We start from the raw sequence: 57495 nt of genomic DNA on the forward strand, positions 1-57495 counted from the left end.
CCCCGAACCAAAATCCCAAACAAAACCAGAGACTTCGATCCCCGCCGCCGCGCCCCACTCAGTGGTCCGCTCCGCGACGGGAGGCGCCTTATACGACCCACCCACACAAACCGTCAAACACTTATTTGCAAAAAAATGACACAAATCCGGAAATCGTAGGAAAACCCTCGGAAACCAAATCGAAACACCCGCCAAAGGCCAGGTGGCAGTGCCGCTGCCTCCCTCCTTGCCTCCGCAACACCCCACAGCCCCGCCCGCAATCGGCCATAGTGGATAGGCCGGTAAAACGCGTTGCGGGCGCCAGGGCTGCCCCTGACGCCCGCAGGTCGTCGTTAGGTTAATCCGGACCGTATGGCCCGGCGAGACCGGACGCTTACTGACCGGCCTTGAGCTTCGTCCAGCTGCGCTTCAGCAGCCTGTCATACCGGGCCGAGCGGGCCAGGGTCGGGAACAGGTTCTGCTTGATCGCGTCCGTCGGATAGACCGACGGGTTGTTCCGGACCGCCTCGTCGACCAGCGGCAACGAGGCCTTGTTCGCATTGGCATAGAGCACATAGTTCGAGATATCCGCCGCGATCTGCGGCTGCATCACGAAATCGATGAAGGCATGGGCATTTTCCGGATGCGGTGCATCGGCCGGGATGGCCAGCATGTCGAACCAGACCACAGCGCCTTCCTTCGGGATCACATACTGCACCTCGACGCCCTGCTTGGCCTCCGCGGCCCGGTCGGCCGCCTGCAGGATGTCGCCTGAATAGCCCATGGCCAGACAGGTCTCGCCGTTCGCCAGGTCGTCGATATATTGCGAGGAATGGAAATAACGGATGTGCGGACGGATCGTCGCCATCAGTTCTTCGGCCCTGGCCAGGTCATCCGGCGACTCGCTGTTCGGATCGAGGCCGAGATATTTCAGCGCCGTCGCCATGACATCGGTCGGTGCGTCCAGCAGGCTGACCCCGCAATCGGCCAGCCTGGAGACCACCGCCGGGTCGAAGAACAGGGCCCATGTATCGGTCGGCATGCTGCCGAGCCGCTCGGTGATGGCCTTCACATTGTAGCCGAAGCCGGTGGTGCCCCACATATAGGTGACGGCATGCTGATTGCCCGGATCATGCAGCGCCACCCGGTCGCTGATCACCGGATCCATGTTCTTCAGGTTCGGCAACAACGCCGGATCCAGCTTCCGGAACACGCCGGCCTTGATCTGGCGCTCCAGGAAGTTGGCGGTCGGCACGACCACATCATAGCCGGTCGACCCGGTCAGCAGCTTGGCCTCGACGATCTCGTTGCTGTCGAAGACATCGTAATTGACCTTGATACCGGTTTCCGCCTCGAATTTCTGAATCGTGTCCTCGGCGATGTAATCGCTCCAGTTATAGACATTCAGAACCTTCTCTTCAGCGTTGGCGATCCCGCCAATCACTGTCGCGGCAACGGCGACCGCCGCGACTATTCCCCGTGAAACCATAGCGACTGCTCCTCTCTCGGCTCTGCAGATCCCCTGCATCCCTAATGCCATAGCTCCGGGCCCCGGTCACGCGGAATGCCGTGCGGGATATAACGGATGGCGCGCATTAAAGATTGATCATGCGCCCGCATACGCTATGATGACATCACTCCAAATGCCTCAGGGCAAGTCCAAGCCTCCGCCCTGTTCGACTTGGCGCCGGGCGCGTGAAGACGCGACCCGGTCCATTTTTATCCGCCCCCGTCAGCCGGCCGCAAGATCCTGCAGGGTCCGGGACAGGCTCTGCGGAATCCGGATGCCATCCCGCGCCGTTGTCGCCCGCGCCTTGCGCCGCCGGTCGCCCGGCAGCCGCACCCCGTCATCCGACAGCATGCGCTCGAACAGCAGATCAGCATGGGCCGCAAACCCCGCAGCATCTCCGAACCGGGCCGGGTCCAGGGCGATGATCAGCTCTCCCCCGACCGGCGGGCCGCCATCGCCATTATCCGCCGCCTCGGCCTCGAAGCTCAGCTTGTCACCGATCAGGGCCCCCACCAGCAGCTCGACCATCATGGCCAGCGCCGCCCCCTTGTAGCCGCCGAAGGCAAGCTGCGCGCCACCATCGAGGATGGCCTTGGGATCCGTCGTATCCTTGCCGTTGCGGTCAATGCCGGCGCCATAGGGCACGGCATGGCCGTCCCGCGCGGCGATCATGATCTCCCCCCGTGCCATGGTCGAGGACGCCTGGTCGAAGACCATCGGATGCTTGCCCGGCCGCGGCCAGGCAAAGGCCATCGGATTGGTGCCGAAGATCGGCGTGCGGCCGCCCGGCGCGACGACATAGGGAAAGGCCGCGGTGAAGGCGAAGGCGACCAGCCCCCGCTCGGCCAGCGCCTCGGTTTCCGGCCAGAGGGCGGCAAAATGATAGATATCCTTCAGCGCCAGCGCTGCGATGCCGTTGCTTTTCGCCCGCTCCACCAAGGCAGCCCGACCGACCTCCAGCGCCAGGGGCGCAAAGCCGCCATCCCCCGCCACCCGGACCACCGACGGCGCCAGATCGCTGACCGCCGGCCGCGCCGTACCGTTCGCCTTGCCGCTTTTCAGCGAGGCAACATAACCGGGGATCCGGAACAATCCATGCGAATGGCAGAGATCACGCTCCGCCGCGGTGACGATATCTGCCACCGCGCGCGCATTCTCCTCATCCGCGCCGTGCCGTTTCAGGCACCGCACCGCAAGGGCGTGGGCCTCTTCCAAACTCATCGTGACTGACTGCATCAGCTCCCTCCATCCGTCTTCCCGCAGAAAAGCACGGAAAGACGGATCTTGGAATCCGCTTCAGGCCGGATTACCCCGTTCAGGAAAATCCGTCTGCAACCGCGAACAGGAAGGCGATGAGGGCCAAGCCTATCAGGATCCCGATCACAGTCGGCGCGATCCCGTAGGACCCGGCGATGGCGTCTTCGTCATCCTCGTGCTGGTCATATAGCGACATGGGAAATCTCCGATCAATTCAGCAATTGTGGCATCCACAGCGCAATTTGCGGGAAGAACATGACCAGCAGCATGCCGACGATCTGCAGCCCGATGAACGGAATGACACTGACAAAGATCTCCTGCAGCGTGACGTCCCGCGGAGCCACCGATTTCAGCCAGAAACAGGCCGGTCCGAAGGGCGGGCTGAGGAAATAGATCTGGATGTTCATGACGAACAGGATGCCGAACCAGACAGCGGCCCATTCCGGCTCCAAGCCAAGCTCGGGCGCCAGGTCCCGGACCACCGGCGCGAAGACCGGCACGGTGATGAAGATGATCGCGATCCATTCCATGAAGGTGCCGAGGATGACCAGGATCGCCATCATCACGAAGATCGTGCCGAGCGGCCCCAGGCCGGCCCCCTTGATCAGGCTCCGCATGAAATCGGCGCCGCCGATCAGATTGTAGAGACCGACGAACGCAACCGCGCCGAGGATCAGCCAGATGATCGTCCCGACCACCGACATCGTGTTGGCGAGACAATCGCGGATCAAGCCGTAGTTGAACTGGAACCGGACGGCGGCAACGATGATCGCTCCGAAGACACCGACCGCTGCGGCTTCCGTCACACTGGTGATGCCGCCATAGATCGAGCCCATGACACAGATGATCAGCATGATGCTCAGGGCAACAGCCCAGACCTGGTGACGCCCGAGCCTGGTTTCCTCACCGGTCCGCGCGGCAATCTCGGCCGCCGTCGGGGCCAGATCGTGGTTCAGGTTGCAGCGGATCAGGACATAGGACACGTAGAATGCGGCGAGCATGAGCCCCGGAATGAAGCCGGCCGAGAACAGGTCGCCGATCCCGACATTGGCGCTCAGCCCGTAAACGATCATGACGATGGAGGGCGGAATCAGGGTGGCCAGGGCGCCGGCCGCGCAGATCAGGCCGATCGTCAACTTGCGGTCGTAACCCAGGCGCAGCATCTGCGGCAAGGCCACCAGACCCAGCATCACGATCTCGCCCCCCATCACACCGGACATGGCAGCCAGAATGACCGCCACGATCGTGGTCTGCAGGGCGACGCCGCCACGCAGGCCGCCGGCGAAGATCGACATGGCATCGAACAGATCCTGTGCGATTCCGGCCCGCTCCAGGATGGAGGCCATCAGAACGAAGAACGGCACTGCCACCAACGGGTATTTTTCCAGCAGGTCCATCGCGTTGGTGGAAACGAGATACATGCCGGTGGTGCCGTAAAACATCAGCGCACAGACGACGGAGATGATCAGGGTGACGATGCCCAGCGGCATTCCCGTCATCATCAGCGCCAGCAGCGCGGCGACAATCAGCAGCGAGATCGTCGCGATACCGACCTCATCGCGGTCGACCCTGAATTGATCGACGAAGGCACTGCCATTCTCGGCAAGTGTCTCCTCAAAACCATACCAGAGGCTTTCGGTTCCGCCGTAATGGCCAAAGATCTGCAGCAGCAGCCGGAGACAGAGCAGCGTCATAACGGCCAAGACGGCGACCTGAAGCGGACGTGTCCTGAAATGACGCCTCAGATTGACCAGCAACTGCATCAGGTAGAGGAACAGCCCGCTGACCAGCACGGTCTTCAGGACCATCGGCAGCGGTGAATTCCAGGCTGTCCCGCCGCGTTCCGTCAGATCGATACTCTCGAGCGCACGGATCAGGGTGTCCGATACCAGCATGTAGAGCGCGAAGACGCCGACCACCATTGCGAACAGATCGAGCCACCACCGGACCCGGTCGGACGCCATCAGGTAGAAAACCGTGATCCCGATATGCCGCTTGCGGAGCGTCACGAAGCCGGCCGACAGCATCCATGCGGAGGCGCAAAGGACCATGACGACTTCGAAGACCCACTGGGTGGGGCTGTTGAAAACGTAGCGGGCAATCACTTCCCACAAGGTGCAGGCCGCCGCCAGCAGGTAGAGATTGCTTACTGCCAGACCGAGGAACCTGCTGACATGGTCCACAGAGCGGCTGAATGCCGCGGCAACCGGTGCCCCGACCATTATTTCAGTATGTCCGGCCATCGTGCGTGCGCTCCGTTGGACGTCAGAGAAAAACTGGGAAAGACAGGGAGCCGCCGCACCCCTACCGGGTGCGGCGGTTTCTAGAGGCGCCTTACTTCTTCAGAAGGCCGACGCTGCGCATGTAGGCGAGGTGCGCATCCAGGGCTTCCTGCGCCAACGGAGACTTGGCAGCGAAATCATGCCAGGCGCCGACTGCGATCTCGCGGAACTTGGCGCGTTCTTCCGTCGACCAATCGACCACCGTGATGTCTCCCCCGGCCCGCTGCTCGGCGGCAATGGCGCGGTCCTGCAAATCGGCGTCGCGCCGCATGGCGTCATAAGCGGCCGAATACCAGACCTCGAGCGCCGTCTGGCCTTCCTTGCCGAGCTTGTCCCAGACCTTCTTATTCACGATGAACTGGAGGACCGCCATGGAGTGGATCCCCGGATAGATCGGGAACTTGGCCACCTTGTACATGCCGGAGGCGTGGTTGTTGACGTGGGCCGATGCATCAGCAGCGTCGATCACGCCTTTCTCGAGCGCCGTGTAGACTTCGGAGAATGGCAGCGACACCGGAGCCGCGCCGGCACGTTTGAACACTTCGGCTGCAAGGCCTTCCGGAGAACGAACCTTCACACCCTTCATATCGGCAACGGTATTGATCGGAACAGTCGAAACGAAGGCTTCCTTGGCATAGGGGCCACAGCCGACGACATGGACTTTGCCCTTGGTGTATTTGTCATACAGCTTCTGAAGGATTTCCTTGCCGCCGCCATGCATACAGAAGGTGCGAACCTGGTCGACGGTATCGTATCCGGCGATCAGATCGCCGATCACTGCAAAGGCCGGATCACGACCGGAGAAATAGCTCACCGCGTTCAGATCGCCGTCGAGGATCCCGTTCGCAACCGCATCGATCGTCTCGCGATGGGGTACAACCGCCTTCGTCGGAAGCACCTCTATCATCACCGAACCGGCGGTCATCTCACCGAGCTTCGGCGCCCAGTTATCCGTCATGAAGCGGTGCGCCCAATCTCCCGCTTTCGAACTTGCCTGTACTTTCAGTGTTTTCGCTTCGGTCATGCCGGTCATGGCGACAAGCATGGCGGCGCTCAGGATCGCGATTCCGCGTTTCATTCTAGTCCTCCCTTTATGGCCGACCCAATTTGGCTGGGCCGTTCTTTGGAACCCCATCCGCGACAAACGGTGTTTCCCCGTCGGCCGGAATAAAAGCTCGTTGCACCGGCAACCGTAAGGGAGGAGGCCCGTCGAGCCAAGGAACAACGTATACGTCACCCCTGCCAAATTGGAATGATTGCCTTCAGGCAGGCGACACCCGCCCGATTCCGAACGCGCTGTTATCGGCTCTCAGTCCAGCCATAGCCTCAAAAACCGGCCCGGCCTGCCGCGGTTCAGCAGGGCATCAGCGTATCCGCAGGATACCGGCGGCACGCGCGGTGACAGCCGGCCGGAAACCCGGCGTTCAGACGGCGCCGAGTTTCTCGGCGACGAAATCGAGCCGGTCCTGCCCCCAGAACAGTTCCTCGTCGATGATAAAGGACGGGGCACCGAAGACACCGCGATGCAGCGCCAGTTCGGTATCTTCCTCAAAAGCGGCCTTGGTCTCCTCGCTCTGGGCTGCCTGCACCAGAGCCGCGCCGTCGAGGCCGGCTTTCTGGCAGCATTCCGCCAGAACCGCTTCATCGTCAATCGACCGGTCCTGCTCCCAGAGGCACTCCAGGATCAGTGTCGACAGCAGCAGGGCGTCACCCCCGGCGCGCCGGGCAGCGGTTACCAGATGCGCCGACAGGGGTGTCTTTGCCGGGAAATTCTCCGGCTCGATGATGAGCGGCAGATTGAGGCGCTTCTTCCAGCGGGCCAGTTCAACCAGCCTGTAGGCCCGGCGCTGTGGCGCCCTCTTCGGCAGCGGCAATCCGCCGGACTGGGCAAAGATCTGCCCGAAATTGACCGAATAGACAGTCACCTCGGCGCCGACCTTCTGGGTCATCGCCATGAACCGGCGGGCCCCCAGATAGCTCCACGGGCTGGAAGTGGTCATAAAGTAGTCGACGGTCACGGTCATGGTCCGGCTTCCTCGTTGAGGTGTGTGTTCTGGCTATCAGGAACAGGCATTCTACGCCGCATTGAAGCATGCCGCGAAGCAGATAGAGTCCGGATGCTGGAAGATCACGCTTTCAACCACCGGCGGCGGCCAGGATCGCCCGTGCGGTCATCAGATCGAGATGCGCGCCGCCGCCATTCTTGAACAGGGTGATGTCCCTGTCATCCGTCCGCCCGGTCGCGCCACCAGCAAGATCGTAGAGATCCGCCCGCACATCCTCCGGCCCGATCAGCCCGGCGGCGATCGGAATGGCGAGATCACCAACATCCCTGAGCGTCGTCTCCCGGCAATCAACGAACAGCCGGGCCTTGGAGATCAGCGCATCGTCCGCCTCCCGCATCTCCGGCGTGAAGCCGCCGACCAGATCCACATGGGTTCCGGGCGTCACCCATTCCCCCAGGAGGACCGGCTCACGCGCCATGGTCGCCGCGGCAACAATATCGGCATCGCCGACTGCGGCCGGCAGACTGTCGACCCGGATAACCGGCAACCCGTCCTTGCGCAGATCGGCGCAGAGATCTTCGGCCCGTCGCTGGGAGCGATTATGGATCTCGATCCGTTCAAGCCCCGGAAACAGGTCCGCATAGGCCCGGGCCAGCATACCCGCGACCTTGCCTGCGCCGAGGATGACCAGCTTGCGGCTGTCGGGCCGGGCGAGATATCGGGCGCCGAGCACCGAATCCGCCGCCGTCTTCCAGTCCGTCACCATGGTGCCGTCGAGCACCGCTTCCGGCGTGCCTGTATCGTCGGAAAAGACCAACATCGCCGCCTGCACACTCGGCAGGCCCGCCGCCTCGTTGCCCGGCATCACGCTGGCCGACTTCACGCCCATGCCGAGTCCGTCGATCCAGGCGCAGCGGGTCAGCAGTGCCGCACCGTCCCGCTCCAGCAACTGGTCCCCGATCCGGGCCCGCGGCAGACGATGACCGGCCTCGAGCGCCGCGACGATGGCCCGCCAGGACAGGCGGCCGGCAACATCCTCGGGACCGATATAGCGAAGTGTCATGCCACCTCGTCCCGGTTGATCCGGTACAGCACATGGCGCCGGAGCGGGTCCCCGGGCGGGAGCAGCGGATGATCGAAATCATCCGCCGGATCGTGCTGCATGCCGATCTTTTCCATCACCGCCCGCGACCGCATGTTCGCCGGTACGGTGAAGGAGACGATGTTCTCCAGATCCAGCGGTCCGAAAGCATGGGCGAGGGCGGCCCGGGCCGCTTCCGTGGCGAAACCCTGCCCCCAATGGGCATGGGCGAGCCGCCAGCCGATCTCGACCGCCGGCATGAAAGGCGCCTCGAAACGCGGCACGGCAAGCCCGGTGAAACCGATGAAGGCACCGGTATCTTGCCGCTCGACCGCATAGAGGCCGAAACCGCGCTCCTCGAAATGCCCCGCAATCCGGTCCGCCAGCGCGTCCAACTCTTCCCGGCCAAGCCGCTTCGGCAGGAATTCGCAGACCTTCGCCGCGGCGTTCAGTGCCGCGAATGGCGCCCGGTCCGATGCCCGCCAATGCCTGAGGATCAGCCGCTCCGTCTCGATCATCTTCCGGCCTGTTCCGCGTCGTGCAGGGCCCTCAGGTCCTTGCGCACGATCTTGCCCGTGGTCGTCATCGGCAACGCATCCACAAAGGCGACATGGCGCGGATATTCATGTGCCGCCAGCCGTGTCTTCACATGCTCCTGGATGCCCTTCGCCAGCGTATCGTCACCGGCAACTCCATCCTTCAGGACAATGAAGGCCTTCACCGCCTGGGTTCGCAGCGGGTCCGGCACGCCGATCACCGCCGCCATCGCCACCGCCGGATGGCCCACCAGACAATCCTCGATCTCGCCCGGGCCGATCCGGTAGCCCGCCGAGGTGATGACATCGTCATCGCGGCCGACATACCAGAAATAGCCGTCCGCATCGCGCACCGCCTGGTCACCGGTCAGCAGCCAGCCGCCGGCATATTTCTTCTCCGTTGCGTCGGGATTGTTCCAGTACTGCAGGAACATCACAGGATCGCCTTTCGCAATACCGACATTGCCCTGAGTCCCGTCCGGCAGGGGATTTCCGTCATCATCGACAATCGCGACATCGTGCCCCGGGATGGCCCGGCCCATCGCCCCGGGACGGACCTCCATCACATCGGCGCAATTCCCGACCACGACATTGCATTCTGTCTGGCCGTAGAACTCGTTGATGGTGAGCCCGAACGTCTCCTGTCCCCAGTCCAGCAACTCCGCGCCGAGCGTCTCACCGCCGGATACCACCGAGCGCATATCGTAACTGAACCGGGCGCGCGGACTCTCCACCTGGCGCATCAGTTTAAGCGCCGTCGGCGGCAGGAAGCTGTTCCGGACGCCGTGCTCCTGCATCAGCCAGAACGCCTCTTCCGGATCGAACTTGCGGGCCCGGTAGGCAAGCACCGGCACGCCGTGATGCCAGGCCGGCAGCAGCACGTCGATCAGCCCGCCGATCCAGGCCCAGTCGGCCGGGGTCCAGAACAGATCCCCCGGTTTCGGGAACAGCCGGTTCGGCAACTCGATGCCCGGCAGATGGCCGAGCAGAACGCGGTGGGCATGCAGCGCGCCTTTTGGCGGCCCGGTCGTCCCGGAGGTATAGATAATGAGGGCCGGATCGTCCGCCTTGGTATCGACGATGTCAAAGCCGTCCGAAGCCCGCTCCAGCGCCGGCGTTAACGCGGCGAAGTCATCGCCGTTCGCCGTCATGTCGGTGACGAAGATATGGCGCAGCGCCGGGACCTGATCCCGAAAGCTCCGGATCTTCGCCAGCCCCAGCTCATCGGTGACCACGGCGGACGCGCCGGAATTGACCAGCCGGTAGACCAGCGCTTCCTCGGCGAAGAGCGCGAAGAGCGGCACCGCGATCATTCCGGCCTTGTAGATTGCTGTATGGGCGAAGGCGGTTTCCGGGCGCTGCGGCAGCAGGATCGCCACCCTGTCCCCGCGCTTGATGCCGCTGGCCTGCAGCACGTTCGCAAACCTGCTGGAGGCTTTCGCGATGTCGCCGAAACTGTAGCGGTCGATCGTGCCGTCTTCTGTCCGGTAGATCAGCGCCGGGGCGCCCGGGTTTTGCCGGTCCGCAATATCCCGGCCGATATTGTAACGCTCCGGAATACGCCATTCGAAGGCGCGGCGGATCTCGTCGTAAGTGCTGCCGTTCGGAAGCATGTTCTGAGTTCCCTCCCCAAGGAATCAGGCCAAGAAGTCAGGAAGGGAAAAAGATCATGGAATGAGGCGCCCGGCCAGTGGAAAGCCGGTGCAACCTCATCACACTGTTCCAGTGACGCGTTCACCCCGTCGCGACGGCCGTTCTGCCTTCCACCACCTGATCGGCGATCCGTCCGGTCAGTTCCGCCAGATGATCGAACGCGCCGTCATAGAAACCGATCCCGCCGGTATGGGATCGGATCTCGATGATCAGGTCCCGGGTCTCGCTCTCCGGCAGATAGGCCGCGATCTCGTCCCAGCCATTCCAGTCTTCCTTGGCCTGGAAGCCGAGGATCTGGCCGCGCCGTCCGGTAATGATCCGCTGCACCCGCGCGGTCGCATCGTTCGGCACGGAAATCACCACTTTCTGGATCGGCTCCAGCAGCACCGGCTTGCACTTGGGCAGACCCTCGTTCATGGCCATGCGGGCCGCCGTCTTGAAAGCCATGTCGGAGCTGTCGACCGCATGGGCCGAGCCGTCATAAAGCTCCACCGCCACGTCAACGACCTCGAAACCGAGCGGGCCGCGGCGCATGAAATCCTTCACCCCCTCCTCGACGGCCGGGATGTACTGTTTCGGCACCGAACCGCCGACAATGCTGTTCTTGAAGGCAAAGCCCTCGCCCCGGCCGAGCGGCGCAATCTTGATCTTCACGTCGCCGAACTGGCCGTGACCGCCGGTCTGCTTCTTGTGGCGCGCATGCTGCTCCGCGCTCTTGCGGATCGATTCCTTGTAGGGCACACCGGGCTCGCGGGCCTCGACCTGCAGCTTGAAGCGGCTTTCCAGCCGCTCGATCATCACCCGCAGATGCGTGTCGCCCTGTCCCCGGATCACCAGTTCCCCGAGATCGGCATTGTGCTCCACCCGGAAAGACGGATCCTCCTCCGCAAGCTTGGTCAGCGCGCCGGAGAGCTTCACCTCGTCGCCGCGATTGGCCGGCGTGATGGCAAGGCCGTAGACCGGCTGCAGCGGCTCCGGCCAGTCCAGCACGGCCGATCCGCCCGGAGTCAGCAGATCCCCGGTCTTGATTTCGTCCATCCGGCCGAAGGAAACGACATCCCCTTCCGACGCGGAACCGCATTTATCCATCCTGGCGCCGGTCACGCGGTTGATGCCGCTGACCCGCTGGCCGTTCAGCTCCTCGCCATCCTTCACCGTGCCGTGCCAGACCCGGACATAGGAGAGTTTTCCCATATGGGCCGCATGTACGGTCTTGAAGACCTGGCAGACCGCATTGTCGACCGGGCTGATGCCGAGCCGATCGGCTGTCGCCGCAACCCCCGGCGCCTCATGACGCAGGGTCTTGAGCAGCCGCTGGATACCGTGATCCTTCTCCGCCCCGCCAAGCAATACCGGGACAACCAGATCGCCCTGCAAGGTTTCGGTCAGCTGGCCGTAGACGTCCGGCGCCGCCGGCTCGACATCCTCCAGCAACTGTTCCAGCAGCGCGTCGTCGAAATCCGACAGGGTCTCCAGCATCTCGTTGCGGGCTTCCCTCTCCCGGTCCGCCACCGCGTCCGGGATCTGCACCAGCTTCGAGGGCTTGCCGTTCTGATACTGGTAGGCCCGCTCGCTCACCAGATCGACATAGCCGGTCACGGCGTCGCCCTCGCGGATCGGCACCTGGCGCAACGCCACGGGCCGGTCGGAAACGTCCTGCAGCGCATGCACGATATCGCGCATGCGGTCGTTCGAGTCCTCGATCTTGTTGACGAAGATCACATGCGGGATGTCATGAGCATCGAGAAACTTGAGGTAGGGGGTGAGGGCCGCCGCCTTGCCGATTTCGGGATCGGCCACGACGATCACGATATCGGCGACCATGCAGGCATTGCGCATGTCCTGGTTGAAGTCGAGACCGCCAGGCGTGTCGATGAAGATCCAGTCCTCATCCAGATATCGGCCGCGCCCGAGGGTAAGCTCCGTGCTTGCCTGGCGCTTGCGGGACTCCTCGGCATTATCGCCGACTGTCGTACCGTCCCTGACGGACCCTTTCTTGTGCAGGGCCCCCGTCGCAAGGAGCAGCGCCTCGAAAAGCGAGGTCTTGCCGCTCAGATAGGGACCCACGAGCACCGCGCACCGGGGTGTGTCTCCACTCTTGTCTGCCATTGTATCCTCCCTGTGGTTTGCCGGTTCCGGGTCCACGATAGGACCAGTCCGGCCCGCTTCTTTTCGAGGCGGTTGCAAGCCGGCGGTAGGCGCCGGCACCAGGGAGCGGCGCAAGCGCACACGCCACCGTCATTCCCGCACTTCCGGCGGCAAGAGGCAAGGAGATTCGCCGATTCGCGGGGTCAGGAATTGGCCCCCGACATGTGCCGCGCGGCGATGTAGCCGAAGGTCACGGCCGGCCCGAGCGTGATGCCACCACCCGGATAGTTTCCACCCATGATGCTCTCCGCATCATTGCCGGCGGCGTAGAGCCCGGGAATGGGTGTCCCGTCGCCGTTCAGCACCCGGGCGTTGCCGTCCGTGGTAAGGCCCGCAAAGGTTCCCAGATCGCCTATTTCCAGCCGGACGGCGTAATAGGGGCCCTTTCCGATCGGCGCCACGCAGGGATTGGGTCTGTGCTCCGGATCGCCGAGCGAGCGATTGTAGGAGGTGCTGCCCCTGCCGAATTCCGGATCTTCCCCCTTTGCCGCCGGGCCGTTATAGGCCGCGACCGTCGCCCTCAATGCCGCGGGATCGGCACCGATGGCGCCTGCCAGATCTTCCAGAGTCCGGCCGGTCAGCAGGTAACCGCTTCTGATATGGGGGCGGAACGGCACCGGGTATGGCTTCACGTAACCCAGCCCGTATTTCCGGAGCGTCCGGTGATCGACGATGAAATAGGCGCAGATCTCGCCGCCTTCCTCAGTGCAGCGCGCATACATGGCCTGGCAGAAATCATGATAGGAGTCCGCCTCGTTCACGAACCGGCGGCCGGAACGGGTTACGGCGATGACACCGGGTTTCGAACGGTCGACGAAATGCGGAAAGGTGCCGCGGGTTCCGTCCGGCCAGACAGGGCGCGAGATCGGCACCCAGGCGGCGGCGTTGGGCAGATCCTCGCGGACAGACGCACCGACGCTCTCCCCGAGGCGCAATCCATCGCCGGTATTGCCGGGCGGGGCCGGACTCAGATGCTCATGGCCCGACGGGGCATGCGGAAAGAGCGCGGCGCGGCGGCGGACATCCTGCGGAAACCCGCCGGCGGCCAGTACCACGCCCTTGCGCGCCATGACCTCGACCTGGCCTTCGGGTGTTTCCACAACAGCGCCGGTCACCCGGCCCGAATCGTCCCGCAGAATCTTGCGCACCGGTGCCCGGGTGCGGATCTCCACACCCTTGTCGAAACAGGATTTCGCCAGCCGGGCGACCAGTGCATTGCCGTTCATCAGGCGCATGGAGCGGCCGTGGAACAGCAGGTCGCGCATATATTTGCAGAACAGCACGGCGACGAAGAAGGCGGAGACCGGCGAGCGCGTCACGTTGAAAAAATGCAGCAGTTCCTTGCCGGTGCCGATCATCATGCCAAGGAAGGTGATTTCCTTCAGCGGCTTGCGCAGCCGCTTGATCTCGCCCCCCAGCGCCCGGCCGTCGAAAGGCCGGGCGACGATGGACCGGCCGCCATCAAGGCCGCCCGGTGCATCGGGATGATAATCCGCGAAGGTCGGCCCCAGATCGAATTGCAGGCTGGTCTCGTTCTCGAAGAACTCGACCGCCTTCGGGCCGGCATCGAGGAAAGCGTCCACCCGTTCCGGGTCGTAGAAGTCTCCGGCTTCGTGCTTGAGATAGGTTTCCGCCAACTCCCGGCTGTCCTCCACCCCGGCGCGCTTCGCCGGTGCATTCACCGGAATCCACATCCAGCCGCCTGACCGGGCCGAGGTTCCGCCGAACACCGGCTCCTTTTCGACCACCAGAACCCTGAGCCCGCGATGGGCCGCCGACACGGCGCTGGCCAACCCGCCAGCACCGGATCCGACCACCAACACATCGACGGCTTCCTGCCGGCGCCCCTGTCTCGTCATCAACATCCTCCCCTTGCGTGTTTTTTCTTTCGATTCTACCCCCTTCCCGGGGCCGGTCCATCGCCGTATTTGTCATGGAGCCGTTCGTGGCGGGGGAGGAATGACATGATCGAAAACAAACTGGCGCTCGTGACCGGCGCCGGACAGGGGCTTGGCGCCGCCATTGCAGGTGGTTTCGCCGACAAAGGCGCCCGGGTGATCTGCGCGGATATTGACGCAGGGGCCGCCCGTTCGGCAGCGCGTGACATTGAAGCCGGCGGCGGAACCGCCTTCCCGATGCAGCTCGATGTCTCGGACCGGGTGGCCACAGACCGGGCCGCGGCAGAATGTGCAGAACGGCACGGGCCCATCGACATTCTGATCAACAATGCCGGAATCTGCCCGCGCAACCGGATCGACAGTCCAGATGTCGAGGAAACCTGGCGCCGGGCGATGGCCGTCAATCTCGACGGCACCCTGCACATGAGCCTGGCCTTCGTGGCCCAGCTCCGCGCGACCCGTGGCGTGATCGTGAACATGGCCTCGGTCGCGGCCTTCGTCTCGACCGCCACGTCGCTGGCCTATTCGACATCAAAGGCAGGGGTAAAGATGCTGACCCAGAGCCTCGCCCAGGAACTTGCGGCGGACGGTATCCGGGTGAATGCCATCGCGCCCGGGCCGATGAAGACGGACATTACCCTGCCGACCCGGGAAGATCCCGAGCGCTACCGGCAGTTCCTGACCCGGATTCCGCTCGGCCGGTTCGGCGATCCGGAGGAACTGGTCGGCCCCGCCCTGTTCCTCGCCTCCGACATGTCGACCTATGTCACCGGCACCACGCTGGTGGTCGATGGCGGGTATCTCGCGGTTTAGGTCGCGACTGCTTCACCCAGCTCGGTGACCGCCTTGCCGATGGCGGCATCGATAGCCCGTTCCCAATCTGTTGCGCTGTTCGTATCGCTGCCGGCCGGGAACAGGATGCCGCGCGAAGAATTCACAATACCGCCCTCCAGACCGTTTGGCCCGGGAACGAATCCGCTGACCGCCTCCTTCGCGCTACCGCCCTGGGCACCGTAGCCCGGCACCAGGAATACGGCCCGCGGCATGATTTGCCGGATACGTTCCGCCTCGCCCGGATATGTCGCCCCGACCACCACGCCAAGCGAAGACCAGCCGGTCTTCTCTCCGGCAAGCTCTTCCACTTTCGCATTCAGCGTGTCGGCCACGGTCTCGGCCAGACTACGGTTGCCGATCTTGAGATCCTGAAAGTCTCCCGAGCCGGGATTGCTGGTCTTCACCAAGACGAAGAGGCCACGTCCATATGTCCGCGCCGATCGGAAGAACGGCTCCAGCGTATCCATACCAAGATAGGGGTTCAGGGTCAGGGCATCTGCAGGCATCGGCGCGTCAGGTATCAGATGCGCCCCCGCATAAGCGTCCGCCGTACTGCCGATATCGCCGCGCTTGGCATCAAGCAACACCAGCATCCCGTGCTTGCGGGCATGGGCGCAGACTTCTTCCAATGCCCGGATACCGCGCCAGCCCATACGCTCGAAGAAGGCGATCTGCGGCTTCACCACGGCAACTTTGCCCGTCGAGCGATCCAGCACCGCCTTCAGGAAGGCTTCCACGGCGGGCGCCGTGAGCGGATTGCCCGGCGACATGTCGCCGTCGCGGAACAGGGGCGGAATGCGGTCAAGATAGGGGTCGAGGCCAACACAAAGCGGGTTGCCGAGCGCGCGCACGCGTTCGATCAGGGCATCGCCAAAATGCTGCATGGAAATCTCCGGAGAAGTTTCCAGCTTGTAAGGCAAACCCTCCCGCCCTGTCCAGAGGCACCGGGGCAGAAAACCCGGTCAGAGAATACGTTCGACCCGGAGCACGTTCGTAGAACCCGGCGTGCCCATCGGGACTCCGGCGGTAATCACGATCTTGTCGCCGGCAGCGCCGAATTCCTCCGACTTCGCCACCTCGACCGCCCGCTTCACCACAGCCGAGAAGCGCTGTTCCTGCTCGACATGTACCGCGTGCACGCCCCAGGCCATGGCCAGACGCCGGGCCGTTCGCTCGTTCGCGGTCACGCAGAGAATCGGCACCGCCGGCCGTTCCCGCGAGGCCCGGACCGTGGTCGATCCGGATGTGGTGTAGGTGACGATGCAGGAAGCATTGACCGTCTCGGCCACCTGCCGCGCCGCCAGCGTGATCGCGTCGGAGACCGTGGGCTCCGGCTCGTCATGGCTGGCATTGATGATCTGCCGATAGTTCCGGTCGCCTTCGACCTCGCGAATGATGCGGCTCATCATCTCGACCGCCTCGACCGGATACTCGCCGGCCGCCGATTCCGCCGACAGCATGACGGCATCCGCCGAATCATAGACCGCCGTCGCAACGTCCGACGCCTCGGCCCGGGTCGGGGTCGGGCTGCTCACCATGGAATCCAGCATCTGCGTCGCCACCACCACAGGCTTGCCGAGAGCACGGCAGAGCTTGATGATGCGCTTCTGCAGCATCGGCACCTTTTCCGGCGGCATCTCGACCCCGAGATCGCCGCGCGCGACCATGACGCTGTCCGTCAGCTCGCAGATTTCCTCCAGCCGGTCGATGGCCTGGGGTTTCTCCAGCTTGACGATGATCGAGGCCTGGTCGCCGATCAGCTTGCGCGCCTCGGCGACATCTTCCGGACGCTGCACGAAGGAGAGCGCGACCCAGTCAACGCCGATACCGAGAGCGAAGGACAGATCCGTGCGATCCTTGGCGCTCAGGGGCGAAAGCCCGAGCATGACATTCGGGACATTGACGCCCTTGTTGTTGGAGAGCGGACCGCCGGTGATCACCTTGGTCTCGGCGTATCCGTCACCACACTTGGTCACGGTCAGCCGGATCTTGCCGTCGTCGAGCAGGAGATCGGTGCCCTTGTGGATCGCTTCGAAAATTTCCGTGTGCGGCAGGCAGACCCGCTTCTGGTCACCCGGAGCCCGGTCGAGATCGAGACGGAACTTGGCTCCCGCTTTCAATTCGATCTTGCCGTCCGCGAAACTTCCGATGCGGAGCTTCGGGCCCTGCAGATCCGCCATGATCGCGATCGGCCGGCCGGTTGTCTTCTCAAGTTCCCGGATCACCCGCAAACGCTCGGCGTGATCCCGGTGAGACCCGTGACTGAAATTCAGGCGGAATACATCCACGCCTGCCCGGAACAACTCCTCAATACGTTTCGGAGTTGAGCTCGCCGGCCCCAGGGTCGCGACGATCTTTGTGTTTCTATATCTTCTCATGACACCAGTTAAACGCGACCACGGTTACAATTCAAATCGTCATTCACGAGACACCCGGACGGTCGCTCCGGTCACTCGATCAGGATGGCGCGAAAATCATTCACATTCGTCAGGGTTGGTCCCGTCATGACAAGACCGCCAGCCTTCTGGAAAAACCCGTATCCATCATTGTCGGCGAGATAGGGTTTCGGATCGTCGAGGCCATCCTCCAGACGGTCGAAGATCTCGCCGCTCATGATACAGCCGGCATTGTCTTCCGTCCCGTCAATACCGTCGGTATCGCAGGCAATCGCGGAGATTCTGTGCCGGCAATCGGGCATGCGCTCCTGCAGCGTGACGAGCAACGAGAGCAAGAACTCGGCATTGCGCCCGCCCCGGCCGGAGCCCCGCACGGTCACCGTCGTCTCGCCGCCGGAAAGCAGCACAAGAGGCGCTTTTCCCGGCTGGCCATGCCGGGCGACCTGGGCCGCGATGGCCGCGTGCATCTTCGCCACCTCCCGGCTTTCCCCCTCGATGGCATCGCCCAGAATCAGCGCGCCATATCCCTTTGCCGCCGCAAGCTCCGCCGCGGCCTCAAGCGAGCGTTGTGGCGCCGCGACAAGGTGGGTCTCGGTACGAGCGAAGGCAGGGTCGCCGGCTTTCGGCGTCTCGGAGGCCGCGTCCAGCAGCAATGCCGCGACATGCTCGGGAAGATCGATGCCGTATTTTGCCAGGATCGCCCGGGCGTCCGACAGAGTGGACGGATCCGGCACGGTCGGGCCCGAGGCGATCACGTCAAGATCGTCGCCGGGCACATCGGAAATCGCCAGCGTCACCAGCCGGGCCGGGGCGGCCGCCGCTGCCAGCCTGCCGCCCTTGATGGCAGAAAGGTGCTTGCGGACACAGTTCATCTCGTGAATGGTCGCGCCGGATTTCAATAGCGCCCCGTTCAATTCCTGCTTTTCCTCGAAGGTAATGCCTTCGGCAGGCGCCGTCAGCAGCGCCGAGCCGCCACCAGAGATCAGGCAGACGGCAAGATCATCGGCGCCGAGCGTTTCGGCCATCTCCAGAATTCGCGCGGCGGCCGCCCTTCCCTGCTCGTCCGGCACCGGATGAGCTGCTTCGACGATCTCTATTTTCTCGCACGGAACGGCATGGTCGTAACGGGTGACGACAAGCCCTTCGAAGGCGCGTCCCGGCAAGGCTTCGAGAAGATAGTCCTCCACCGCCTTCGCCATCGCGCCGCTTGCCTTGCCCGCGCCGAGAACGACGATACGGCCGGACACCGGACGCTCGAACACCTTGTCGAGGCACGGCTTCAGACAGCGGACCGGATCTGCCGCGGCAACGGCTGCGTCGAACAGCTCCCTTAGTAATATGCCCTGCGAACCCATGATCCCTCCCCGGAAAGAGGCGGGAGTCTAGTCGGGCGCTCTGTGCCGGACAAGCGTCTGCATTCGCTTGTCAGCACGCAGCAAAGGAGCTAGATCGCAGCGACAAGTATTTTCCCGCTCCGGATTATCATGACCGCCATCCTGACTGACAGGGACCCTTGCGCCTTCGGCGAACGCAATTCCGATGGTCGCTCGCCTCTCCTCTTCATCTCGGATCATCACCGGAATCGTGTCCCGGCGTCGCTGAATAATCTGGGCCTGTTGGAAGAAGAACTGGCGCGCCATATCGGCTACGACATCGGCATTGCGTGGATTGCGGAGTATCTTTCCGACCGGTTCGGTGCGCCGCTCGTCCACACGAACCATTCCCGTCTGGTGATCGACTGCAACCGGGTACCGGGAACGCCCGATGCCTCCCCGGCCATTGCGGACGGTACGCGGGTTCCCGGGAATGAGAACCTAAGCGAGGCCGAGCTGGACTCTCGCCGGACCGAACTTTTCGAGCCGTACCATGCCGCCATCCGCGCCCGCATGGACGTGATGGAGGCGGATGGCCGCAAGCCGGTAGTCGTCGCCTTGCATAGCTTCACCCCGATGATGAAGGATCGCGGCACACCGCGCCCGTGGGAAATTGGCATCATCTGGAACGAGGACGACCGTCTCGCTCGGCTGGTAATAGAGACCTTGCGCCAAAACGAGCATCTGACCATCGGCGACAACGAGCCCTATTCGGGTCGTGACGGCGGTTTCTCGCTCTATGCCCACCCCGAGGCACGCGGCCACCCCCATATCGGAGTCGAGTTCCGTCAGGACCTTGTCGCCTCCGAAGAAGACGCGCACAAATGGGCAGAGGATTTCGGAAACGCACTGGAAATTGCGGTTTCGTCGCTTACTGTTTGAGAAGAAGACGGAATCGTCAGGATCGAGGGAGAAGACATCATGGGTAATCCGGCAGACAAATTCGACGACCAGACGCGGCTGGAGCTGGAAGCTGCGGCCTTCCGCCGCTTGCTGGCGCATCTGGACGAGCGCAAGGACGTACAGAATATCGACCTGATGAACCTCGCCGGGTTCTGCCGCAACTGCCTGTCGAAATGGTATCTGGCGGAAGCCGAGTCCCGGGACCTGGAGCTCGATTACGGCGCGGCCCGCGAAATCGTCTATGGCATGCCCTATGACGAGTGGAAGGCGAAGCACCAGTCAGAGGCCAGCGGCGAGCAGAAGAAGGCCTTCGACGCCGAGATGGCGAAACAAAATCACTGAAGCCCGCGACGGCGCTTGATGGCATCAGGCGGCGCGACTATTGTCCGGGCGATTTTCCTTCAAATGACGAGGCTATTTCATGACCGAAGTCGGCGGTATTGCTGCGGATCAGCTTGTTTCCTACATTGAGCGGATCGAGCGGCTCGAAGAAGAAAAAGCGGCTCTTGCGGCGGACATCAAGGACGTCTTCGCCGAAGCCAAGGGCACCGGCTTCGACGTCAAGACGATGCGTCAGATCCTGAAACTCCGGAAGCTCGACAAGGACGACCTGCAGGAGCAGGAGCACCTGCTTGAGCTCTACAAGCGCGCCATCGGCCTCGAATAGACTTCAATTCAGAACAGCATGATATCCGAGGATACGGCTGACCTCTTTTCCGTCCTCGGATATCGGCACAAACACGACCTCCAGATCTATCTGGGCCAGTTTCAGCGTCCGCGCTTTGCGCCAGATACCGTGCACCGGCTTCTTTGACGCGACACAAAGTGTCAATGCATCCAGCAGGGCTTCCCTGTTTTCCGGCGGGCAGTCAACCTGCGACACAACTTGCCGCGTCACCAGGCCATAAAGCTTTGCAAGTCCGGTTCCGATCAGGCTGAACTGAAAACTGACGCCGTCATCGATCGCCTTGATCATGGCAATACCCGGCAGGAATTCGAACAGGTCGAGCGGATCGACCTCCGCCCGCCGCGGAGCGATCCTGCCATCGCAGAGATTTTCCCATTGGGCAACCAGACGCCCAATCGCAGGATTTTCGAAAACGGAAGTATCGTCGATCACCCTGTTACGCCTTGTGGTGTCCTCTAACGTCACTTTTTCACCATTTTATAGTAATTTAAGTTTATAAAAATTATTTCCCCAATAGCGCGCACGATAGCGGCGATGCAGCGGATGGCCAAGGCTGCATTCGGCAAAAACGTACCGGTATGAAAATCGCGGTCAGATCCAGTCAGACACGAGCACCGGTTTTCCACCGCAGAAAGTCGTCCTGACCTCCGCCAGTCCCCCGGCCGGCGGTGCGATCAGCAGAATGTCGGCGCGCTTGCCGGCAGCGATCTCGCCGCGATCATCCAGCCCTGCAGCACGCGCAGGGTTTCGTGAAACGAGGCTCCAAGCATCTTCCAGTGGCGCATCGCCGGCGGCCGCAAGAATGAACGGCGCCTGGGGCAGGGCTGGATAGTAGTAATCCGACACCAGCGTGCTGCACCGGCCGGCCCGGACCTCGTCGGCGGCCCGGATTCCGCCGTCCTTCATGTGACTGCCGCCGCGCAGCACGTTCGGTGCGCCGAAAATTGCCGTGTTGCCGAGCTTGCGGCTTTCCTCGGCCGCATCCAGAGTCAGCGGGAATTCGGCGATACCGCAGCCCAGCGCATTGAAATGCCGGCGCTCGTCCGGTGTCCGATCATCGTGGGACGCCATCGGGATGCCATTGGCCTTGGCGATTTCCGCAAGCCTGCCCACGGTCGGCGCAACCTCATCCGTCCTGGCATCCAGCCCCCGCACCAGGGCGAGAAAAGCGTCCTCGGAGAGGCCCGTCCGGCCGGTATAGGTACCCAACGGCTCGCCCCGGTCCGCCTTGCGCAGGATCGGCGCCATATGCTCGTTGAAGGCCAGCAGGTCGACCCGGCCGCACTGCATCCAGTCGACCACCTCGTCCGCGACATCCAGATTGTAAAGCTCATAGCGCAGGTGAAAGCGGGAATCGGCGAGCAGTCGCGGCCGGGTCTCTTCAAGCCCGTCGAGAATTGCGATCACCGTGTCCCGGCCGCGCAGACCCGGCTCCCAGGAATAGGTCACGGCGTGATAGGCCGTGGTGATGCCGTTCGAGATCAGTTGCCGATCGGTATCGGCAAATGCCACCTGCATCGGGAAATGCACGCCGGGCCGCGGCATGATCTGCCGTTCGAAGGCATCACCGTGCAGATCGACAATACCCGGCAGAAGCAGCAGGCCAGCCGCCTCGACAATCCGGTCGCGGGGCCCTGCATCAACGCCGACCGCCGCAATTGTCTCGCCCTCGATCCGGACACTCGTCTCAACGAGCCCCTCGCCCGGGACCAGAACCCGCGCCCCCTGAATCACCGCCCCCAACGCACTTCTCCAAACACCTGCACCATGTCATAAGAGGCCGACTATACACGGTCGGCCTGACAGCAAGATGACCCTTTCGGAGCCAATCAGATCATGATCAGCAGCTCACCCCGGTTCCCGGCTTTCGGCCCGGCCACAAATCCGGAGGGCCCGCGTTATGCGATCTATTTCGCGCCGGATAGCGACACCCTGCTGCACCGATTTGGCTCGAGCTGGCTTGGCCGTGACGCAGTAAGCGGCACCACGCTGGAGCAGCCGACGCTCGGTACCATCGACGCCAATCGGCAGGCCGAGTTGACGGCGACGGCGAACAATTACGGCTTTCACGCAACGCTGAAGCCGCCTTTCCACCTGAGAGACGGCAGCACGGCAGAGCAATTGCTCGAAGAGGCCGCGGCCTTCGCCTCCGGGCGTGCCCCCTTCCAGATCCGGCTCGTGGCCCGGGATCTCTCCGGCTTCCTGGCGCTGATGCAGAAGGAAAGCAAGGCGGAGATGCGGGAACTTGCCGCCGACTGCGTCCGCCATTTCGATCCGATGCGGGCACTCCCCGGTGAAGCCGAGCTTGAAAAGCGGCGCGCAAGCGGCCTGTCGGCTCAGCAGGAAGAAATGCTGCAGCGCTGGGGCTATCCCTATGTGATGGGAGAGTTCCGCTTCCACATGACCCTGACAAAACGGATCAAGGATGACAGCGAGCGTGACGCCCTGATGCAGGAAATCCTGAAGCACGGCACCGAAGCGCTGGCAACATCGGTCACGGTGGACGCCATCTCGGTCTTCCACCAGGAAAACAAGACGGCGCCCTTCACCCGTCTCGGACGCTTCGCCTTCGCTGGCTGACCGGTTAACCGGCCAGAACCTCTTTCAAGGCTGCCAGGAAGCCGTCCGTATCCTGGTCGCTGCCAACGGTGACCCGGATATAATTCTCGTATCCCGGATGCATCAGGCGTCCGATCATGACACCCTTCTCCAGAAGCGCCGCCACGATGTCCGCCGCCGGCCGATCCATCTTCGCCGTGACGAAGTTCGCCACTGTCGGAAACGGCTCCGCACCAAGCGCCGTCAGGCCCGCGACCAGGCGTTCCCGCTCGATCCGGGTCTTTTCCAGCAGCATATGGCGGTGCTCCCTGTCACCCCACGCCGCCAGCGCTCCCGCCTGGGCGACCGCGTTGACGTTGAACACGCTGCGCACCTTCTGGAAGGCCATGGCAATCTCGTCGGATCCGGCCAGGATATATCCGACCCGGATACCGGCCAGGCCATAGGCCTTCGAGAAGGTACGGAACACGGCCCAGGGGCCGGCGCGCTTCGCCATCACCTTCAGATGATCCGTGCTGCCGGCATGGATGCCGAATTCGTAATAGGCCTCGTCCAGCACCAGCAGCGCCGTGTCCGGAATGCCGAGGGCAAGCCGCTCGACCTCTTCCGAGGTCAGCACATTGCCGGTCGGATTGTTCGGGGAGGCCGCAAACACAAGCCGCGTGCGATCCGTCGCGGCGGCGATCATCGCATCGACATCGTTGCTGCCGTCGGCCTTCAGCGGCACTGTCACCAGCGTGCCGCCATTGACGGCGGCGGTGCTGTTGTAGCTCGGGAAGGACGGCATCGGCACCAGCACCTCGTCGCCGGGCGAGACCGACAGCCGGCCGGCGGAAACAATCGCCTCGTCGCTGCCATTGCCCATGACGATCCGGTGTTGCGGAATGCCGGTCTCTTCCGAGATTGCCGCCGTCAGCGCACGCCATTGCGGGTCCGGATAGCGGTTCACCCCGGTGCAGGCCTCCTGCATCGCCGCAATGGCCTTCGGCGACGGCCGGATCGGGGATTCGTTCAGATTCATCCGCCGGATGACCAGATCCGGATGTGCCTTCGCCACGTCAGCCTCCGTCGTCGGGCGCCCCGGGTCCGGCAGCAGCCGCAACGACGGTTTCGGAATTGTCGGCTCATCGGAGTTATCGGCGGAAAACACGGCCATCGGATGGCTCCCGGACATCAATCGGATTGAATCAGGAGCAGGCGCGCTCCGGAAAGGACGCCTGATCCTATGGTCAATCCTGCGGCCCGTACAGACGGATTTGCAGTCTAGCTTTCGCCTGAACCGGACGTCCGTTTCAGGCTTTCTGTCGCCCGGGCGAGACAGTCCAAGGTCTGCGCCGAAAGATGATGCTCCAACCCCTCCGCATCCGCTTCCGCGATATCAGCCGGGACGCCGATGGTGTGCAGGAAGTCGAGCACGAGGTAATGCCTCTGGCGCGCATGCTCGGCAACCGCCCGGCCCTTGTCCGTCAGGAAGATCGCGCGATAGGGCTTGCTTTCGACATAGCCGTCCTTCTGCAAGCGCTGGATCGTGTTGTTCACGGTCGGCCGGCTGACACCGAGAAGGGTCGCCAGATCAACCAGACGGGCCTCGCCGTTGGTCTCGATCAGGTCCGCGATCAGTTCGACATAATCCTCGGCAATCTCGACACTGTGATCGCGCCGGATCCGCTCGAACAGCGCCGCGCGCTTGTCTGAATCCTGCAAGTCGATGACCGGAGTGTCCCGGTCTTCCGCCATCTTGCTGTCGCGACTTCTGCCCAACGATCAGATCCTTCACCCGATTGAATTCGACAATCAAACTTAGTATAGGCTAAAATTCTATTGACCCACTAACAAAATGAGCCGTATCTGACATGTGACTATCGTAGCACGTACCGCCTGAATAGCCTGTTCTATCCCTCCCGCTGCCCATAGGAGCGATCAACGAATGAATATCGGCAAACGTCTTCTGGCACTGGCCGCCGTCTGCGCCGTTCTGTTTTCAGGAGTGACGCTCGGCGCCCCCGCATCGGCCAAAATGAAAGTGGTCACCACCTTTACCGTCTTGGCCGACATGGCAGCGAACGTCGCCGGGGACGCGGCCGACGTCGTGTCGATCACCAAGCCGGGCGCGGAAATTCACGGCTATGAGCCGACGCCGCAGGACATCGTCCGGGCCAGCGGCGCGGATCTGGTGCTCTGGAACGGGATGAATCTGGAGCTCTGGTTCGAGCAGTTCCTGTCCCATCTCGGCGACAAGCCGGCTGCCATCCTGACCGACGGCATCGTGCCGATCCCGATCGCAACAGGCGCCTATGAGGGCAAGCCGAACCCGCATGCCTGGATGGGGTTGAACAACGCACTCATCTATATCGACAACATCGCGAGAACCTTCTCCGAACAGGATCCGGCCAACGCGGTAATCTACGAAGCGAACGCCGCTGCCTACAAGGACAGGCTGCGCGCCACCATCGAGCCGCTCAGGGCCAGGATCGCCACCATCCCGGAATCCGCCCGCTGGCTGGTGACCTGCGAGGGCGCTTTCAGCTACCTTGCCCGGGATTTCGGCCTGAAAGAGCTCTATCTCTGGCCGATGAACGCCGATCAGATGGGCACACCGCAACAGGTCCGCAAAGTCATCGACGGGGTGCGCACGCACCAGATCCCGGTTGTGTTCTGCGAGAGCACGGTAAACACCGCGCCGGCCAAGCAGGTCGCGCGGGAAACCGGGGCCCGGTATGGCGGCGTTCTCTATGTCGACTCTCTGAGCGAGCCCGACGGGCCGGTGCCGACCTATCTCGACCTTCTGACGGTGACCGCCAGGACCGTCGCGGACGGCCTCACCGCCGGCACCGCAAACTGACCCCCGGATCATCCCCATGCTCGCCCGCACAGACCCGACGACCAGACCCGACACAGACAGCGACAACAGCAGCGGCATTCTTGTCCGCGACGTGACCGTGACCTATCGCAATGGTCATACCGCCCTTTACGATGCCGGTTTCGAGATCCCGCGCGGCACTGTAACCGCGCTCGTCGGGGTCAACGGCGCCGGCAAGTCGACCATTTTCAAGGCAATCATGGGCTTCGTGCCCACGGCCAGGGGTGAAATCTGGTTGCTCGGGCGCAGTGTCAAGGAAGCCATGCGCGAGAGCCTGGTGGCCTATGTGCCGCAATCCGAGGAGGTCGACTGGGCCTTTCCGGTCCTGGTCGAGGATGTGGTGATGATGGGTCGCTACGGGCATATGGGTTTCCTGCGACGACCCTCGGCAGCTGATCGCACCGCGGTGGAGAAGGCGCTGGCGCGGGTCAACATGCTGGATTACCGCAAGCGCCAGATCGGCGAGCTTTCCGGCGGTCAGCGCAAGCGCGTGTTCCTTGCCCGCGCCCTAGCCCAGGACGGCCAGGTCATCCTGCTGGACGAGCCATTCACCGGTGTAGACGTGAAGACAGAGGATCAGATCGTGGAGCTTCTGCGGGAGCTGCGGGACGAGGGCCGGGTGATGCTGGTCTCGACCCACAATCTCGGGTCGGTTCCGGAATTTTGCGACCGCACCGTGCTGGTGAAAGGCACCGTGCTGGCCTACGGGCCGACCGAGACGACCTTCACCCGGAAGAATCTGGAGCGGGCCTTCGGCGGCGTGCTGCGCCATTTTACCCTCGGCGGCGAAGTGATGCACGAGGATGGAGATCCACGCGAAGTCACCATCTTCACCGACGACGAGCGGCCTTTCGTGCATTTCGGCGAGCTGCCTGAGCGTGGCCCCGACAGCGGCGCCGGGCCGGACGGAAACAAGCCGTGATCGCGTCTCTCCTCGAACCCTTTTCCTACGGCTACATGACCAACGCCATGTGGGTCTCCGCCCTGGTCGGCGGGGTCTGTGCCTTTCTGTCTTCCTATCTGATGCTGAAGGGCTGGTCGCTGATCGGCGACGCGCTGTCCCATTCCGTCGTACCGGGCGTGGCCGGCGCCTATATGCTCGGCTTGCCTTTCGCCCTCGGCGCCTTCATCGCGGGTGGGCTGGCGGCCGGTGCCATGCTGTTCCTGTCCGAGCGCTCGGGCCTGAAGATCGACGTCATCATCGGCCTGATCTTCACCTCCTTCTTCGGCCTCGGCCTGTTCATGGTCTCGATCAATCCGATGGCGGTCAGCATCCAGACCATCACCATGGGCAATATCCTCGCCATTACGCCGGAGGACACGCTGCAGCTCGCCCTGATCGGGTTCATCTCGCTGGCCGTGCTGCTGGCCAAGTGGAAGGACCTGATGGTGACCTTCTTCGACGAGAACCATGCCCGCTCCATCGGGTTGCGGCCCGGCCTGCTGAAGGCCGTGTTCTTCGTCCTGCTTTCCGCCTCCGTGGTCGCCGCGATGCAGACGGTCGGCGCCTTTCTGGTGATCGCCATGGTCGTCACGCCCGGTGCGACCGCCTATCTGCTCTGCGACCGGTTCCCGCGGCTGATCATGACCTCCGTCGCCATCGGCGCCCTGACCAGCTTCGTCGGCGCCTATGCCAGCTATTTCCTGGACGGCGCCACCGGTGGCATCATTGTCACCCTGCAGACCCTGATCTTCCTGCTCGTCTTCGTCCTCGCCCCGAAACACGGCCTGCTGGCGGCAAGACGCAAGGCCGCGCAAGCGCTGCACCGGGGAAGCGGCCGGCCGGCGGGAGACCCCGTCTGATGGATCTGTCCCTCGACACCCTGCTGATGCCCTTCCGGTTCGGCTTCATGCTGAACGCCTTCTACATCTCGCTGCTGGTCGCAGTACCGACGGCGCTGCTCTCCTGTTTTCTCGTGCTGAAGGGCTGGGCCCTGATGGGGGATGCGGTCAGCCACGCCGTCCTGCCGGGCATCGTGCTGGCCTATATTCTCGGCTGGCCGCTGATCATCGGCGCCTTCTTCGCCGGGATGACCTGCGCGCTCGCCACCGGCTATCTCTCGCACAACAGCCGGGTGAAGCAGGACACGGTGATGGGCGTGGTGTTCTCCGGCATGTTCGGGATCGGCATCGTGCTCTATGTCTCGATCAAGACGAACGTGCATCTCGACCATATCCTGTTCGGCAACATGCTTGGGGTCGATGCGGGCGAGCTCTGGACCGCCGGTCTGATCTCGCTGGCCGTTTCCGGCGCGATCGCCCTGAAATGGAAGGACCTGCTGCTGCACGCCTTCGATCCGGCACAGGCGCAGGCCATCGGCTTGCCGGTCTCCTGGCTGCATTACGGATTGCTGGCGGCGCTGTCCCTCACCATCGTCGCCACGCTCTCCGCCGCCGGTCTGATCCTCGCCATCGGGCTGCTGATCTCTCCCGGCGCCATCGCCTTCCTGCTGGTGCGCCGGTTCGGCGCCATGCTGATTGTGGCGATCGCCGTCTGCATGCTCTCCATGCTGCTCGGCACCTATCTCAGCTTCTTCATCGACAGCGCGCCGGCGCCAACCATCATCCTGATCCTGAGCGGGCTGTTCGTGATCGCGTTCGTACGGAAAATGATACTGACCCGCCGGGCATCGCTTAAGCGGGACGAAATCGCGGCATAAAAGCAAAAAGGACGCCCGAAAGCGCCCTTTTCAAATCCTGCTTGCGCCCGGCTCAGTCGAGCCAGTCGGCAATCACGTAAGGCGCGCGATCCCCCGGGATTTCCGGGTGATGATGACGATAAACCGCAACGGCTGAGTTGAAGCAAATCTGCTCCTTCTGCCCCAGCATCTTCATTTGGGTATAGGCGGTCACCACGGCACTGTAACAGGCGTCCGTCGGCCCGCAGCCCAGCTTGTCGTCACATGAACTCATGATCTGTTCCAACAACAACCATCGTCCGAATACACCGGCAGGATATGATTTCGCCCTTGGAACGCAAGAAAAATCTTTTTGCTTTCAACAAACTAGAACGATTCTAAGAATCAATCTGTGAAGTTCACATACGGATAGAGACCTAAAATGGTCTTATTTCAATGCATTATACTGCAGGCACCAAACGCGCCCGCTGTCCGTCGATCACCTGCTCCATAATGCCCTGCATATCGTGTCGCAGGCTCCAGTCCGGGTAATGGGTCTTGAACTTGGAGATATCGCCGATCCACCAGATATGGTCGCCCACGCGATTCTCCTCAGAATAAGACCAGTTGAAGGCCTTGCCGGAGATATCCTCGGCTATGGCGATAGCCTCCAGCATGGAGCAGTTCGCCTGCCTGCCACCGCCGATATTATAGACCTCACCCGCGCGCGGGGCCTGGAAGAAGTGCCAGAAGGCATTCACCAGATCGTGGGAATGGATATTGTCCCGGACCTGCTTGCCCTTGTAGCCGAACACCGTATACGCCCGTCCCGTGAGGGCGCATTTGGCGAGATAGGCAAGGAAGCCGTGCAGCTCTGCCCCAGAATGGCCCGGGCCGGTCAGGCAGCCGCCGCGGAAGATGCCGGTCTTCAGACCGAAATAGCGGCCATATTCCTGCACCATCACGTCAGCGGCCACTTTCGAGGCGCCGAACAGGGAATGCAGGGTGGCATCTATGCTCATGCTCTCGTCGATGCCCTCGGCATGAAAGGCATGTGACGGATCAATTTCCCAGCGGGTCTCCTGCTCGACCAGCGGCAGCCGGTTCGGCGTATCGCCATAGACCTTGTTCGTGCTGGTAAAGATGAAAGCCGCCTCGGGGCAATGCCTGCGGGTGAGTTCGAGCAGGTTCAGCGTGCCGTTGGCATTCACGGTGAAATCCGTGATCGGCTCCCGCGCCGCCCAGTCATGGGACGGCTGCGCAGCCGTATGCAGCACCAGGGCAATGTCGGAGCCGTATTCCCGGAATACTGGCTCCAGTGCGTCCAGCGCGCGGATATCAACCGTGAAATGCCGGTACTGGCCCTTCAGGCCTGTCTCGAGCTGCGCCCGGCTCCAGTCCGTGCTGGCCTCCACGCCGAAGAAATAGGCCCGCATGTCATTGTCGATACCGACGACATCAAGACCTTTGTCGGCCAGAAAGCGGACGGCTTCGGCGCCGATCAGGCCGGCCGAACCGGTTACGAGTGCAATCGCCATATCTCATCCAAGCGTACCGCAGATGGCGCGGTTCATGATTTCGTGTTCAGGGCCCGGACCGAGGCTTCCAGCGCCAGCAACATCGAGCTGTGCCGGTTGCTCAAGGACCGCGCCGACTGCAATAAGCCAAGCTCGGCGAAATTTCCACCGGGAACCGGGCCGTCCTGCTTCAGCATGGCGCGCATTTCGTCGCGGGCCTGTTCGACCTCGTCCGGCGTACGGCCGACAATTGCACGGGCCACGATGGATGCAGCAGCGGAACCGAGCGCACAGGCGTCGACCTTCTGCGCATAGTCGACGATCCGGCCGTCCTCAAGTTTCAGATAGACGCTGATTTCACTGCCGCAGGCCCTGCTGACCGCTTCACCCTTGTGGGTCGCGTCAGGCAGCTTGCCGAGTCGGGGAATATCCGCCGCGTAGGCGAGGATCTTTTCCTGATAGATCGCGTCGATACCACTCACGGGGACGCCCTTATCCACCGACGGCGGCGCGCGCCTCGGCCTTGATCTTGTCCAGCATGGCGCCGAGTCCGTTCTTGCGTGTCGGGCTCAGATGCTCCTCGAGACCGACTTCACGAATGAAATCCGGTTCGGTCGCCAGGATTTCCTCGGCGGTCCGATTGCTGTAGATGCGCAGGATGATGGCGATCAGGCCGGAGACGATGGCCGCATCGCTGATAGCCCTGAAAACCAGGCGGTCTCCATGCCGTTCCCCGACCAGCCAGACCTGACTCTGACAGCCTTTCAACTTGAACTCGTCGCGCTTGAATTCCGGGTCCAGCGGCGGCAGCTTACGCCCGAGGTCGATCAGGTACTGGTAGCGGTCCATCCAGTCGTCGAAGAAGGCGAATTCGGAAATCAGCTCTTCCTGTTCCTCTGTGATGGACCGTTCCGGAGCCGGCATGTCGGTCTCAGCAACCATGTCTCTTCCTGTGTTTTCAATCCGGTTCCGACTTGGCGCGGAACCGGCGCAATGTCAACGCCGCGGCACGAGATAGCCACTATTTACCGGAAAAGATCTGCGGAAAATCCTGCTCCGCCAGGTCGAGATCCTGATGCTGGCCGATATCACGCCAATATTCCCGGATCGGGAAGGCGCTGACCGTCTCGCCGGCTTCGACCATCCGCGAGAACAGATCCGGCATGTCGAGCACAGCGCCCGGCTCGATCCGGTCCAGCACGCTGGGTTCCAGAACGTAAATCCCCGCGCTGATGAAAAAGCTGTGAGTCGGTTTCTCACGGATCGCGACCAGCCGGTCACCGTCGAGTTCCACGACGCCATATGGGATATCGAAGCCTTTTTCGAATACTGCCATGGTTGCGGCGGCACCGCTTTCCCTGTGGAAATCCAGCATGTGACGGAAGTTGATGGAAGTCAGAATGTCACCGTTCATGACAAAGAACGGTGCTTCGGGGCGATTCGGCATCAATGACAGGGAACCAGCCGTACCAAGAGCATCCGTTTCCCTCAGATAGGCGATTTCTGCACCGAAACGGTAGCCGTTGCCAAAATGCGCCTCGATGGCCTCCGCCCGGTAATTCACGGAAAATGCAAAGCGGTAGAACCCCTGGTCGACGAAGGACTGGACCAGAGTCTCGAGCAACGGGCGGCCGCCAACCGGCAGCATCGGCTTCGGCACCGTTTCCGTCAGCGGGCGAAGCCGCTTGCCGAGACCGCCGGCCATCAAGACCACCATGTTCTTCAGCCTGTCGGCTGCGACGAAGGTATCGATCGTCCGCAGGGCGACAATGCGCCCCTCGCCATCGACGATGGGGACCTGATGGATCACCTCGCGGCGCATCAGGGCCTGAATTTCCTCGTCGGAGGCATCCACCGAAACAAGTTTCGGATTCCGGTTCATGATTCTCTCGACTGTATCGTCGAGAGTCACGCCAGCCAGCAGGCCGCGCCGGACATCGCCGTCGGTTACCACACCGATCACACACCGCTGGTCGTCCACGATAATGGCCAGTTGGGACGAGCCGGCGTCGATTTGCGTCAACGCCTCCCGCACGAGTGCATCCGGCGGCAGCAGCAGGGAATGGAGTGTGGACATCAATTATTAGCCTCTCTGGCGAAGCCCGGAACAATAGAGACCAGACCGCGTTCAGGAAATCGAATTCACTACAGGGTCAGGGCGGGCCGTTCCAGGCCGAATGCCTGTAGCAACCTGTCGGCAGCAGCACTCGCGGTCTGCCGGTTTTCCGCCACGTCGGCTTCAAGGTCAGCCACCAGTACCCGCACGGCATCATCCTCCTCGAAACGCGCCATCAGCCGTTCCCGAATCATGGCCCACATCCAGCGCACCTGCTGGTCCTGACGCTTCTTCTGGAATTCGCCGCTGGCGCTGAGCGCCTCCCGGTGCCGGGCGATCTCGGCGAGGATATCGTCCAGTCCCTCCTTGCTGAGCGCGCTGCAGGTCGCGACTGGAGGCTGCCAGTTCGGGCTGGAGGGAGTCATGATCTCCAGCGCCCGGCGGTATTCCGAAGCCGCACGCCGGGCCCGCGACTTGGTCTCGCCGTCCGCCTTGTTGACCGCGATCATGTCCGCGATCTCCAGCACACCCTTCTTGATTCCCTGCAATTCGTCCCCCGCCCCCGGCAGCATCAGGACGAGGAAGAAGTCCACCATTTCGGCAACCACGGTCTCCGACTGGCCGACCCCCACCGTCTCGACAAGCACATGGTCGAACCCGGCCGCCTCGCAGATCACCATGGTTTCCCGCGTCGCCCGCGTGACACCGCCAAGCGTGCCGGCGGATGGACTCGGCCGGATATAGGCATCGGGATCGCGCCCGAGTTCCTGCATGCGGGTCTTGTCACCAAGAATCGATCCGCCGGTGCGGCTGCTCGACGGGTCCACCGCGAGCACCGCGACCTTGTGCCCGGAGGCGGTCAGCATCTTGCCGAACGCCTCGATGAAAGTGCTTTTGCCAACGCCGGGAACGCCGGTGATGCCGATCCGCCTTGCCTCCCCGGAAAACGGCAAGAGCGCCTGCAATACCGCATGCGCCTGACTCCGGTGTGCGGGATTGCGGCTTTCGATCAGGGTGATCGCCCGCGCAAGGACCGCGCGGTCCCCGGCACGAACGCCGGAGACGTAATCGTCGGTGCTCATCTGGCGCCGCTTTGGCGCGGCACCGTGCTGCTGAGAGATCATTTATGCCACGCGGACTGGATAATGACTCACGCCGCCTCGACGGAATGGCCAAGCACTTCGCCGATCTTGGCGATCAGATCGATTGCGGCGTCGCTGATGACGGTGCCTGGCGGGAAGATCGCCTTGGCGCCGGCAGCATAGAGCGCGTCGTAATCCTGCGGCGGGACCACGCCGCCGACGACGATCAGGATATCCTCGCGCCCGAGCTTTTCCAGCTCCGCCTTCAGGGCCGGAACCAGCGTCAGGTGCCCGGCCGCGAGCGAACTGGCGCCGATCACATGCACATCGTTCTCCACCGCCTGCCGCGCCGCCTCTTCCGGAGTCTGGAACAGCGGGCCGATATCGACATCGAAACCAAGATCGGCGAAGGCAGAGGCGATCACCTTCTGGCCCCGGTCGTGCCCGTCCTGGCCCATCTTGGCAATCAGGATACGCGGGCGCCGGCCTTCGACCGCTTCGAAGACGTTCACTGCCTGCAGCACCCGTTCCAGGGATTCGGCACCCTTGCCGACTTCACTCGCATATACACCTGACACGGTCTTCACCTCCGCGACATGCCGCCCATAGACTTTTTCAAGCGCGTCGGAAATCTCGCCGACGGTCGCCCTGGCCCGCGCCGCATCCACGGCAAGCTCAAGCAGGTTGCCATCGCCAGAGCCGGCGGATTCGGTCAAACGGTCCAGCATGCGCCTTGTTTCACCTTCGTCCCGCTCGGCGCGCAGCCGCTCCAGCTTCTCGAGTTGCTGCCGCCGGACAGACTGGTTGTCGACCCGCAGCACCTCGACATTGTCCAGCTCGTCCGTGCGGTATTTGTTCACGCCGACGATGGTCTGCCGGCCGCTGTCGATCCGCGCCTGGGTCCGGGCGGCGGCTTCCTCGATCCGCATCTTCGGGATGCCGGCCTCGATCGCCTTCGCCATGCCCCCGAAGCTCTCGACTTCCTCGATATGCGCCCAGGCCCGCTGCGCCAGATCGTGGGTCAGCCGCTCGACATAATAGCTGCCGCCCCAGGGATCGATGACGTTGCAGGTGCCGGTCTCCTGCTGGATCAGAAGCTGGGTATTGCGAGCGATACGGGCGGAGAAATCCGTCGGCAGGGCCAGCGCCTCGTCCAGCGCGTTGGTGTGCAGGGACTGGGTGTGGCCGTGCGTGGCGGCCAGCGCCTCCACACAGGTCCGCACGGCGTTGTTGAAAACATCCTGGGCCGTCAGGGACCAGCCCGAGGTCTGGCAATGCGTCCGCAGGCTGAGGCTCTTCGGGCTCTTCGGGTCGAACTGTTTCATTAGCCGGGCCCAGAGCAGGCGCGCGGCACGCATCTTGGCGACTTCCATGAAGAAGTTCATGCCGATGGCCCAGAAGAAGGACAGCCGCGGCGCAAAGGCATCGATATCGAGCCCGGCTTCCATCCCGGCGCGGGCATATTGCACCCCGTCCGCCAGCGTGTAGGCCAGCTCCAGGTCGGCCGTCGCGCCCGCTTCCTGCATGTGATAGCCGGAGATGCTGATCGAGTTGAAACGCGGCATCCTCGTCGAGCTGTAGGCAAAAATATCGGAAATGATCCGCATCGAGGACGATGGAGGATAGATGTAGGTGTTCCGGACCATGAACTCCTTCAGAATGTCGTTCTGAATGGTGCCGCTGAGCTTCTCCGGTGGGACGCCCTGTTCTTCCGCTGCAAGAATGTAGAGCGCCAGGACCGGCAGCACGGCGCCGTTCATGGTCATCGACACGCTCATCTGGTCGAGCGGAATACCATCGAAGAGCTGGCGCATATCGAGGATCGAGTCGATCGCGACCCCAGCCATGCCGACATCGCCGACAACGCGCGGATGGTCGCTGTCGTAGCCCCGGTGCGTGGCCAGATCGAAGGCCACCGAAAGCCCCTTCTGACCGGCCGCCAGATTGCGCCGATAGAAGGCGTTCGACTGCTCGGCCGTCGAAAATCCCGCATACTGCCGAACCGTCCATGGCTTGTTCACATACATGGTCGGATAGGGTCCGCGCAGAAACGGCGGCAGGCCCGGCCAAGTCTTCAGGAAGTCGAGGCCTTCGATATCCTCCGCCGTATAGAGCGGCTTAACCTCAATACGCTCCGGGGTCTCCCAGACAGAGCCACCCGCAGCGGATCCGCCCGTCAAGGGTCTACCGAGAGAGACTTTCGAGAAATCGGGTATTGCGCTCATTGTTCGATCACTCCCAGTCCGGCAGCCAGATCGCGAAGGGTGGCGAGGGTCTGGTCGCCGACATAGATGAAACCGTCGATCCCCGCTGCCCGCCAGGCATCTTCATCTTCGCCGGGGCGCCCCGCCAGCAGAACGCGCTCCGCGCCGGACCTTTTAAGGGCTTCGGCAGTTTCAATCGCAGCCTCGCCATAGATTTTATCAGAGGAGCAGAGAACCGCAAAACGGCAGCCGCTCTTTTTGAATGCGGCTCCGGCATCACTGCCGCCAGTTTCCGCCGGAACGCTTTCGATACCGCCCGCCGCGAAATAGTTTTGGGCGAAGGTCCCCCGCGCCGTGTAGTCCGCCGGTGTGCCGAGATTGACCTGGAAGATCCGGGGACGTGCTCCTGACGTCTCAAGCGCCGCGTCGCTCGCGGCCCGCAGGGCCTCAAACCCCTCGCCGAGCGCGTGCCGGGCCAGCGGCGCCATCTCCACACCGGCCTCGGCACGATCCGGCAGAGCATCCTGACCAAGGGCCGCGCGCAGCGCCTCCCGGTCACAGACAAGCCCCGTCACCGTTTCCTCATTCAGGTTCGGGAAGGTGCTGACGCCCGTGACCTCGTCCTTGCGCCGGGCGAGATTCCGTTCCCGCTCGGCCCAGCCATCGGCAACCATCGCAGCAACTCGACCGGAGGCAAGCGCAGCCGCCATCCCGCCATCGGTTTCGATGGATTGCAGGATGTCCCAGGCCCGGACAGCATATTCCTCACTTAATGTTTCCACATACCAGGACCCGCCCGCCGGATCGGTCACCCGGTGCAACCCGGACTCTTCCATCAGGATGATCTGGGTATTGCGGGCAATGCGGCGGGCGAACCCATCTGGCAGCCCGACCGCGTGGTCGTAGGGCAGCACCGTCAGGCTGTCCGCGCCGCCGACACCGGCGGCAAAGGTGGAAACCGTGGCGCGCAGCATGTTGACCCAGACATCCCGTCCGGCAATGGCCCGTTCCGCCGTCACCACATGCAGGCTCATCGGTGCTTCTAAGGGATCGGCGCCGGACGCTTCCAGAACCCGGGCCCAGAGTCGCCGCGCCGCGCGCAGCTTTGCGATGCCCTGAAAGACATCGACGCCGAGCGCAAAGGTGAATTCGATCTGGCGCGCGGCCACTGCGACCTCCAGACCAGCCGCTGTCAGTGCCCGCAGATAGGCAATGCCCGTCGCCATCGCGAAGCCCAGATCCTGCACCTCGTTGGCGCCGGCTTCGTAATAGGGAGCGGTATCCACCGCGACGGACCGAACCTTCGGATGGCTGGCGGCGGTTTTACGCGCGATGCCCGCCATTTCGACGACAGCATCGTCTATCGACTTCGGCAACCAGCCGTCCCGGGCCAGCGTGGCAAGCGGATCGATCCGGTAGCTGCCGGAGACCTCACCGGCATCGCAGTTTCGGCGGTGCCAGAGGTCCTGCAGCATGGCCGCAAGCACCGGCGCGAAAGGACCGGCATCAAGGGCCACCGGCGCCATGTTCAGGTGCACGCCGTCGAGAGCCTTGTCCAGATCGTCAGTCGAACCGACAACCAGACCATCCACGCCCGGACGATCAATTCGCAGCAGAACCGACGTGGCGCCGCGCTCGAGATCCTGTCTGGCAGCCTTGGCAACCTCCGCCGGATCGCCATGCGCCTGCATCTGCCGCACGTCCCAACCGGTCTCCGTGCGATCACCTCCCGGAACCGGAACCGTCCTGCCGTCAGGCGCATCCATGCCGGTATAGATCGGCTGCAGTTTCAGACCTTCGTACGTCTGACGGGTCAGCACCTTGTCGAAGGACGCGCCTTTCAGGACCGCCTCTACGGCACTCATCCAGGCTTCGCGAGACGTTTCGGGAAATTCCTCCGCGAGCGTCATCAAGGTTTTTTCATCCAGGGTCTTCATCGCCATGGCCGCCTCTTTGTCACGCTATCGCGTTTGTCCTACTGGGTTGCGAGAGCTTCGGCAAGAAACTCCGGCGGCGGGTTCGGGCCGTCTGATCGAGGTCAATTTACCGGCCAGCACCGATTCGCGATTGTTTCGGCGGCGCGCCTCGGCTAAGGCGGGGCATCTCCGGCGAGAACAGAAAGCGCTTCATCGCATGCCGACCGCACCTGAAGGCAATGATCGCCCCTATTTCCTCTGGCTGCTATACGCCGTCGCCGCGCTGACGGTGCTGCGGCTCGGCATCCTTGCCGGCAGCGGGCTCGGCCTGCATGGGGACGAGGCGCAATACTGGTCCTGGAGCCGCGATCTTGAATGGGGCTACTACACCAAGCCCCCGCTGATCGCCTTCATCATCGCCGGTGCACAATCGCTCTGCGGCGATACAACAGCCTGCATCCGCGCGCCGTCGCCCCTGCTGCATGCGGGGACCGCTCTGGCCATCTACGGCATTGCCGAAACCCTGACCGGCAGCAGGAGAGCCGGCTTCTGGTCCGGGCTGAGTTTCGCCACGCTGCCTGCCGTCTCACTCTCCAGCCTGCTGATTTCAACCGACGTGCCGCTGCTGTTTCTCTGGGCAATCGCCCTGCTGGCCTTCGTGCGCAGCCTGAAAAGCGCTGCGCCGGGCTGGCCGCTGCTGCTCGGCCTCGCCCTCGGTGCCGGATTCCTCGCCAAGTACGCCATGGCCTATTTCATCCTCGGTCTGGTCCTGTTCACGCTGATCACGCCTGCACACCGGTCCTGGCTGACAAGCCGGAAGCCGCTGATCGCGCTCGTCATCATGCTGGCCGTGTTCGCGCCGAACCTGATCTGGAATTTCGAGTCCGGCTGGGTCACCTTCACGCACGTCAAGGACAATACCAATCTCAAGGGCGACCTGTTCCATTTCGGCAAGATGCTGGAATTCGTCGGCAGCCAGGCTGGGGTCTTCGGACCGGTGCTTTTCCTCGCCCTGCTCTGGCGCCTCGCCGTGCTGCGCCGGGACCCGGCAGCACAAACCGAAAAACTGCTGCTGAGCTTCTGTCTGCCGGTGTTGCTGATCATCAGCGGCCAGTCCTTCCTCAGCCGGGCGAACGCCAACTGGGCTGCGACCGCCTATGTCGCGGCCACGGTTTTGGTCGTGTCCTGGCTGCTCCGGCGCAACCGCCTGAAACTGGTCGCTACCGGTATCGGCATCAATCTCGCGGCGGCGGCCGTGCTGGGTTTCTTCTTCCTCGATCTGCCGGGAATCACTGTTCCCCTGAAGAATGACCCGCTGCGCCGGCTCCGCGCCTGGGACCAGATCGCGGACCAGCTGCGGCCAGTCCTGGCGGCGCATCCCGACGCCGTCTGGCTGACCGAAGACCGCAAGACCATGGCATCCCTGCTCTATGCCCTGCGGGATCTGGAGCGACGGCCGAAGATGTGGGACTATGACGGCCATCCGGACCACCATTACGAGCTGACGGAACGCTACCTGCCACAATCGGGGGAGACCGTGCTGCTGGTGGCGAAATGGGATACTCCGTTTCCGATACTGGAGCGGTTCGGCGACGTCCAACGGCTCTCCCCCGTGGAGGTGGCAACCGCTCCGGATCACGTCCGACGCCTTAGTCTGTTCCTGCTGAGCGCCCCGCTGAAACAGCCTCCGTCCTAGACCAGAAACCGGCTCCGCTACGCCCAACCGGGAACACGCGTTCAACGCTCAATTTGTTTTTCCCGGCACGCGATGAAACTGTGATACGCTTCACCCGTCTTTAAACAGTTGAATCAAGCAGATGCAGCCGTCAGCGAGAGATAAGATCAAACCTATCTCGGAACTCTCTGAGATAGCAGAAAAAATCCGATCTTCAGGCAAAAAGATTGCGCATGCCCACGGCACTTTCGATCTGCTGCATATGGGGCATGTCCGGCACCTCGAGCAGGCCCGTCGAGAAGGCGACGTGCTGATTGTGACCGTCACTGCCGACGAGCATGTTCACAAGGGGCCGGGCCGTCCGGTCTTTACCGATCAACTGCGCGCCGAAATGCTCGCCGCCCTTGAATATGTCAGCTGGGTCGGGGTGAATCACGACGTGTCGGCGGAGGAGGTGATCCACGCGATCAAGCCGGATGCCTATATCAAGGGCTCCGACTATGTCGATGCGGAGCAGGACATCACCGGCAAGATTGTCGATGAACGCAACGCCGTGGAAAGCCATGGCGGGCGGCTTGTCTTCACCAGCGACATCACCTTCAGCTCGAGCGAGCTGATCAACAGGCATATTGATGTCTTCGAGCCGGAAGTGCGTGACTACCTGGACAAGGTCCGGCAGACGGTCGGGTTGCAGCAGCTGCTGGACCTGATCGAGAGCATCAAGGATATGCGCATCCTGATCATTGGCGACACGATCCTCGACGAGTACCAGTATGTTTCGCCGTCTGGACAACCCTCCAAAGAAAACATCATGTCCACGCGTTATCAGGACATCGAGCTGTTTGCGGGTGGCGTGATTGCGGCAGCCAATCACGTGGCCAGTTTTTGCAGGCAGGTCGATATCATCACCTGTCTCGGCGAGGATGACCCGCGAGAGAATTTTATCAAGAAGCAGTGCCACGAGAATGTGAACGTCATCCCGGTCTACCGGCCGAATGCGCCGACGACGCGGAAGGTGCGTTTCGTCGACAACAGCTATCTGCGCAAGCTGTTCGAGGTTCAGTTCATCGAAGACTCGCCCTTGCCGCCGGACGCACTGGAGATCCTGCACGGCAAGATCGCCGAGCTCGCGCCGCACTATGACGTGGTCATGGCCGCCGATTTCGGGCACGGGCTGATCAGTGGAAGCACCATCAATCTGATCTGCGAGAGGGCACCATTCCTGGCGATAAACGCCCAGACCAACAGCGCCAACAGGGGCTACAACCTGGTCACAAAATATCCGCGCGCAGACTATCTCTGCATTGATGCGCCGGAGGCCCGGCTGGCTGTCGGTGATCGCTTCACGGATCTTGGCAACATCGCGCGGGACGTGCTGCCGAAACGGATCGATTGTGACCGGATGATCCTGACACATGGCCGCCATGGTTGTGTCGCCTACGATGCCGGCAATCCCGTGACACAGATCCCGGCCTTTACCCGCCGCATCGTCGATACCATGGGCGCCGGCGATGCATTTTTCTCGATAACGTCTCCCTTGGCGAAAGTTGGAACGGATATTGCTAACATAGGTCTGATAGGAAACATCGCCGGCGCCATCAAAGTCGGCATTGTCGGACACCGTGATTCAGTGAGTAAAGTCAGTGTAGTCAAGGCTTTGACCGCACTTTTGAAGTAGCAACCCCGCAGCGGCGCAGGGACATGGCCGCGGGCGGATTAAATGTGTCGAGCAGGAAAAAAATGCCGGATACGAGTGTGACGCTTTCGCCGATCCCCTATGTCGATATCGGCGCGCAATTCGCCCAGGAACGCGACGAGATCATGCCTGTCATCGAGGATATCCTCCGCAGCGGCATGTATGTCGGCGGCCCGTGGAACGACAAGCTTGAGGCGGCGCTGGCGGAACGTTGCGGCACCAAGCATGCAATCGCCTTGAACTCCGGAACGGACGCCCTGATCCTGTCTCTCGCCGCACTCGGAATCGGCCATGGCGACGAAGTGATCACCCCGCCCAACTCCTTCGTGGCGTCAACCGCGGTCATCTCCCATGTCGGGGCGACCCCCGTCTTTGCAGATGTGCTGCCCGACCAGAATATCGATCCCGCCGAGATCGAGAAGAAGATCACCTCCAGGACCAGGGCCATCATGCCGGTGCACCTGACCGGGCGCATTTCCGACATGGGCCCCATCCGGGAGATTGCCGACCGGCACGGACTGGCAATCATAGAGGATGCGGCACAGTCCATCGGCTCGCTGTATGACGGCAAGCCGAGTGGCTCTCTTGGCGATGCCGGCTGCTTCTCGGCGCATCCGCTGAAGAACCTGAACGCCTGCGGCGATGCCGGATTCCTGACCACCGACCGGGACGATATCGCTGAATTCGCGCGACTCTACCGCAATCACGGGCTGGTCGACCGCAACACGGTGGCGCGTTTCGGCTCCGTCTCCCGGATGGATCAGATCCAGGCGGCCATTCTACATTTCAGGCTCGGCAAGATGGACGATCTTATCGAGCGGCGGCGGAACAATGCGGCGCTCTATAGGGATTTGCTCGACCCCGCTCTTGCCTTCTCCCCGCCCTGCCGGGACGTTGAATTCAACAGCTTCCATACCTTCGTCATCCAGGTTGACCGCCGGGACGACCTGCAGACGCATCTCTCCAGCCTCGGCATCGGCACGGCAATCCATTATCCTGTGCCGATTCACCTGCAGCCGGCAGCGGCCTATCTCGGCCACGCCGCAGGAGACTTCCCGGTGACCGAACTGCAGTCCCAGCGGATCATCACCCTGCCGATCCACCAGAACCTGACCGAGGCCGAGATCCATCGGGTCGCGGATGCGGTCAACAGCTTCCTTGCCGCGGCCGCGTGACGCCGGAGAAATGCAGATGAGCGAACAGGCGATCAATTACGAAGAGCTGGTCGAATCTTACGAGAACAGGCTGCTGAACCAGCTGCGCAGCCACGGCGTTGATCTGGAGTTCCTGGAAATGTGGGTGCCGGACGAGGATTCCGTCTCGAGTATTCTGAATATGGCGGAAGCTGCGGGGGCCTTCGGTGTCGAGGCATTCGTCATCCGGGTCAACCGGGAGACCCTGCCATCCGCGCGGACTGCCGAACTGAAAGATGCCCTTGCTCCCATTTCGGATGTCAGCATCGAAGACCATGAGGATCATTGCCTTGTCCACATCAGCAGCATTAAAGCGTGAGACAGACGTGACTCCGCAATCCGATGTTCCCCGGGCCTTCGCCGGGCCGATCGCCGGCCGGCTGCAGCACCTTGCGCATGAGGGGCCAGCGCCGGATACGGGCGCAGCCGCCATTTCCGTGGAAGCCGAAGGCATGCGCCTGAGCCTCGTTCTGGACGGCGAGACTGAAACCGTCACCGACGCCCGCTTCATGGCTCCGGCCAGCGCGCCGGAAGCGGCAATCCTCGATCTGCTCTGCGCTCACGCCATTGGCGCGCCGGTGCGCGAGGTGATCGAACATGGTCTGATTTTCGCACTCCAGGCGCTTCGTGACCCCGAAGCGCCGTCGCCGGTTGCCGGAATCCTGACTCCGCGCAACGCGGGCGCCTGCTTCAAAACGCCGTTGGAGATGGTCGCCGCCATTCGGCGCGAAGCAGAGGCTCGCTTTGGTCGCCACAAGGACACCAATTTTTTTGATCGTCCCTATAGCGAGGGCTGGAGCAAACTGGACAAGATCGGCAAGCGCGATCTTGTCCTACCGCATATCGACAGCTTCAAGGCGGCCTGCGGTATTTCGGACGATGCCTTTGAACTGGTCGAAATCGATCAATATGATCGTCTGTTCCTCGTTTTCGCCGACGAGATCCCCGTCTGGGACAAGCCCGTCCTGCTGATGAAGCTTGAACGCTGGCTGCGCAAGCAGACCGGCGAACGCATCGAACTCTTCACCGAGGTGGTGAAGGACGCAAACCGTATCCGGCGCCTCTGAAGAACCGGGACCAACAGTCCAAGGGACGAAGCCATGACCGGAATGACTGATCACGTTGAACTGATCCTGGACGGCACCAAAATCGCCTGGCATCAGGACCGTATCGATGCCTGGGAGCGCGGCGAGCGGATCGCGCCGATCACCATCGACATGTCGCTGACCCGCGCCTGCAATTTTGCCTGCCACTTCTGCTACGCGATGTTGCAGGAGAACGAGCGCAAGGTGATCGACAAGAAGGCGATCTTCGAGTTTCTCGAAGACTGCGCCGAGATCGGCGTCAAGGGCATCAGCCTGGTTTCAGACGGCGAGAGCACGATCTCTCCGGTGTTCGTCGATGCCTGCAAATACGGGCACGAGCTCGGCCTCTCCATGGCCGTCGGCACCAACGGGTTCGTGCTGAACCGGCGCAAGCTGGAAGAAGTCCTGCCGTCCCTGACCTATCTCCGCGTCAATATCTCGGCCGGTGAGCGCAAGCGCTATGCCGAGATCATGGGTGTCAAGGAGCACTGGTTCGACCGGGTCGCGGAAAACATCAAGGCCATGGGCGAGATCAAGCGGGAACAGAATCTCGACGTCACGATCGGCATGCAGATGGTCCTGATGCCGGAATATCACGACCAGATAATGCCTCTCGCCCGGCTTGGCAAGGAGCTGCGGCCGGACTATCTCGTCATCAAGCATTGCAGCGACGACGAGGACGGCTCCCTCGGGGTCGATTACAGCGGCTATGCCAGTCTCTATGACACCTTGCACGAAGCCGAAGCCCTGTCCGACGAGACCTACCAGGTGACGGTCAAGTGGTCGAAAATCGACACCGAAGGCACGCGCAGCTATCAGCGCTGTTACGGCGCGCCCTTCATGCTGCAAATGTCCGGCTCCGGGCTGGTCGCGCCCTGCGGCATGCTGTTCAACGAGCGCTACAAGAAGTTCCATATCGGCAACATCACCGAGGAACGCTTCCGCGACATCTTCTACAGCGACCGCTACTGGGAAGTGATGAACTACCTCGCCAGCCCGGATTTCAACGCCCAGAAGATGTGCGGCAGCCTGTGCCTGCAACACAAGGTCAATGAATTCCTGGACGGCTACCAAAAGGGCGACTTCGAATTGCCGGAAATGAAGGGCGAACAGCCCATGCATATCAATTTCATCTGACGCCGGAGCTGGAAAATGGCCGACGCCGGGAACGACTACAGGCTGCGCTGCCTGAAACAGATGCTGCGCATCCGTCTGGTCGAGGAGACCATCGCGGAACGCTATGCCGAACAGGAAATGCGCTGCCCTGTGCATCTTTCCATCGGTCAGGAAGCCTCTGCCGTCGGCGTGTGCGATGCCCTCCTGCCCGATGACCGCCTCTTCAGCAGCCACCGTTCCCACGCGCATTACCTCGCCAAGGGCGGCAATCTCAAGGCGATGATGGCCGAGATCTACGGCAAGCGGGACGGTTGCATCGGCGGCCGTGGCGGGTCCATGCATCTGATGGACCCGGATGTCGGGATGATGGCCAGCATTCCGATCGTGGCCAGTTCGATCCCTCTGGCAACCGGCACTGCGCTGTCGGACAAGTTCGATAACAGCGGCAAGGTCACCATCTCCTTCCTTGGCGATGCCTGCCTTGAGGAAGGCGTGTTCCATGAATCCGCCAACTTCGCCAGGCTGCGCGGGCTGCCGATCGTCTATGTCTGCGAGAACAATCTTTATTCGGTCTATACCAACCTGGCCGACCGCCAGCCGGACCGGCCGCTGACGGATATTCCGGCCGCCCACGGCATCGCGCACAGGCATGTTGACGGCAACGATCTCGAAGCCGTCCGCGAGGCCGCGCTCTGGGCCGTCGAGACCGCGCGCTCCGGAAACCCGACATTCCTGCAACTCGACACCTACCGGTGGCGGGAACATTGCGGGCCAAACTACGACAATCATATCGGCTACCGGACCGAAGAAGAGTTCCAGACCTGGCACGCCCAGGATCCGCTGGATCGCTATCGCAAGGCGCTGGAGGGGAACGGGACGCTCGGTGCGGCCAGTTTCGCCGCCCTTGAACAAGGCATCCAGGCCGAAGTGGACGACGCGTTCGCTTTTGCCGTCAACTCCCCGCTGCCGGAACCGACCGAGGCCCTCGCCCATGTCTATGCCTGAAACAACCAATGCACCGGACCGGCCGGTGATCAATATGGGCACCGCCATCCGTGACGGCCTGCTTGAAGCGGCGCAGCGTGATCCTTCCGTCATCTTCTTCGGCGAAGGCGTGGAGGACCCGGCTGCCCTGTTCGGCACGCTGAAGGATATCGGCAAGCATATCGGCCACGACCGGATGATCGAGATGCCGATCGCCGAGAACGGCCTGATCGGCATCGCCATCGGCGCCGCCATGGCAGGAAAGCGCCCGGTGGTCAGCCTGCAGCGCGTCGAGTTCGCCCTGCTCGCGCTGGAGCAGATCCTGAACAATGCCGCCAAGACCCATTATGTCAGCAATGGCCGCCACAAGGTGCCTCTGGTCCTGCGCATGATTGTCGGGCGCGGCTGGGGTCAGGGCCCGGAACATTCCCAAAGCATGGAAGCGATTTTCGCCCATGTGCCCGGCTTGAAAGTCATCATGCCGGCCTTTGCCGAGGACGCGAAAGGCATGATCGCCGCCGCCGTCGAGGACGACAATCCGGTGGTCGTGATCGAGCATCGCTGGTCGCACTACACCACAAGCCCGGTCGCGGAAGGCTATGTCCACCGGCCTTTGGACGGCCCGCGCACCGTGCGTGAGGGCGACGGGCTGACTATCGTTGCGACATCCTACATGACGCTGGAAGCCGTCCGTGCCGCCGACAAGCTGGCGGAAGCCGGTTACCCGGTCGAAGTGCTCGACCTGCGCGTGATCCGGCCGCTCAACCTCGATCCCATAGTTGAGAGTGTGGCCCGTACCGGGCGCCTTCTGACCGTCGACACCGGATTTCGGATGTTCGGCATCGGCGCCGAGATCGCCTCCGAGGTTACCTTGCGCTGTTTTGACATTCTCGAAGCAGCGCCGATCCGCCTCGGACTGCCGGATCACCCAACACCGAGTTCCCGCGGACTGGTCAGGGGATTCTATCCGGATGCCGCCCGTATCGCCCGCACCGCGGCCGAGATGATGGGGCTGGATGAGGCAAAGATCGCTGCCATTGAGGAGGACATTCTGGCTGATCGCAAGGGTCTCCCGCTCGACGTGCCGGATCCCTTTTTCAAGGGGCCTTTCTGATGGCTGCTGATGCGGACCAGAGGCTCGCCGAGTCCATGGATGTTCGCTACTCGCCCCTGGAACAGCAATTCGCAGATGTCGATGAAATCTTTGACGAGCTGCGCGCGCTGGTCCGCTCCACCGACTTCACCCTCGGCAAGGTGGTCGGTGAGTTCGAGGAGATGTTCGCGGCGGCAGCCGGATCGAAATTTGCCATCGGCGTCGGCTCCGGCACGGACGCCCTCAAGATCCCGCTGAAGGCCCTTGGCATTGGTTCCGGCGACGAGGTCATCACCGCCGCCAATACCTTCTACGCCACTGCAGGCGCCATCGCCGAGACCGGCGCGCGGATCGTCTTTGTGGATTGCGACGATACGTTCGGGATCGATCCGGACCGGATCGAGGCCGCGATCACGCCGCGCACGAAAGCGATCATGCCGGTTCATCTGGCCGGCGACATGGCGAACATGACCCGGATCACGGAGATCGCCGAAAAGCACAGACTGCCGGTGGTCGAGGATGCCTGCCAGAGCCTGCTTGCGACGGAGGCCGGCCGGCCGGCAGGCACCTGGGGCATCGCCGGCGGGTTTTCCATGCACCCGCTGAAAATTATCAATGTCTGGGGTGATGCAGGCGTGATCGTGACGGACGACGCGGAGATGGACCGGATGTGCCGGCTCCTGCGCAATCACGGCCTGCGCAACCGGGATGAGATGGAAATTCTCGGCTACAACACCCGCCTCGATTCCGTGCAGGCCGTGGTCGGAAAATGGATCGTCGCCAAGGTCGAGGATATCGTCGCCGGGCGGATAATGGCCGCCGCGCGTTATGATGCTGGTTTCAGCGATGTTCCGGAAATCACGCTTCCCATCCGGCGGGCGGATAAAGGGCCGGGGGAGCGGGCGGTCTATCTGAATTACGTGGTCTATGCGGAACGGCGCGATGAGCTGCTGGCGCATTGCCAGGCACACCGCATTGACGCCAAGGTGCATTATCCGATCCCGCTCTACAGGCAGGAGGCCCTGCGTCATCTCGGCTATGAGGATGGTGCCTTCCCGGTCACCGACCGGCATACCCGGTCAATCATAAGCTTCCCGGCGGACCAGCATCTATCGCCGGCCCAGCAGGATTATCTGATCGGCGTGGTCCGGGAGTTTTACGGCCGCTAGACTAGCGGACGCCGGGAGTCTCCATGCGGCTGGCGGAGCGTTCCGCGACCGGACGGCTCAGCACCCAGAGCAATCCGCCAAGGCTCGCCGCGACAATCACCGACAGACCCCAGAGAATGGACGCCGCCAGAGCTTGTTCAAACGGCATGCCGGTCATCGCGAAGATGCCGACCATGAGTCCTTCCCGTACACCCCAGCCGCCAACGGAAATCGGCAGCAGAGTGCCAAGGATCACCAAAGGCAAAGCGCCGAGGACCATCAGGAAATCGACATCGACCGAAATCGATTGAAACACCACCCACAGTCCGAACGCGCTGATCACATGCAACAGGTAACTGAGGCCAATGACGACGGCCGAACGCGACCCTGCCCGCCACAGCACACGAGAATCCCGCAACATCGCCGCGAAGTGACGGCCATACCGGTGATCCTCGATCACGTCCGCAATCCAGTCGGCGCTGGAAAGCGCCATGACCAGCAACAGGAGAGCACCACCGACCACAAGGATCGCGACGGTACTGAGGTTGGGGTCAGGTGCCACTTTAGCGATAGTCACGCTGGTGACGACGAGAAGCGTCAGAATGGAGACAAGACCGGCCGTGCGATCCAGGAGCACCGTACTTGCCGCGCGGGCCAAAGGCAGACCGTGCCGGCTCACCAACCATATGCGGACCGTATCCGAACTGAGCGAGCCAGGCAGAGCCTGGTTGAAGAACATGCCGGCCAGTAAAATACGGAAAGTTTGCCACGGAGACAGCGGAACACCCGTACCGCTGATCAGCAGAAACCAGCGGCAGGCGCCAACAAAGAACTGCAGGATCACAATGCCGACGACGGACGCCAGCAACGGAAGCGATGGGTTAAATGCCGCAGAGATCAGGCGAGAGAAGTCGACCTGATAGATCAAGGATCCAATCAGGACAATACTGACAGAAACTTTCAGAAAAAATTTCGACTTGGCAGTCACTAGTGATTGCCCACCCCTGGGTTCATGAACATGCTGTTGGAAAGTAAATCCGCGCGCCGCCGCGCAATGCATGGAACGCTGTACGCCCTATTTGATTGCGCCCACCGAAAACTCAAAGGTTATGCCTGCAATTGTGAATGAGCAATATTTTCACCGAGTGGAGCAACAATTGCTACCGGTTCGTGTTTGTGGCGTGCAATCTAAATGCGTCATCGATTTCCCGAGCTTGCTTTAGGAAGGTCACAATGGCGAGTCTGGTGAAACAACCATTCGACAGTTCCATTCTCGGGGGGCCGGTCTATCGGTTGGAAATCGCTATCGAGTCCGAAACCCCGGAAATCCGCAATTTGGTTCCCGCCGACGCCATCTTGGTATCGGCTCGGCTGCCGGCGGCATGGCAGCGCCCGACAGAGCAGAGCGGGTTCCGGGAAATCGAAACTCTCATCCAGCTTGAACGCACTCTCAGCGAGCAGGACCGTCAGCCCGCCCCGTCCACTATAAGACTTTCGGACCCGAGCGACGCCGAGTCCTGTGCCGCCGTTGCCGAAGCTGTCTTTCGGTCCGATCGCTACCATGCCGACCCGATGGTCCCGGAAATGGTCGCAAACCGAATTAAGGCCGCCTGGGCGCGCAATGAGGTCAGCGGGCGAACGGACAGAACCTTCATCTGGGAACAGGAGGGGCAGATCGCCGGCTTCAACGGTTGTCTCCTTCAGGCCCGCGTGTTGACGATCGATCTGATTGCCGTTGCCGAAGCCTTTCAGGGGCGCGGCATTGGTGCCGCTCTGATCAAGGCGGCCTTTTCTCACTATGCGGACTTGGCAGACCGTGCCGTCATCGCGACTCAGGACAGCAATTCCGGCGCGCTCGCGCTTTACCGAAAGCTGGGCTTCGTCGAGACCGCCCGCTTCCGGACGTTTCATTACGTTCCGGAGCCGATCAGCGATGTCGCCTAGGCAACGCTGCGACCAGTCCGTGTTTCAGTCGAGAAAGTGCGGATTGGATTCCAGGAACCGCCGCGACAGGCGGCGCTGCAGCCGCGGATCCAATTCACGATCGGCCGCCGGGCCTTTTACCGTGTCGTCATACTCACGCGTGATGGCATGAAAGTGTCGCTGGATTTCCGGATCCGGCGGCGTGCCGATAGCCAGGAATTCGAGCATCTCCTCAACCCCTGCTCTGATTTCAGCAGCGCTGTTACTGTCCGCTGTCAGGCCGCTCGGTGAGAGCTTGTTGGTCGTCAGAATGCGGTCGGGAATTTCACATTCCCAAAGCTCTCTGTATGTCAGCTCCGTGCCGTCCGCCCTGCGCACATGCTTGTAAAGCGCGACCTCACGTTCCTGGAAAACCCAGAACGGTTCGGGATATGCATTTGTCAGCAGGATCGGACGCCCTAGCGCCTGTAGAAATGCCCAGGGCCCCGACTGCGTGACGATCCCGAAATGGGATTCCGCGAGCAGCGCCAGATCTGCCGAACGATCATAACCCTGACTATGGGACAGCTCGATATAGCACGGATGGTCGATATCGAGCCGCGGACTTGCGGCATCGCCGATACGGATAACCGCGAGACCGCACCCGAGAAGGTATTCAACCGCCGACCGGTAATTCCCGACCGGGTTGCACCGGAAGCCGTGATATCCCATTTCCGGCGCGAAGCCCTCGTCACGCACATGCAGCATCACATAAGGCTGGTTCGGTTCCGGCAGCATTCCGGCTCTGAGACGCCGGCCGGGTTCGAGCCATTGTTCGGAAAGGGTGAAAAAACGATGCGGCAATCCGGCTGCCAGGGCGCCCGTGAATCGGGCGAACAGGGACTGCGGTCGCCAGAGCAGGAAATCGAAGCCCCCGGCGGAGAAGGAACCGCCTTCGACAAAACCGATCGTTGTCAGGACGATGTCATCTGTCTCGATAATCGTGAATCGGGATCGCAGATAGTCGAAGAAGGCCTTGTTCGCTGCCTCTTCACCTGGTCCCGTAACAATGACGATCTCGTCATACTGGTCACCGAAGAGGCTTTGCAGCATCCATGGCTCCAGCACGAGATGGCCGATCCGGCTCTGCTGTGCCAGAACATAGACGAGACATTTCCGCGCCGGATCCAGCCTGGATTGCAACAATGCAAGCAGCCGCGCGAGATGGCCGGTCAACCGCTGCGGGTCGGCCAGTTCCTCGCGGAGAACCCTGTCTCTCGGTGTTTCCTCCACACAGCCCCCCCAGAACACATCATGCCAGAGGGCGACCCTAGACCGGCAGGCCACTCGGCGAAAGGCCGGTCAGGCGGCCGCGGCCTTCGGATCGTAATCGAGGTTGGAGCCCAGCCAGCGCTCGACTTCCTCCACCGAGGCTCCCTTGCGCGCCGCATAGTCGGCGACCTGGTCCCGGCCGATCCGGCCAAGGCCGAAATACCGCGATTCCGGATGGGCGAAATAGAAGCCCGAGACCGAAGACGACGGCCACATGGCGTTGCTCTCTGTCAGGGAGACACCCGTCACCGCTTCCGCGTCGAGCAGGCGGAACAGCTCCGGCTTCTCCGTATGGTCAGGGCAGGCGGGATAGCCCGGCGCCGGCCGGATACCACGATAGTCTTCGGAGATCAGTTGCTCGTTGCTGAAGGATTCGCCCGCGGCATAGCCCCAGAACTCGGTGCGCACCCGTTCATGCATGCGCTCGGCAAAAGCCTCGGCCAGCCGGTCGCCGATCACCTTCATCAGGATGGCGTTGTAATCGTCATGCTCGGCTTCCAGGCGTTTCGCCCGCGCGTCGAGTTCCTCACCGGCGGTCACCACAAAACCGCCGACATAATCGGCCAGCCCGGTTTCCAGCGGCGCGACGAAATCCGACAGCGCCAGATTGGCCCGGTCGGTCCGGCTGTGAATCCGCTGCTGGCGGAGCGTGTGCAGCACACTCTTGCGCTCCGAACGGCTGTCATCGGTGAACAGCACGATATCGTCCTTGTCGGCGGCGGCCGGCCAGAAGCCGATAACCGCACGGGCACGCACCCAGCCCTCCGAGATCATCCGGTCGAGCATCCGGCGGCCGTCGTCATAGAGCGAGCGTGCCGTCTCCCCGACCTTCGGGTCGTCAAGGATCTCCGGGAACCGGCCATGCAGCTCCCAGGCCTGGAAGAACGGCTTCCAGTCGATCCTCTCGGCCAGTTCGGCGAGATCGTAATTGTCGAAGGCTTTGGTCCCGAGGAAGGCCGGCTTCGGCGGCTCGTAGGAGCCCCAGTCGATCTGGAGCGCATTCTCCCGCGCCTCATCCAGCGTCAGACGCTTCGCCCCGCTGTTGCCGCGGGCATGATGGGCCCGGATCTTCTCGTACTCATTCGCGATATCGCCGGCGAAATTCTTGCTGTTGCTCTCCGAAAACAGGTTCCCGGTCACCCCGACAGCGCGCGAGGCATCGGTGACATAGACCACCGGCCCGTCGTAATTGGGGGAAATCTTCACCGCGGTGTGGATCTTGCTGGTGGTCGCGCCGCCGATCAGCAACGGCAAATTCATGCCCTCCCGCTTCATTTCCGAGGCGACATAAGCCATCTCTTCCAGGCTCGGCGTGATCAAGCCGGACAGTCCGATGGCGTCGACCTTCTCGGCCTTGGCTGTCTCCAGGATCTTGGCGGAGGGCACCATGACGCCGAGATCGATAACCTCGTAATTGTTGCACTGGAGCACGACGCCGACGATGTTCTTGCCGATATCGTGGACATCGCCTTTTACGGTCGCCATCAGGATCTTGCCGTTCGACCGGGCGCTACCGTCCGCTTCCTGCTCCATGTAGGGCAGCAGGATTGCCACGGCCTTCTTCATCACCCGCGCGCTCTTGACCACCTGCGGCAGGAACATCTTGCCCGCGCCGAACAGGTCGCCAACCACATTCATGCCGGACATCAGCGGACCTTCGATCACGTCCAGCGGACGGCCGAGGGTCTGGCGGGCTTGCTCGACATCCTCGTCGATGAAGTCGGTAATGCCATGTACCAGGGCATAGGAGAGCCGACCCGACACATCCTGTTCGCGCCAGCTGAGATCCGCTTCCTTCGCTTTCGCCTGGCCGCGGAAATTCTCGGCGACTTCCAGCAGCCGGTCGGTCGCATCGTCGCGGCGATTGAGCACAACGTCTTCCGCCCGTTCCCGCAGGTCCTCCGGGATATCCTCATAGACCGGCAGCGCGCCCGCATTGACGATTGCCATGTCCATGCCCGCCTTGATGGCATGAAACAAGAAAACGGCATGGATCGCTTCGCGGACCGAATTGTTGCCGCGGAAGGAGAAGGAGAGGTTCGAGAGACCGCCGGAGACATGAGCGCCCGGAAGCTCCGTACGGATCCGGCGCGTGGCCTCGATGAAGGCCCGGCCATAATCATTATGCTCCTCGATGCCGGTCGCCACGGCGAAGATGTTGGGATCGAATATGATGTCCTCGGGAGCGAACCCGACCGTCCCGACCAGCAGATCATAGGACCGTTTGCAGATCTCGAACTTGCGGTCGGCGGTGTCCGCCTGCCCGTCCTCGTCGAAGGCCATGACGACGACCGCGGCGCCATAGCGCCTGACCAGCTTGGCCTGGCGCAGGAATGGCTCCTCGCCTTCCTTCAGGCTGATGGAATTCACCACCGACTTGCCCTGCACGCATTTCAGGCCGGCTTCGATGATCTCCCATTTCGAGCTGTCGATCATCACCGGCACCTTGGAGATGTCCGGCTCGGACGCGATCATGTTCAGAAAGCGGACCATCGCCGCTTTCGAATCCAGCATCGCCTCGTCCATGTTGATATCGATGATCTGGGCGCCGCTCTCGACCTGCTGCCGGGCCACGTCCAATGCGGTCTCGTAATCGCCTTCCAGGATCAGCCGCTTGAAGCGGGCCGAGCCGGTGACGTTGGTGCGTTCGCCGATATTGACGAAACGGGCGCCGGTCTCGGTCATTCCGGTTGCGTCGCTCATGCCGGCACCTCGAACGGCTCGAGGCCGGAAAGCCGCATGCGTCGCTGCGGTTTTGGAATGTCGCGTGGCGGCACGTCCTTGACCGCCTCGGCAATGGCCCGGATATGATCCGGCGTCGTGCCGCAGCAACCGCCGACGATATTGACCAGCCCGTCCCGGGCCCAGGCCCCGATCTCGCGTGCGGTCTCTTCCGGGGTCTCGTCATAGCCGCCAAAGGCATTGGGCAGCCCGGCATTGGGATAGGCGCTGACCCGGGTTTCGGCGGCACGGGACAGCTCGGAAAGGAAGCCGCGCAGCTGATGCGCCCCCAGCGCGCAATTGAGACCGACACTGATCGGCTTGGCGTGCCGCACCGAATTCCAGAAGGCTTCCGGCGTCTGGCCCGACAGGGTCCGGCCGGAAAGGTCGGTGATGGTGCCGGAGATCATCAGCGGCAACCGGACTCCGGTCTCTTCCGCCAGCTCATCGATCCCGAACAGGGCCGCCTTGGCATTCAGGGTGTCGAAAATGGTCTCGACCAGCAGCAGGTCGGCGCCGCCCTCCATCAAGCCACGCGCGGCCTCCTTGTAGGCCTCGGCCAGCTCGTCGAAATTGGTGTTGCGGAAAGCCGGGTCGTTGACGTCCGGGGAAATCGAGGCCGTCCGGTTGGTCGGGCCGAGCGCGCCGGCGACGAAACAGAGCCGGCCCGGCTCCGCGTCCTCGGCCGCGTCCGCTGCCTTCCTGGCAAGCCGGGCACCTTCAAAGTTGAGCTCATAGACCAGGTCCTCGGCGGCATAATCCGCCTGGGCGATGGTGGTCGCGCTGAAGGTATTGGTCTCGACGATATCGGCGCCGGCCTCGAAATAGGCGCGGTGGATTTCCTCGACGATTTCCGGCCGGGTCAGGTTCAGGATATCGTTGTTGCCGCGCAGATCGGAGCCGTGCTCCGCCAGACGCTCTCCGCGATAGCCTGCTTCGTCCAGCTTATAGCCCTGCACCATGGTCCCCATGGCGCCGTCCATCACGAAGATGCGTTCGCCGAGCAGGGTTTCGAAGGCTTTGATCCGGTCTTCCCGTTTCATGTGCTTTTCCTTCTCCGGACCAGCGTCGTGGCCCCGAGGCTTGTTTTGATAACGCGGCGGAGATCGCGCGGTGAGGAAGACGGCAGGAAGGCAAGCCGCCCCCCCAGCATCGGATCCTCACAAAGCGTCCGCACCGTATTCGCATCCGCCGCCGGACTGAGAGCGACAGCCCCCTTCCAGTACGGCAAGACATGCTCCAGCAGCGCCGGAGCGGTCTCCGGAATATCGCCCGGGTTCACGCCGACAGCCGCGATCTGCATGGTCGCGGCGAGCGCGGCGGCCTGGGCGAGATCTTCATGGATCTGCGCACGGTCGAACCGGCCCGGATGCATTGCCGGGCGCAACAAGAGCATCAGAGGAACGGTCTGCTCCGCCTCGGTCATGCCCCAGCGGGCCCCGTTCATCGCCGCCGCAACATGCCCGGGACGGGCCGCAACATCGATCAGCACCGCATCGACGCCGCCGGCGACCTGGGCGGAGACCAGGCAGCGCGCGGCGGATTCGACTTCGGTCGCCGTCATGAAGCCGGTGACCGGAACCCGTGACGGCAAGCGCACATCGCCGATCACCAGAACCTGGTGGGCCGCTTCGTCCGCCACCGTCCGGGCCAGCTCGGCACCGAGATAGCTGACGGCGAATGCCTCGTCGAACATGCGGAAGCTGCGCAGAAGCTGCGGCGCGGCCCCGCCGGAATTGGTGAATAGCACCTCTGCGCCCGCCTTCACGAAGCGCCGATGCACCTTCATGACCAGCTTCGGGCGCTCGATATTCAGCGCCTCGACACAGCCGCTCTTGCCGACCCAGCGCGCCAGCTGGGAGGCCGGTGCTGGGGCGGCGTGCGGGATGCGTTCTCCCACCTCCGTCATGCCGCCTCCGACAGATTCGGGCGCATGCCGAGCAGGTGGCAGGTGGCGAAGGTCAGGGACGGCACATTGAGGGTGTAGAAGTGGAAATCCGTCACGCCCTCCGCGATCAGCCGGTGGCAGAGATCGGCCGCGGTGCTGGCGGCAACCAGCTCGCGCGTCTCCGGATCTTCGTCCAGCCTCTCGAAACGTTCGAACAGCCAGTCAGGGACAGATGCGCCGCAGCGCTTGCTGAAATTCACCATCCGGCCGAAATGACCGATCGGCATGATGCCCGGCACCAGCGGCGCATCAATACCAGCCTTGGCGACCTTGTCCCGGAAGCGCAGAAACAGATCGACATCGAAGAAATACTGGGTGATCGCCCGGTTCGCGCCATTGTCGATCTTGGCCTTCAGGTTGGCGATATCAGCCGCCTCTGAGGGCGAGTCCGGATGCGCTTCCGGATAGGCCGCAACGGAAATATCGAAATCACCGATCCGGTGCAGCCCGGAGACCAGATCCGCCGCATTCTGATAGCCATTCGGGTGCGGCTGATAACGACCGGTATCCTGGGGCGGATCGCCACGCAGAGCGACCAGCCGGGTGATACCCGCCTCCAGCCACCCCTTGGCAATGCCATCGATCTCGGCCTTGTCCGCACCGACACAGGTCAGGTGCGCCGCAGGCTCCATGCGCCCGTCATTCTTGAGCTTTTGCACCACTTTCAGGGTGCGCTCCCGGGTGGTTCCGCCGGCACCGTAGGTGACCGAGGCGAAAGCCGGGCCGAGAGGGGCAAGCTTCTCCACCGTGTTCCACAGGCGCGCTTCGGCAGCCTCGCTGGAAGGCGGGAAGAATTCAAAGCTGACAGACAGTTTCTCGGTCATCAGAGCGCCTCCGCCACAAGATCATTGGCAATTTCAATCCGGCTCTTGCCGGTCCAGATACACACCGTGAGATCCCCGCCGTCGATCCGCTCGACATCCTGGATTTCGAGGCCGGCCTTTGTGAACAGCCGCTCCACATCGGCATCGGAGAATCCGAGCCAGCGATGAGCATGGCGTTCCCGCAAGTCCGCAAGGTCGTGAGAGGCAAAATCGACCAGCACAAGCCGGCCTCCCGGGCGCAATACCCGCGCCGCCTCGCGCACCATGTCCGCCGGGTTGTCGGCGTAATGCATCAGCATGTTTGCCGTAACCGCGTCGAACCGGTGCGCCGGAAACGGCAGGCGGTACATGTCAGCGTGCCGGACCTGGCAGTTCCGCAGCACTTCCTGATCGAGATAGCTGCGGGCGATGGCCAGCATCTCGCGGGAATTGTCGACCCCGACCGCAGCACGCACATCCTCGCCGACAAGACGCAGCACGCGCCCGGTACCGGTGCCGATATCCAGCAAGTCCCTAACAGGGGCGCTGAGAATACGGCGTTTCAGACGGGTATCGACACTTTCGTCGTCGATATGCTGGCCGCGCAGATCTTCCCAGTTCTGGGCATTGCGGCGGAAATACTCCTCGGCCACCTCGGCGCGCTGCAGCTTGATTTCATCCAGCCGGGCCAGATCGACCGAGATGACGTCATCATCATCTGGCGTCAGATCGACCAGCATGCGAGCGAGATCCGAAACGTTGCTCTCTTCACTCATCCGGTAGAAGGCACGGCTACCCTCCTGATGGCGTTCGAGCAGGTTGGCCTCGACCATCAGCTTCAGGTGACGCGAGACCCGGGGCTGGCTCTGCCCCAGCACCTGCACCAGCTCCGTGACGGACAGTTCGGCATGTGTGCACAAAATCAGGATGCGCAATCGGGTCGGCTCGGAGACGGCCCGGAGGCCCTGCAGCAAAGTTTCCATTAACTCGGCCAAACAATCTGTTCAGACACAATAATATAAAGATGTCTTTATATGATTATACAATCAAAGACAAAGAGTCAATTGGTAACCGCTGCCGCTGAGAGCCGGGAAGGTCAGCTTTCGCAGATCGGTCAGGCTTGCCGGGCGGCAACCGGGCCGCAGCGTAAAATCACACCCGACATGCCTGCCATGGGCTTCGACGTCACTGTTATGTTGCTGCCAGTGGAAGAGTCGGAGAAATGAGGGTACCGGGACCGAATGTCGCAGGAAAAACATCGACGATGCATAAAACCGGCGCGCCACAGAGGGCTACACCCGCACGGGATCGTTCCGATACTGACCGGCGAGTGGGTTGATAGGCCTCAAATTCTTTGACAAAATTGACGCCAAACTGCATAGGACGAGGAGATTTGAAGCTCCCGCTTCATGAGGAAAAGAGGCTATGTTGCTCGAATATTTG

53 protein-coding genes (1 of these 53 only partly in view) are annotated in these 57495 nt (G+C 62.5%); 20 read left to right on the top strand and 33 right to left on the bottom strand.

Annotated elements, in window-relative coordinates; translation table 11 throughout:
• Positions 1-373 precede the first annotated feature (373 nt).
• The 11 genes from RH950_RS01005 to RH950_RS01055 all read right to left on the bottom strand — a co-directional run bounded on the left by RH950_RS01005 (position 374) and on the right by RH950_RS01055 (position 14311).
• Positions 374-1468: a polyamine ABC transporter substrate-binding protein gene (locus tag RH950_RS01005; RefSeq protein WP_350052803.1), complete on the bottom strand. Its 1095-nt coding sequence runs from the start codon at positions 1466-1468 to the stop codon at positions 374-376.
• 243 nt (positions 1469-1711) lie between these two features.
• The gene (locus tag RH950_RS01010; RefSeq protein ID WP_350052805.1) at positions 1712-2725 is read right to left on the bottom strand and encodes an Ldh family oxidoreductase; all 1014 of its coding nucleotides are present in this window, start codon (positions 2723-2725) and stop codon (positions 1712-1714) included.
• Between the two features lie 79 nt (positions 2726-2804).
• Positions 2805-2942: a hypothetical protein gene (locus RH950_RS01015; protein ID WP_350052807.1), complete on the bottom strand. Its 138-nt coding sequence runs from the start codon at positions 2940-2942 to the stop codon at positions 2805-2807.
• A 13-nt stretch (positions 2943-2955) separates the two neighbouring features.
• Positions 2956-4989 carry a TRAP transporter large permease subunit gene (locus tag RH950_RS01020; protein WP_350052809.1) on the bottom strand — a complete coding sequence of 678 codons (2034 nt, stop codon included), beginning with the start codon at positions 4987-4989 and terminating at the stop codon, positions 2956-2958.
• A gap of 91 nt (positions 4990-5080) precedes the next feature.
• On the bottom strand, positions 5081-6106 hold the full coding sequence (locus RH950_RS01025; RefSeq protein ID WP_350052811.1) for a TRAP transporter substrate-binding protein: 1026 nt from the start codon (positions 6104-6106) through the stop codon (positions 5081-5083).
• Positions 6107-6452: 346 nt separating this feature from the next.
• Positions 6453-7052: a 2-hydroxychromene-2-carboxylate isomerase gene (locus tag RH950_RS01030; RefSeq protein ID WP_350052813.1), complete on the bottom strand. Its 600-nt coding sequence runs from the start codon at positions 7050-7052 to the stop codon at positions 6453-6455.
• Positions 7053-7164: 112 nt separating this feature from the next.
• Complete coding sequence (locus RH950_RS01035) at positions 7165-8097, bottom strand: ornithine cyclodeaminase family protein (RefSeq protein ID WP_350052815.1); 933 nt, start codon at positions 8095-8097, stop codon at positions 7165-7167.
• Positions 8094-8633 carry a GNAT family N-acetyltransferase gene (locus RH950_RS01040; RefSeq protein ID WP_350052816.1) on the bottom strand — a complete coding sequence of 180 codons (540 nt, stop codon included), beginning with the start codon at positions 8631-8633 and terminating at the stop codon, positions 8094-8096. Before RH950_RS01040 ends, RH950_RS01035 begins: the two co-directional genes overlap by 4 nt.
• Positions 8630-10264 (bottom strand): acyl-CoA synthetase, encoded by a 1635-nt coding sequence (locus RH950_RS01045; RefSeq protein ID WP_350052818.1) that lies wholly within the window; start codon positions 10262-10264, stop codon positions 8630-8632. The genes RH950_RS01040 and RH950_RS01045 overlap by 4 nt, the downstream gene beginning before the upstream one ends.
• Positions 10265-10385: 121 nt before the next feature.
• The gene (locus RH950_RS01050; RefSeq protein ID WP_350052820.1) at positions 10386-12413 is read right to left on the bottom strand and encodes an elongation factor G; all 2028 of its coding nucleotides are present in this window, start codon (positions 12411-12413) and stop codon (positions 10386-10388) included.
• Between the two features lie 182 nt (positions 12414-12595).
• A complete protein-coding gene (locus tag RH950_RS01055) occupies positions 12596-14311 on the bottom strand; it encodes an FAD-dependent oxidoreductase (protein WP_350052822.1) in 1716 nt (571 codons plus the stop codon).
• 105 nt (positions 14312-14416) lie between these two features.
• On the opposite strand from RH950_RS01055, the gene RH950_RS01060 reads away from it, so the two are divergent.
• On the top strand, positions 14417-15163 hold the full coding sequence (locus RH950_RS01060; protein WP_350052824.1) for an SDR family NAD(P)-dependent oxidoreductase: 747 nt from the start codon (positions 14417-14419) through the stop codon (positions 15161-15163).
• Here the strand turns inward: RH950_RS01060 and pyrF are convergent.
• From pyrF to RH950_RS01075, 3 genes are all read right to left on the bottom strand, one after another.
• Positions 15160-16068, bottom strand: coding sequence for an orotidine-5'-phosphate decarboxylase (gene pyrF / locus RH950_RS01065; RefSeq protein ID WP_350052826.1), 909 nt, complete (start codon positions 16066-16068; stop codon positions 15160-15162). The genes RH950_RS01060 and pyrF overlap by 4 nt on opposite strands.
• Before the next feature lie 78 nt (positions 16069-16146).
• On the bottom strand, positions 16147-17562 hold the full coding sequence (gene pyk, locus RH950_RS01070) for a pyruvate kinase (protein WP_350052828.1): 1416 nt from the start codon (positions 17560-17562) through the stop codon (positions 16147-16149).
• Positions 17563-17633: 71 nt separating this feature from the next.
• Positions 17634-18935, bottom strand: coding sequence for a glycerate kinase type-2 family protein (locus RH950_RS01075; protein WP_350052830.1), 1302 nt, complete (start codon positions 18933-18935; stop codon positions 17634-17636).
• A gap of 129 nt (positions 18936-19064) precedes the next feature.
• Here RH950_RS01075 and RH950_RS01080 point away from each other — a divergent pair, with 129 nt between their 5' ends.
• The 3 genes from RH950_RS01080 to RH950_RS01090 all read left to right on the top strand — a co-directional run bounded on the left by RH950_RS01080 (position 19065) and on the right by RH950_RS01090 (position 20523).
• Positions 19065-19835: an N-formylglutamate amidohydrolase gene (locus tag RH950_RS01080; RefSeq protein WP_350052832.1), complete on the top strand. Its 771-nt coding sequence runs from the start codon at positions 19065-19067 to the stop codon at positions 19833-19835.
• Between the two features lie 39 nt (positions 19836-19874).
• A complete protein-coding gene (locus RH950_RS01085; protein ID WP_350052834.1) occupies positions 19875-20198 on the top strand; it encodes a DUF1244 domain-containing protein in 324 nt (107 codons plus the stop codon).
• Positions 20199-20277: 79 nt separating this feature from the next.
• Complete coding sequence (locus RH950_RS01090; RefSeq protein ID WP_350052835.1) at positions 20278-20523, top strand: DUF2312 domain-containing protein; 246 nt, start codon at positions 20278-20280, stop codon at positions 20521-20523.
• Positions 20524-20526: 3 nt separating this feature from the next.
• Here RH950_RS01090 and RH950_RS01095 read toward each other — a convergent pair whose 3' ends face one another.
• Both RH950_RS01095 and RH950_RS01100 read right to left on the bottom strand, forming a co-directional pair.
• Positions 20527-21009: a PAS domain-containing protein gene (locus RH950_RS01095; protein ID WP_350052836.1), complete on the bottom strand. Its 483-nt coding sequence runs from the start codon at positions 21007-21009 to the stop codon at positions 20527-20529.
• Between the two features lie 126 nt (positions 21010-21135).
• A complete protein-coding gene (locus RH950_RS01100) occupies positions 21136-22278 on the bottom strand; it encodes an alpha-D-ribose 1-methylphosphonate 5-triphosphate diphosphatase (RefSeq protein ID WP_350052997.1) in 1143 nt (380 codons plus the stop codon).
• 102 nt (positions 22279-22380) lie between these two features.
• Here RH950_RS01100 and RH950_RS01105 point away from each other — a divergent pair, with 102 nt between their 5' ends.
• Positions 22381-23124, top strand: coding sequence for a DUF1045 domain-containing protein (locus tag RH950_RS01105; protein WP_350052837.1), 744 nt, complete (start codon positions 22381-22383; stop codon positions 23122-23124).
• Positions 23125-23128: 4 nt separating this feature from the next.
• Here the strand turns inward: RH950_RS01105 and hisC are convergent, their stop codons facing one another.
• Positions 23129-24259 carry a histidinol-phosphate transaminase gene (gene hisC, locus RH950_RS01110; RefSeq protein ID WP_350052839.1) on the bottom strand — a complete coding sequence of 377 codons (1131 nt, stop codon included), beginning with the start codon at positions 24257-24259 and terminating at the stop codon, positions 23129-23131.
• 107 nt (positions 24260-24366) lie between these two features.
• Entirely contained in the window at positions 24367-24864 is a 498-nt protein-coding gene (mntR, locus tag RH950_RS01115) for a manganese-binding transcriptional regulator MntR (RefSeq protein ID WP_350052841.1), read from the bottom strand.
• A 166-nt stretch (positions 24865-25030) separates the two neighbouring features.
• Here mntR and RH950_RS01120 point away from each other — a divergent pair, with 166 nt between their 5' ends.
• The 4 genes from RH950_RS01120 to RH950_RS01135 are packed head-to-tail and all read left to right on the top strand — an operon-like array spanning position 25031 to position 28623.
• Complete coding sequence (locus tag RH950_RS01120) at positions 25031-25945, top strand: metal ABC transporter substrate-binding protein (protein WP_350052843.1); 915 nt, start codon at positions 25031-25033, stop codon at positions 25943-25945.
• A 16-nt stretch (positions 25946-25961) separates the two neighbouring features.
• Complete coding sequence (locus tag RH950_RS01125; protein ID WP_350052845.1) at positions 25962-26885, top strand: manganese/iron ABC transporter ATP-binding protein; 924 nt, start codon at positions 25962-25964, stop codon at positions 26883-26885.
• Positions 26882-27766 carry a metal ABC transporter permease gene (locus RH950_RS01130; RefSeq protein WP_350052847.1) on the top strand — a complete coding sequence of 295 codons (885 nt, stop codon included), beginning with the start codon at positions 26882-26884 and terminating at the stop codon, positions 27764-27766. Before RH950_RS01125 ends, RH950_RS01130 begins: the two co-directional genes overlap by 4 nt.
• On the top strand, positions 27766-28623 hold the full coding sequence (locus tag RH950_RS01135) for a metal ABC transporter permease (protein WP_350052849.1): 858 nt from the start codon (positions 27766-27768) through the stop codon (positions 28621-28623). Before RH950_RS01130 ends, RH950_RS01135 begins: the two co-directional genes overlap by 1 nt.
• A gap of 52 nt (positions 28624-28675) precedes the next feature.
• Here RH950_RS01135 and RH950_RS01140 read toward each other — a convergent pair whose 3' ends face one another.
• The 8 genes from RH950_RS01140 to RH950_RS01175 form a co-directional block, all read right to left on the bottom strand.
• Positions 28676-28876 (bottom strand): hypothetical protein, encoded by a 201-nt coding sequence (locus tag RH950_RS01140; RefSeq protein ID WP_350052851.1) that lies wholly within the window; start codon positions 28874-28876, stop codon positions 28676-28678.
• Between the two features lie 166 nt (positions 28877-29042).
• Positions 29043-30119, bottom strand: a complete 1077-nt coding sequence (locus RH950_RS01145; RefSeq protein WP_350052853.1) for an NAD-dependent epimerase/dehydratase family protein — start codon at positions 30117-30119, stop codon at positions 29043-29045.
• Positions 30120-30151: 32 nt separating this feature from the next.
• Positions 30152-30580 (bottom strand): iron-sulfur cluster assembly scaffold protein, encoded by a 429-nt coding sequence (locus RH950_RS01150; protein WP_350052855.1) that lies wholly within the window; start codon positions 30578-30580, stop codon positions 30152-30154.
• A gap of 10 nt (positions 30581-30590) precedes the next feature.
• Positions 30591-31040 carry a SufE family protein gene (locus RH950_RS01155; RefSeq protein ID WP_350052857.1) on the bottom strand — a complete coding sequence of 150 codons (450 nt, stop codon included), beginning with the start codon at positions 31038-31040 and terminating at the stop codon, positions 30591-30593.
• A 79-nt stretch (positions 31041-31119) separates the two neighbouring features.
• A complete protein-coding gene (locus RH950_RS01160) occupies positions 31120-32175 on the bottom strand; it encodes a nucleotidyltransferase family protein (protein WP_350052859.1) in 1056 nt (351 codons plus the stop codon).
• Between the two features lie 68 nt (positions 32176-32243).
• Positions 32244-33236, bottom strand: a complete 993-nt coding sequence (gene meaB, locus RH950_RS01165; protein ID WP_350052861.1) for a methylmalonyl Co-A mutase-associated GTPase MeaB — start codon at positions 33234-33236, stop codon at positions 32244-32246.
• A gap of 68 nt (positions 33237-33304) precedes the next feature.
• Positions 33305-35461: a methylmalonyl-CoA mutase gene (gene scpA, locus RH950_RS01170; RefSeq protein WP_350052863.1), complete on the bottom strand. Its 2157-nt coding sequence runs from the start codon at positions 35459-35461 to the stop codon at positions 33305-33307.
• Positions 35458-37383, bottom strand: a complete 1926-nt coding sequence (locus RH950_RS01175; protein WP_350052865.1) for a methylmalonyl-CoA mutase family protein — start codon at positions 37381-37383, stop codon at positions 35458-35460. Before RH950_RS01175 ends, scpA begins: the two co-directional genes overlap by 4 nt.
• 190 nt (positions 37384-37573) lie before the next feature.
• Between RH950_RS01175 and RH950_RS01180 the strand changes: the two genes are divergently transcribed.
• The 9 genes from RH950_RS01180 to RH950_RS01220 all read left to right on the top strand — a co-directional run bounded on the left by RH950_RS01180 (position 37574) and on the right by RH950_RS01220 (position 47367).
• A complete protein-coding gene (locus RH950_RS01180) occupies positions 37574-39052 on the top strand; it encodes an ArnT family glycosyltransferase (protein WP_350052867.1) in 1479 nt (492 codons plus the stop codon).
• 121 nt (positions 39053-39173) lie between these two features.
• On the top strand, positions 39174-40709 hold the full coding sequence (locus RH950_RS01185) for a PfkB family carbohydrate kinase (protein ID WP_350052869.1): 1536 nt from the start codon (positions 39174-39176) through the stop codon (positions 40707-40709).
• A gap of 62 nt (positions 40710-40771) precedes the next feature.
• Entirely contained in the window at positions 40772-41902 is a 1131-nt protein-coding gene (locus tag RH950_RS01190) for a DegT/DnrJ/EryC1/StrS family aminotransferase (RefSeq protein WP_350052871.1), read from the top strand.
• Between the two features lie 16 nt (positions 41903-41918).
• Entirely contained in the window at positions 41919-42239 is a 321-nt protein-coding gene (locus RH950_RS01195) for a hypothetical protein (protein WP_350052873.1), read from the top strand.
• Positions 42240-42246: 7 nt separating this feature from the next.
• On the top strand, positions 42247-42987 hold the full coding sequence (locus RH950_RS01200; protein WP_350052875.1) for a hypothetical protein: 741 nt from the start codon (positions 42247-42249) through the stop codon (positions 42985-42987).
• A 33-nt stretch (positions 42988-43020) separates the two neighbouring features.
• Positions 43021-44142 carry a radical SAM protein gene (locus RH950_RS01205; protein WP_350052877.1) on the top strand — a complete coding sequence of 374 codons (1122 nt, stop codon included), beginning with the start codon at positions 43021-43023 and terminating at the stop codon, positions 44140-44142.
• Positions 44143-44157: 15 nt separating this feature from the next.
• Positions 44158-45126, top strand: a complete 969-nt coding sequence (locus RH950_RS01210) for a thiamine pyrophosphate-dependent dehydrogenase E1 component subunit alpha (RefSeq protein WP_350052879.1) — start codon at positions 44158-44160, stop codon at positions 45124-45126.
• Complete coding sequence (locus RH950_RS01215) at positions 45113-46219, top strand: alpha-ketoacid dehydrogenase subunit beta (RefSeq protein ID WP_350052881.1); 1107 nt, start codon at positions 45113-45115, stop codon at positions 46217-46219. Before RH950_RS01210 ends, RH950_RS01215 begins: the two co-directional genes overlap by 14 nt.
• Positions 46219-47367, top strand: coding sequence for a DegT/DnrJ/EryC1/StrS family aminotransferase (locus RH950_RS01220; RefSeq protein ID WP_350052883.1), 1149 nt, complete (start codon positions 46219-46221; stop codon positions 47365-47367). Before RH950_RS01215 ends, RH950_RS01220 begins: the two co-directional genes overlap by 1 nt.
• 1 nt (position 47368) lies before the next feature.
• Here RH950_RS01220 and RH950_RS01225 read toward each other — a convergent pair whose 3' ends face one another.
• A complete protein-coding gene (locus tag RH950_RS01225; protein WP_350052885.1) occupies positions 47369-48334 on the bottom strand; it encodes a lysylphosphatidylglycerol synthase transmembrane domain-containing protein in 966 nt (321 codons plus the stop codon).
• A gap of 245 nt (positions 48335-48579) precedes the next feature.
• On the opposite strand from RH950_RS01225, the gene RH950_RS01230 reads away from it, so the two are divergent.
• Positions 48580-49290, top strand: a complete 711-nt coding sequence (locus tag RH950_RS01230; RefSeq protein WP_350052887.1) for a GNAT family N-acetyltransferase — start codon at positions 48580-48582, stop codon at positions 49288-49290.
• A gap of 24 nt (positions 49291-49314) precedes the next feature.
• Here RH950_RS01230 and RH950_RS01235 read toward each other — a convergent pair whose 3' ends face one another.
• The 6 genes from RH950_RS01235 to RH950_RS01260 all read right to left on the bottom strand — a co-directional run bounded on the left by RH950_RS01235 (position 49315) and on the right by RH950_RS01260 (position 57035).
• Complete coding sequence (locus RH950_RS01235) at positions 49315-50541, bottom strand: TIGR04372 family glycosyltransferase (protein WP_350052889.1); 1227 nt, start codon at positions 50539-50541, stop codon at positions 49315-49317.
• 69 nt (positions 50542-50610) lie between these two features.
• Entirely contained in the window at positions 50611-53283 is a 2673-nt protein-coding gene (gene metH, locus RH950_RS01240) for a methionine synthase (RefSeq protein WP_350052891.1), read from the bottom strand.
• Entirely contained in the window at positions 53280-54344 is a 1065-nt protein-coding gene (locus RH950_RS01245) for a homocysteine S-methyltransferase family protein (RefSeq protein ID WP_350052893.1), read from the bottom strand. Before RH950_RS01245 ends, metH begins: the two co-directional genes overlap by 4 nt.
• Positions 54341-55210 carry a homocysteine S-methyltransferase family protein gene (locus RH950_RS01250; protein ID WP_350052895.1) on the bottom strand — a complete coding sequence of 290 codons (870 nt, stop codon included), beginning with the start codon at positions 55208-55210 and terminating at the stop codon, positions 54341-54343. Before RH950_RS01250 ends, RH950_RS01245 begins: the two co-directional genes overlap by 4 nt.
• On the bottom strand, positions 55207-56073 hold the full coding sequence (gene metF / locus RH950_RS01255) for a methylenetetrahydrofolate reductase [NAD(P)H] (protein WP_350052897.1): 867 nt from the start codon (positions 56071-56073) through the stop codon (positions 55207-55209). The genes RH950_RS01250 and metF overlap by 4 nt, the downstream gene beginning before the upstream one ends.
• Positions 56073-57035 carry an ArsR/SmtB family transcription factor gene (locus RH950_RS01260; protein ID WP_350052899.1) on the bottom strand — a complete coding sequence of 321 codons (963 nt, stop codon included), beginning with the start codon at positions 57033-57035 and terminating at the stop codon, positions 56073-56075. The genes metF and RH950_RS01260 overlap by 1 nt, the downstream gene beginning before the upstream one ends.
• Positions 57036-57477: 442 nt before the next feature.
• On the opposite strand from RH950_RS01260, the gene RH950_RS01265 reads away from it, so the two are divergent.
• On the top strand, positions 57478-57495 hold the 5' end (the start) of the coding sequence (locus RH950_RS01265) for a hypothetical protein (RefSeq protein ID WP_350052901.1). 210 nt of this gene lie beyond the right edge of the window; only the first 18 of its 228 coding nucleotides appear in the window; it begins with the start codon at positions 57478-57480; its stop codon lies beyond the right edge, outside the window.

It is taken from the genome of Nisaea sp. (assembly GCF_040217065.1).
Taxonomy (GTDB): Bacteria; Pseudomonadota; Alphaproteobacteria; order Thalassobaculales; family Thalassobaculaceae; genus Nisaea.

What these genes read in the sequence shown, in the direction of transcription:
- RH950_RS01005 (WP_350052803.1), bottom strand. Translation starts at nt 1,468, where the DNA reads ATGGTTTCACGGGGAATAGTCGCGGCGGTCGCCGTTGCCGCGACAGTG.
- RH950_RS01010 (WP_350052805.1), bottom strand. Translation starts at nt 2,725, where the DNA reads ATGCAGTCAGTCACGATGAGTTTGGAAGAGGCCCACGCCCTTGCGGTG.
- RH950_RS01015 (WP_350052807.1), bottom strand. Translation starts at nt 2,942, where the DNA reads ATGTCGCTATATGACCAGCACGAGGATGACGAAGACGCCATCGCCGGG.
- RH950_RS01020 (WP_350052809.1), bottom strand. Translation starts at nt 4,989, where the DNA reads ATGGCCGGACATACTGAAATAATGGTCGGGGCACCGGTTGCCGCGGCA.
- RH950_RS01025 (WP_350052811.1), bottom strand. Translation starts at nt 6,106, where the DNA reads ATGAAACGCGGAATCGCGATCCTGAGCGCCGCCATGCTTGTCGCCATG.
- RH950_RS01030 (WP_350052813.1), bottom strand. Translation starts at nt 7,052, where the DNA reads ATGACCGTGACCGTCGACTACTTTATGACCACTTCCAGCCCGTGGAGC.
- RH950_RS01035 (WP_350052815.1), bottom strand. Translation starts at nt 8,097, where the DNA reads ATGACACTTCGCTATATCGGTCCCGAGGATGTTGCCGGCCGCCTGTCC.
- RH950_RS01040 (WP_350052816.1), bottom strand. Translation starts at nt 8,633, where the DNA reads ATGATCGAGACGGAGCGGCTGATCCTCAGGCATTGGCGGGCATCGGAC.
- RH950_RS01045 (WP_350052818.1), bottom strand. Translation starts at nt 10,264, where the DNA reads ATGCTTCCGAACGGCAGCACTTACGACGAGATCCGCCGCGCCTTCGAA.
- RH950_RS01050 (WP_350052820.1), bottom strand. Translation starts at nt 12,413, where the DNA reads ATGGCAGACAAGAGTGGAGACACACCCCGGTGCGCGGTGCTCGTGGGT.
- RH950_RS01055 (WP_350052822.1), bottom strand. Translation starts at nt 14,311, where the DNA reads ATGACGAGACAGGGGCGCCGGCAGGAAGCCGTCGATGTGTTGGTGGTC.
- RH950_RS01060 (WP_350052824.1), top strand. Translation starts at nt 14,417, where the DNA reads ATGATCGAAAACAAACTGGCGCTCGTGACCGGCGCCGGACAGGGGCTT.
- pyrF (WP_350052826.1), bottom strand. Translation starts at nt 16,068, where the DNA reads ATGCAGCATTTTGGCGATGCCCTGATCGAACGCGTGCGCGCGCTCGGC.
- pyk (WP_350052828.1), bottom strand. Translation starts at nt 17,562, where the DNA reads ATGAGAAGATATAGAAACACAAAGATCGTCGCGACCCTGGGGCCGGCG.
- RH950_RS01075 (WP_350052830.1), bottom strand. Translation starts at nt 18,935, where the DNA reads ATGGGTTCGCAGGGCATATTACTAAGGGAGCTGTTCGACGCAGCCGTT.
- RH950_RS01080 (WP_350052832.1), top strand. Translation starts at nt 19,065, where the DNA reads ATGACCGCCATCCTGACTGACAGGGACCCTTGCGCCTTCGGCGAACGC.
- RH950_RS01085 (WP_350052834.1), top strand. Translation starts at nt 19,875, where the DNA reads ATGGGTAATCCGGCAGACAAATTCGACGACCAGACGCGGCTGGAGCTG.
- RH950_RS01090 (WP_350052835.1), top strand. Translation starts at nt 20,278, where the DNA reads ATGACCGAAGTCGGCGGTATTGCTGCGGATCAGCTTGTTTCCTACATT.
- RH950_RS01105 (WP_350052837.1), top strand. Translation starts at nt 22,381, where the DNA reads ATGATCAGCAGCTCACCCCGGTTCCCGGCTTTCGGCCCGGCCACAAAT.
- hisC (WP_350052839.1), bottom strand. Translation starts at nt 24,259, where the DNA reads ATGGCCGTGTTTTCCGCCGATAACTCCGATGAGCCGACAATTCCGAAA.
- RH950_RS01120 (WP_350052843.1), top strand. Translation starts at nt 25,031, where the DNA reads ATGAATATCGGCAAACGTCTTCTGGCACTGGCCGCCGTCTGCGCCGTT.
- RH950_RS01125 (WP_350052845.1), top strand. Translation starts at nt 25,962, where the DNA reads ATGCTCGCCCGCACAGACCCGACGACCAGACCCGACACAGACAGCGAC.
- RH950_RS01135 (WP_350052849.1), top strand. Translation starts at nt 27,766, where the DNA reads ATGGATCTGTCCCTCGACACCCTGCTGATGCCCTTCCGGTTCGGCTTC.
- RH950_RS01140 (WP_350052851.1), bottom strand. Translation starts at nt 28,876, where the DNA reads ATGAGTTCATGTGACGACAAGCTGGGCTGCGGGCCGACGGACGCCTGT.
- RH950_RS01145 (WP_350052853.1), bottom strand. Translation starts at nt 30,119, where the DNA reads ATGGCGATTGCACTCGTAACCGGTTCGGCCGGCCTGATCGGCGCCGAA.
- RH950_RS01155 (WP_350052857.1), bottom strand. Translation starts at nt 31,040, where the DNA reads ATGGTTGCTGAGACCGACATGCCGGCTCCGGAACGGTCCATCACAGAG.
- RH950_RS01160 (WP_350052859.1), bottom strand. Translation starts at nt 32,175, where the DNA reads ATGTCCACACTCCATTCCCTGCTGCTGCCGCCGGATGCACTCGTGCGG.
- meaB (WP_350052861.1), bottom strand. Translation starts at nt 33,236, where the DNA reads ATGAGCACCGACGATTACGTCTCCGGCGTTCGTGCCGGGGACCGCGCG.
- scpA (WP_350052863.1), bottom strand. Translation starts at nt 35,461, where the DNA reads ATGAGCGCAATACCCGATTTCTCGAAAGTCTCTCTCGGTAGACCCTTG.
- RH950_RS01175 (WP_350052865.1), bottom strand. Translation starts at nt 37,383, where the DNA reads ATGGCGATGAAGACCCTGGATGAAAAAACCTTGATGACGCTCGCGGAG.
- RH950_RS01180 (WP_350052867.1), top strand. Translation starts at nt 37,574, where the DNA reads ATGCCGACCGCACCTGAAGGCAATGATCGCCCCTATTTCCTCTGGCTG.
- RH950_RS01185 (WP_350052869.1), top strand. Translation starts at nt 39,174, where the DNA reads ATGCAGCCGTCAGCGAGAGATAAGATCAAACCTATCTCGGAACTCTCT.
- RH950_RS01190 (WP_350052871.1), top strand. Translation starts at nt 40,772, where the DNA reads ATGCCGGATACGAGTGTGACGCTTTCGCCGATCCCCTATGTCGATATC.
- RH950_RS01195 (WP_350052873.1), top strand. Translation starts at nt 41,919, where the DNA reads ATGAGCGAACAGGCGATCAATTACGAAGAGCTGGTCGAATCTTACGAG.
- RH950_RS01205 (WP_350052877.1), top strand. Translation starts at nt 43,021, where the DNA reads ATGACCGGAATGACTGATCACGTTGAACTGATCCTGGACGGCACCAAA.
- RH950_RS01210 (WP_350052879.1), top strand. Translation starts at nt 44,158, where the DNA reads ATGGCCGACGCCGGGAACGACTACAGGCTGCGCTGCCTGAAACAGATG.
- RH950_RS01215 (WP_350052881.1), top strand. Translation starts at nt 45,113, where the DNA reads ATGTCTATGCCTGAAACAACCAATGCACCGGACCGGCCGGTGATCAAT.
- RH950_RS01220 (WP_350052883.1), top strand. Translation starts at nt 46,219, where the DNA reads ATGGCTGCTGATGCGGACCAGAGGCTCGCCGAGTCCATGGATGTTCGC.
- RH950_RS01230 (WP_350052887.1), top strand. Translation starts at nt 48,580, where the DNA reads ATGGCGAGTCTGGTGAAACAACCATTCGACAGTTCCATTCTCGGGGGG.
- metH (WP_350052891.1), bottom strand. Translation starts at nt 53,283, where the DNA reads ATGAGCGACGCAACCGGAATGACCGAGACCGGCGCCCGTTTCGTCAAT.
- RH950_RS01245 (WP_350052893.1), bottom strand. Translation starts at nt 54,344, where the DNA reads ATGAAACGGGAAGACCGGATCAAAGCCTTCGAAACCCTGCTCGGCGAA.
- RH950_RS01250 (WP_350052895.1), bottom strand. Translation starts at nt 55,210, where the DNA reads ATGACGGAGGTGGGAGAACGCATCCCGCACGCCGCCCCAGCACCGGCC.
- metF (WP_350052897.1), bottom strand. Translation starts at nt 56,073, where the DNA reads ATGACCGAGAAACTGTCTGTCAGCTTTGAATTCTTCCCGCCTTCCAGC.
- RH950_RS01260 (WP_350052899.1), bottom strand. Translation starts at nt 57,035, where the DNA reads ATGGAAACTTTGCTGCAGGGCCTCCGGGCCGTCTCCGAGCCGACCCGA.